This is a genomic window from Ewingella allii (assembly GCF_044430645.1).
Classification (GTDB): Bacteria; Pseudomonadota; Gammaproteobacteria; order Enterobacterales; family Enterobacteriaceae; genus Ewingella; species Ewingella allii.
The window spans coordinates 288,357-346,027 of the sequence record NZ_JAWUDN010000004.1 but is presented as its reverse complement, the minus strand read 5'-3'; the positions used below and the strand labels follow the sequence as shown (position 1 = coordinate 346,027).

Sequence of the window (57,671 nt, the reverse complement as noted above, 5' to 3'; positions counted from 1 at the left end):
GCTGGCGCACCAGATTGTCGGTCTGGGCTTTATCACTATCGCTGGTGCCTTTGCCCAACACCCAAATGTCGTCGGCATACAGCGCGGCGGTTACGCTGTCGATCTGCTTGTCGAAACTGTTCCAATAGCCTTCCGGCGTATATAAACCGGAGATCCCTTCACTCAGCGGCTTGCCGCTTTTACGGGTAAAAACCAGTTCACTCTGCGGCCCTCCCAGCGCCGCCAGAGAAACCGGTTTCAGGCTGTCATCATGTTCCAGCAGGCGTTTGAGGCGACCATAAACCCGGTCGGACAGCGGCATGCGGGCGATCAGCGCCTGCTCGCGGGCAATCAGCGCATCATCTTTGGCATAAGGCGACGACTGAATCTGCGTTTCCAGCAGTTGAGACAGGTGCCACTCCAGCTGGCGCAGCTGCTCGCGGGTGACATTCTGCGGCAGAGTGCGTTGCAGGTTGAGCATCACCCACGCGTGGATAAACTTGCCGTCATAGTGTTTTGGCTGATACAGCATCTGATAGGCTTTCAGTGCTTCATAGCTGAAGTCGGCATCGCTGCCGTCATCACTGCGCAGCCAGCCGGTGATTTGCTGCGCTACCTGTGGCAACAGCAACTGCTTCAAGGCTTTCTGATACAGCGCGTTGGTGGCATCACTGACTTCACCGCCGCGATACAGCCCCATGCGCCGAGTGAGTGGCGGATGGTTGATATCAAACTGCTGGCTTTCCGGCAGATGCAGCAGGCCGTTGAGGTAAGGCAGCAACGCAAACAAGTCGCTAAGGTTACCGGCCTGAAGTGCCTGCCCCTGCTGATTAACCGCCGGGACCTTGGCGGAGACTTCCTGCAAGTAGTCGCGGTTATGACTGTAACTGATAAACCAGAGGATGGCGGCAACCACCAGCGCCAGACTCAGCAGCAGGTAACCTGACCACAGCACCGCGCGGTTGCGCAGCTCCCACCAGCGATTGCTCCCGGCCAGACCCGACTCAGGGAACACCACGTTTTCCAACACATCTCGCAGGAAGAAGCTCTGGCCTTTCACCGGCGGCACCGCCCCGCCCTGCTGATGCTGTGGCCCTGTGCCCCACTCGGTGGCTTTTGTACTGCCGTCGTGGCTTGGCAGATTCAGCGCGCGATTAAGCTCGCCCATCACTTTGTCAAACGGCTGGCCTTCCTGCGTGCCGCTGGCGAAGTACACGCCGCGCGCAGACAGAGAGGTTTCGAAGCCAGAATGGGCAAAAATCTGCGTCAGGTAGTCACTCAATAGAGGTCGCAGCGCCGAGAACTCCTGCGGGAACAGGTAGCTTTCGGCACGCGCCTTGCCATCGCGCTCCATCAGCATGACATCGGCTAAACCGGCATCCAGACGCTGTTGCAGCAGGCTGTATTCATGTTCAAAGGCGGTTTGCACATCGAAGTTGCCGCTTTTCAGCTTGGCCCACGGGAAGGTGAAGCCCCAAACCTGATCGCGCTTGGCTTTATCAAAACCGTCAAAGTAGGCGGTAAAGCCTTTGAGCAAGTCGGTTTTAGTAACCAGCACATAGACCGGGAAACGAATGCCCAACTGCTCGTGCAGCTCCAACAAACGCTGGCGCAGCGCGCTGGCTTGCTGGCGGCGCTGCTCGGCGCTTAGCGTCAGCAGGTCCGACACGCTGATAGTGATGATTGCGCCGTTAACCGGCTGGCGGGCGCGGTATTTTTTCAGCAGCGCGACGAACTTGCCCCACTCGCTGGCGTCCTGCTCGCGCTGGCTCTCCTGCATGGTGTAACGCCCGGCGGTATCAAGCAGCACCGCCTCGTTGGTAAACCACCAGTCACAGTTACGCGTGCCGCCAATGCCGCGCAGCGCGGTTTTACCGAAGCGGTCGGCCAGCGGGAAATGCAGCCCGGAGTTAACCAGCGCCGTAGTTTTCCCCGCGCCGGGCGCGCCAATAATCACATACCAAGGCAACTGGTAGAGGTACTGACGGCTGAAGCGGCGCATCCAGAAAGGCTTTTTACGCCCTGATGTGCCGCTGAAATGGGCCTTCTTGAGCAGTTGTGATGCTTCGCTAAAACGCTGGGCCAGCACCTGCTCTTCATCATTGAGCAGCGGCGCGCCGGTTTCGGCGGCTTCCTGCTTGCCGAGGCTGCTCACCAGTTGGCGATTGACCCAAGCATTGTGCAGACGGGGGATAACCTGCCCGAAGCCCCAAACCAGATACAGCAGACCAATACTGATCTGCCGATTAACCTCAGGTTCTAACGGGCTGGAGCCATTAATCGCCAATAGCGGCCCAATCACCCAGATGATAAATGACAGCGCAGTGATGCCAAGGAAGCCCCATAGCAACCGGCTAGAGAGTATGGAAAAAAGCGTATTCAGCATCCTTAATTTCCTTGGGGCAGACCGTTGAGCTGTGCCTGAGTATTCGCAGGCGCAACGAGCAGAGTGATTTCAACCCGGCGGTTGCGGGCGCGGTTTTCAGCCGTATTGTTTGGGGCGATAGCATTGGAATCGCCCCGCCCTTCGGCCTTAACACGGTCTGGCTGGCGCAGATGCTTTTGCAGCAATTTCTGCACCGATTCTGCTCGCTCAAGTGACAGTTCATAGTTGGAAGCAAAGCGCGCGCTTCGGATTGGCAGATTATCGGAGTAGCCCGCCACCAATATTTTGCCGCTGACGCCGTCCATTGCTTTGGCGATACGCTGGATAACCGGCTGGTAGTTGCCGCGCACCGTGGTGGACGCGGATGGGAACAGGCCGTCGCCTTTCAGCGTCACCACGCTTTGGTCTGCTTCGTCGCGAACCGATACCAGTCCCTGCTCAATTTCAGGACGCAGGAAGCTTTTTAAATCAAGAATGGCAGCCGGTCGCGGCGCAGGGTTCTGGATAGAGACTTCCGGCAGCGAGCTTTGGTAGATAGAAGCCAGCACCGGCGTGGTGGCCGTGCCGAGTCGCCAGTTCAGGCCGATATAGAACAAGCAGGCCAGAAAGCCCACCACCGCGGTCCACGCCCACAGCGGGATCGCCGGACGCCACAGCTTCTTCTGTGTCGGCTGGTCGTAAGGATGCGGAGAAAGCGGCAGTGCGTAGGCCCCGCGCACCGAATGAATCATCTGTAACAGGCGCTGGCGAATAGTCTCCAGCTGCGAGCGGCCGTTATCCAGCACGCGGTAGCGCCCTTCAAAGCCGAGCATCAGGCAGAAATAGATCAGCTCAAGCAAAAACAGGTGGTCGCGCGGCTTTTGCGACAGCTTCGCCAACAGTTGGAAAAACTTCTCGCCGCCCCAGGTTTCATTGTGGAAAGTCACCAGCAGGCCGCTGCTCGGCCAGACGCTGTTGCCGCCCCACGGGGTCAGCGCGGCGGCTTCATCCAGCGCAGTACACAGACAGTAGCGCGCGCCAACAATGGTCTCGTAAGATAAGCCGGCGTTCTGGCTGCGGACTTCAAAGCGTTGAATTTCTTCGATTAAGCGCTGACGCAGCCCCGCGGGGTCTGCATGGCTGACCGAATGACGAATTTGGGGAATGGCATTGAGCAAAGGGTTGGCCGCAGCGACCAGCGCATTATCGCGCCACGCCTCCGTCATGCCTGCTTCTCTGCCGCCAGAGTGTAATTCCTGCATATTTTTTACTCACCAGTTCAGTCAGGCAGAGACGTCGCGGACGGCCCAGAACGCCATGTCCAGACCGGGAAATTCACCTGCAAGGTGCAGAGCAAAAGCGCCAGATTTATTCATTTCCTTCCACAGCTCACCGCCTTTTTCCAGCTGGAAGTAGCTGTAGCCCGCATGCCAAGGGATCTGCGGCGGCGCGGATGGCATGGCGCGCAGCACTATGCCCGGCAGTTGAAGCTGAACCAAATCGCGGATTTTGGTCACCGGCGCGACTTTCATCTGCGCCGGGAAGTGGGTGTTGAGCATCTCGCTTGGCACATTGGCTTTTACCGCCAGCACGAAACCGAATTCGCGGATCATATTGGCGTCCGGCACGGTCGCCACATTCAGCCCGTGGGAGCGCTCGATCAGCGGCAGCTGAATAGCATTCTCTTCCATGACAATGGACAGCCGCTGACGCAGCATCAGCGTCAGCTCGTTAAAGCTTCGCGCCAGATCATCATGGCGATAAACCGGCAGCCCGCTCCCCTCGCAGGCGCGCTGCGGAGTGTAAGTGCTCAGTTCGGTCGCCAGCGCCAGCCACTGGCTGAACAGCTGTTCGGGATGCAGTTGCGGCAGGCTGTGTAGATGATTGACCACGCCGATATGCTGGTTGATCAGCGCCAACAGCATGAAGTCGACCATGTCAGAGTTGTTAAAACGCCCCGGCTGCTGGAGTCGCTGGCCAATTTGCTGGCTGCGCTGTTCCAGTAATCCTTTAATATCGTTGATAAAACTAAAGATCAGCGGATTCTCGATAGCGTTCAACATCGGCGGGATATAGCCGTTATCAAGGCGCAACTGGCTGTCGTTGCGCTTCTCCACCACCAGCGCCACGCCGATGGCGGTCCACTCCGCTGTCAAATCGCTTTCCAGCATCAGCCGCAGGCGCAGCTGGCTGAACTGCATCACCGCCGGGCCAATCGACATTTCATTGCAATCGTCGGCTTCTGCCTCAAAGCTGATATGGCGGGCGAGAGAATCGGCGGCTTCGCTGAAGATCACCTCTTCGCGGCCATCTCGGCGCGCGGGCAGTGCCAGCACCACCTTCTGCCCGGTCTGATTGTCGCCAATCGCCAATGGCGGCGGGGCCTGACGGCTGTTGCTAAAGGCAAAGGGAGTGCCATCCGGCAAAATGCCGCTGGCGCTGGTCAGGGCAACATTGCCGTGTCGCAGCATCGCTTCGTCGAATTGAAGATCGAAGAAGCCCCACATGTAAGGACGCTGCGCGGTGCCCCACTCGCGTACCTGACTCAACAGGTAGCTTTCAGATTGCTGGAAATGGTGGGGACGCAGGAACATGCCTTCGGTCCACACCACTTTTGCTGCTTTAGTCATAATCGCTTCCGTTTCAGGGCGTTAGTGGTTGTCTTTAACCATCCGAATTCCGCTGACATCCACAATAATCTCGGCGTTCAGCTCATCAGAAGACCATTGCCACACTTTCCAGGCACTGCTCTCAGAGGGGTCAGGCAAGGGCAGCGAGATGCGCCACTTCTTGCCATCCAGCGACTGGTACTCCGCCATGATGCCGATGTAACGGGCGTCAGCCGTGCTCTGTCCTGAAATCTTTTTACTCAACTGGCCTGACATCAGGAAGAACTGCTCGGTGTTAAGCAAGTTGCCACCCAGCACCGCCTGAGGATTGTTTTGCAGAGAGTAGAAATCCGCTGACATAAAATCCGCATCCGATTTCAACAACATCACACGCACCTTAAGTGGCGCAGAGTCATTGACCTGCGGATGAGCCTGAAACTGCAATCCGTAGCGAGAAGGAACGCTGTGTGAAGAGGAGAAACAGCCTGTCAGCAACATCGTCACTGACAGGAACAGCGCCCAGAGAGCCGGACGCCGAAAAAAACGTAAAGTTATCATAGGGTACCCGCCTACGCGGTTTAGTTGATAATCCAAGTACCGCTGCTGCTGTTACGGCAAGCCTGACCATCGCCATTCACCGAAACACAGGTTTTCTTCGCTGGTGCGGCACGACGCACGCGGCGCGCATCCGCCTTCAGAGTTTGCTCATACAACTCGCTTTTAACGCCAGCGCGCAGTGGCACATAACCCAACATCTGCTCCTGTCCGGTTTCCGCCACGGCTAACCAGTTGTTCTCAACCGCACCCAGCACGGTGAAGGTCTGGCCGTTCACCAGTTGGCGCACCAACTTGCCGCCGAAGTCAGGGGTGGTCATCACCGACGCGTTATACAGCGCACGATACTCAGCATTCACCGGGGTGAAAGTGGTCGGCGGCGTAACCGCGTGACGGTAGGTCAAGGTGACGCCATCAACCGTGCTGGAAACCACGGTGTCATCAGTGACAGGTGGCGGTGGCGGCGCTTTACAGCCAGAAACCAATGCAACTAAAAGCAGAGAAAGCGCGATTTGAATTTTCACCATAAGCCTCATGATTTGGCAGTTAATTGAAAAATAAAGATTTCTTGAAGTACAAACTGAATCCCGTTGCCATCAGGCACGGCGATTGCGCCCAAGCTTTACATCAGGCCAGACAGAGAGCGGGCCTAAATAAAACTCAGGGAAAATGAAAACCAGACGTTGGGATTAATGCAGTAACAACCGACGGAGGGAGATGTAGCAAGGCTAGCGGAAATAAGATTGATGAAAAAATCCACTTTAAATTATCCAACATCATCTTAAAAGATTGGATAAAACGCTGCTGTCCCTACGTCATTTAGGGGGAAAGTTAACCACTTTCACATCACAGAACTCATTCGCGTGGTCCGAGCATTTTTTGACCACGTCAGCTGACAATTAACGGATTGAATCAAGTGGAAACCTGACCAATTAATGTCAGTTTTCGCGATTTCGTTACAAGGCATTTCAAAGTGCTAGCGATCGGGAACGCTACCGCCCTTAGGAAGCAGACTAATCCTAATCTGGAGATAAGTAACTATTGTTACTATTCAGTGCTGCTGATCATTTTACTAAACCTTTACATATTTACAACGGGGGTAACAGCACGGAACATCAATTAAGAGAAGCGATTACATTTATAGACTGTTTTTATTAGATTTTTTTTTGAATATTCTATCAGGTTGATTTAGATCGTTTTTTAATATCTCTAAATGGAATATAGAAATTCTTTTTTGGCATAAAAAGTGTAGTTAAGCCAAATAGTACTAACGAGAATGGAGATTAAAACGGAAAGGATTAGGATAAAACTCACAAGTTATGGTTAAGTAAAAATGATAATCATATTAAATTTTAGGGAATTAAATGCGCTAGCCCCAGCGTAAACTGAACTGTTTTCTCCCCATTTCTGCTACTAAAATTCATAACAAACATCCAACAAAATAGCCTTTACGCTGTGATTACCCCGCCTAAACTTCTAATGTCTACTTTTTAACGTTGAGCCTGTTGCCAGACGGCCCTCTGTCTCGAGCGCAAACATCATTTAACCCAAGTTGTTGCAGGGATTTTCTTTCTTACTTTGCGGCCCCTCTCGAACTTTTACCTGTGACAGCAGATTGCTCGCTGGGCTAGTATAGCGGGGTGAAAATCCACGGGTCTTTGAGTGACAAGTGATGATTCTCTTAGCCACATCGTGATGACGAATGACAACAATAAAAATCACAATCAACTTTAAATTCAATGGATTAATAAGACCAAGTCTATGACTGATAATGCAAGCCTAGATTCCCACACTCCCATGATGCAGCAGTACCTGCGCCTCAAGGCTGAAAACCCAGAGATTTTGATGTTTTATCGTATGGGGGACTTCTACGAACTGTTTTATGACGATGCGCGACGCGCATCGCAACTGCTGGATATCTCCCTCACTAAGCGCGGCGCGTCGGCGGGCGAGCCAATCCCGATGGCGGGCGTGCCTTACCATGCCGTGGAAGGCTATTTAGCCAAGCTGGTGCAACTGGGCGAATCCGTGGCGATTTGTGAACAAATCGGCGATCCCGCACTGAGCAAAGGGCCGGTTGAGCGCAAAGTCGTGCGCATTGTGACGCCCGGCACGGTCAGTGATGAAGCACTGCTCAACGAGCGCCACGACAACCTGCTGGCGGCTATCTGGCAGGATGGTCGCGGCTTTGGTTATGCCACGCTCGACATCAGCTCAGGCCGCTTCCGCGTGGCTCAGCCAGAAGATTTGGAAACCATGGCGGCGGAGATCCAGCGCACCAATCCTGCCGAGCTGCTCTACCCTGAAAGTTTCGAGTCTATGTCGCTTATCTCGTCGCGCCGCGGCCTGCGCCGCCGCCCGATGTGGGAGTTCGAACTGGAAACCGCCAAGCAGCAGCTTAACTTGCAGTTTGGTACTCGCGACCTAAGTGGCTTTGGGGTGGAACAAGCCCCGCAGGCGCTGCGCGCGGCGGGCTGCCTGCTGCAATATGTTAAAGATACCCAGCGCACCGCCCTGCCGCATATTCGCGGCGTGACCATGGAGCGTTTGCAGGACGGCATCATTATGGACGCCGCCACTCGCCGGAATCTGGAACTGACGCAAAACCTGTCCGGGGGAGTCGAAAACACGCTGGCGGCGATTCTGGATCAGGCGGTGACGCCAATGGGCAGCCGCATGCTCAAACGCTGGATCCACATGCCAACGCGCGACGCCAAGGTATTGCGCAATCGCCAGCTGGCCCTCGGTTCTTTACAGGATCTCACTCCCGATTTGCAGCCGGTGCTGCGTCAGGTGGGGGATTTAGAGAGAATCCTGGCCCGTCTGGCTCTGCGCAGCGCTCGCCCGCGCGATCTGGCCCGTATGCGCCACGCCTTGCAGCAGCTGCCGGAGATCCGCGCCCTGCTCCAGCCTTTAGAAACGGCGCATATCCAGACACTGGTCAAAAACTGCGGCGAATTCAATGAACTGGTTGAATTGCTCGAGCGCGCCATTATTGAGGCGCCACCCGTGCTGGTGCGTGACGGCGGTGTGATTGCGCCGGGCTATAACGCCGAGCTGGATGAATGGCGCGCGCTGGCCGATGGCGCGACGGATTATCTCGACCAGCTTGAGATCCGCGAGCGCGAGAAGCTTGGCTTAGATACGCTAAAGGTTGGCTTTAACGGCGTGCATGGCTACTTCATTCAGGTCAGCCGTGGCCAAAGCCACTTAGTGCCGATCCACTATGTGCGCCGCCAGACGTTGAAAAACGCCGAGCGCTATATCATCCCTGAGCTGAAAGAGTATGAAGATAAGGTTCTGACGTCTAAGGGCAAGGCACTGTCGCTGGAAAAAGCCCTGTATGAAGAGCTGTTCGATCTGCTGATGCCGCACCTTGACGCCCTGCAGCAAAGCGCGGCTGCCTTGGCAGAGCTGGACGTGTTGAGCAATCTGGCAGAGCGCGCTTACACCCTGAACTACACCTGCCCGACGCTGAGTGAAAAACCGGGGATTAATATTACCGGCGGGCGTCACCCGGTGGTGGAACAGGTGCTGAGCGAGCCGTTTATCTCCAACCCGCTGGCGATGTCGCCGCAGCGCCGCATGCTGATCATCACCGGCCCGAACATGGGCGGTAAAAGTACTTACATGCGTCAGGCGGCGCTGATCGTGCTGATGGCGCATATTGGCTGCTACGTGCCGGCGGATCAGGCAGTGATTGGCCCAGTGGATCGGATCTTCACCCGCGTTGGCGCGGCGGACGATCTGGCTTCTGGACGCTCCACCTTTATGGTCGAAATGACCGAAACGGCGAATATCCTGCACAACGCCACTGAAAACAGTCTGGTGCTGATGGATGAAATTGGTCGCGGCACCTCGACCTATGACGGCCTCTCTCTGGCCTGGGCCTGCGCGGAGAATCTCGCCAGCCGCATCAAAGCCATGACGCTGTTCGCCACCCACTATTTTGAACTGACCACGCTGCCGGAGAAGATGGAAGGCACGGTGAATATCCATCTGGATGCCATCGAGCACGGCGACACCATTGCCTTTATGCACAGCGTGCAGGAAGGCGCGGCCAGCAAGAGTTATGGTCTGGCGGTTGCCGCGCTGGCAGGTGTGCCAAGAGATGTGATTAAACGCGCGCGCCAGAAGCTGAAAGAGCTGGAAACGCTGTCCAACAGCGCCGCCGCCAGCAAGGTGGATGGCCCGCAGTTGGCGCTGTTGACTGAAGAAGTGTCGCCAGCCGTAGAGGCTCTGGAGGCGCTGGATGCCGACTCACTCTCACCGCGCCAGGCGCTGGAGTGGATCTACCGTCTGAAGGATATGGTGTAGCTTTCTCAAAGCCATAAAAGTTAAATAGAAAAAGGCGAGGTATTTTCATACCTCGCCTTTTTATTGGTAACGCTGTGCTAATCAAATAGTCAGTCAGCTTGTCGCGTTGCTAAGCGATAAAATTATTCGCGAAATAGAGCTTCGATACTCAGCCCTTGTGCCTGCAAAATCTCGCGCAGGCGGCGCAACCCTTCAACCTGAATCTGACGAACTCGTTCACGCGTCAGGCCTATCTCACGGCCCACATCTTCCAGCGTCGCTGCTTCATAACCTAACAGGCCAAAGCGGCGGGCCAGAACTTCACGTTGTTTTGCATTCAACTCGAATAACCACTTAACGATACTCTGTTTCATATCGTCGTCTTGCGTGGTGTCTTCAGGACCGTTTTCTTTTTCGTCGGCCAGAATATCTAACAGCGCTTTTTCAGAGTCACCACCCAACGGGGTATCCACTGAAGTAATACGCTCATTCAGGCGCAACATACGGCTGACGTCATGAACAGGTTTGTCGAGTTGCTCAGCAATCTCTTCAGCACTTGGCTCATGGTCAAGTTTATGTGCAAGTTCACGTGCAGTACGCAGGTAAACGTTCAGTTCTTTAACGATATGGATTGGCAAACGAATGGTACGGGTTTGATTCATAATCGCCCGTTCAATTGTCTGTCGAATCCACCATGTAGCGTAAGTTGAAAAACGGAAACCGCGCTCTGGGTCAAACTTTTCAACTGCGCGGATCAGACCTAAGTTACCTTCTTCGATCAAATCCAACAGTGCCAGTCCGCGATTACTGTAGCGGCGGGCTATTTTAACCACCAAACGCAAGTTACTTTCAATCATACGGCGACGGGATGGAACATCCCCTCGCAGCGCACGCCGTGCAAAATAAACCTCTTCTTCTGCGGTAAGCAGAGGAGAGTAACCGATCTCACCAAGGTACAGTTGAGTTGCGTCCAGCACTCGTTGGCTTACAGCCTGCGATAACAACTCTTCTTCAGCATCCGCATCAATAGTGTCGTTATCGGCAGTCTCTTCGACATTGGCTTTCTCGTCAAAGGCTTCAGCGCTGTTCTCATCGAAATCTACATCATCATGTAACTCGTTAACTTTCAGCGTATTCTGACTCATAAGCTGCTCCTACCCGTGGTCCCGAGGGCAGAATCAAGACTCTGCCCGATTTATCGCTGCGGAAGATAACGCAGCGGGTTTACGGATTTCCCCTTGTAACGAATTTCAAAATGTAATCTTACTGAACTGGTTCCGGTGCTACCCATGGTTGCTATTTTCTGACCCGCCTGCACTTCTTGTTGTTCCCGGACCAGCATTGAATCGTTATGTGCATAGGCGGAGAGGTAATCATCATTGTGTTTAATGATGATCAGATTACCGTAACCGCGAAGAGCATTACCTGCATAAACGACGCGCCCTGAGGCGGTGGCTAAGACAGGTTGTCCACGCGAACCAGCGATATCGATCCCCTTATTTCCCCCTTCGGAAGCTGAGAAATTATCGATAATTTTCCCGTCTGTCGGCCACTTCCAAGAGGAAACTGGACCGCCATTATTGGTGGTACTAGTGACAGGAGTACTGGCTACGGCAACAGGTGCTGTGGTGGTAACTACACCTGATGAAGGCAACATTTTACCTACATTCTGTTTACCCGGAGATTCAGAATACGTGGTAGTTGGTTGAGATGCAACCACCGTACCTTGCATCATCCCGGCGCTTGGTGCTGTTGGAACGCCACCTTTAGTCGCATCCGTAGTGGCTAACATGCCGCCGGTGCTGGCGTTAGAGGAGACATTATTAATCTGAATAGTTTGACCGACTTCTAAACCATAAGGCGCGGGGATATTGTTACGTGCTGCAAGGTCTCGGAAGTCATTGCCGGTGATCCAGGCGATATAGAAAAGCGTATCCCCACGCTTAACTTGATAAGTACTTCCGCTATAACTGCCTTTAGGAATGGTGTTGTAACTGCGGTTATAAACGATGTGACCCTGCTGATTTGTCGCTGCAATATTAGGCGCGCTGGCGACATTTACCGGGGCTGAATTCGGAGTATTCTGACCTCCTCCACCGCCGTTTACACTGCTAATAGGGGCTGACGTCGATGCATTATTGCTACATCCCACCATCCAGGCGCTAATAAACGTACACACCGCAATGCGGCTTAAGGTTTTAATTGGGCTTCCCGTGCTCATATTTCCCCCGTTACGGCAATCTCAGAATCTATCATTCCACTCGCAACCCCGCATTTGGCGGGCTTTGTGCCAATTAGCACGTTGCTAGCAGAGAACACATCCGGGCGGATAAGAAGCCAGCCAGATGGCGACAGTAAAAAACTGTAGTGGATGCTATCAACATCACAAGTACAGCACCATATTACAGTTGTATTTAAATTTTAAGGGCTTAGTCCTGAAACTCACCGCCAGAAGCAGCGTTTAGGCTAACTCACCTTTGACTAAAGGTACAAAACGGACCGATTCGATGGTCTCAACCACAAAGTCGTTACCGCGACGCGTGATGCGTTGCAGCACCTGATTTTGTTCGCCAACGGGAAGGATCATCACGCCGCCCTCATCCAATTGCTGGAGTAAGTCCTGAGGAATTTCCAGAGGGGCGGCGGTCACGATAATGGCGTCAAATGGCCCACGAGAAGGCCAGCCTTCCCAGCCATCACCGTGGCGGGTCGACACATTATGCAGATCCAGCTGTTTGAGGCGACGCTTGGCCTGCCATTGCAGACCTTTGATCCGTTCGACGGAAAACACGTGCTCAACCAGATGCGCCAAAATAGCCGTTTGATAACCCGACCCGGTGCCGATTTCCAGCACGCGCGAGGTCGGCGTGAGGCGCAGCAGCTCTGTCATGCGCGCCACGGTATAGGGCTGAGAAATCGTCTGACCCGAGCCAATTGGCAAGGCGGTATTTTCATAAGCCTTGTGCTGAAAAGCTTCATCGACAAAACGTTCCCGCGGCACTTTTTCAATGGCGTGCAGCAGATTTTCATCATGAATCCCCTGCTGGCGAAGCTGCTCGAGCAGGTTGTACATCGGTTTATTCACCATGCCTGTTGACCCCGACTTTGGCTATCCATCCGCTCACCACATCCTGTGCAGCGTAGGCGGTTAAATCGACCTGAAGAGGCGTGACAGAGACATAACCCTGTGCGACGGCCGCGAAATCGGTGTCCGGCGCGATATCAAACTTATCACCCGGTGGCCCAATCCAATACATATCCTGACCGCGCGGATCCTGCTGGCAAAACACCTGCTCAGCCGGGTGACGACTCCCGCAGCGAGTAACACGGATACCCTTAATCTCCGCCAGAGGCAGATCAGGAACATTGATATTAAGAATTTTGCCGGTGCGCAATGGCTCAGTGGCCAACGCGCGCAGGATGCGACAGGTTATCGCGGCGGCAGTGTCATAATGCCTGTGACCATCCAGCGAGACGGCCAGCGCTGGGAAGCCCAGGTGGCGCCCCTCCATTGCGGCGGCGACCGTGCCGGAATAGATCACATCGTCGCCGAGATTTGGTCCGGCATTAATGCCTGAAACTACAATATCGGGACGCGGGCGCATCAGTGAGTTAACGCCCAAGTAAACACAGTCGGTAGGCGTACCCTGAATCACCGCCGTGTCGCCGTTTGGGTATGACTGAATACGCAGCGGGCCGTCCAGCGTTAGCGCGTTGGACGCACCACTGCGATTGCGATCGGGGGCAACCAGCGTAACGTCGGCGAACTGGCGTAAAGCCGCGGCCAACGTCTGGATACCCGGCGCTAAAACGCCGTCGTCATTACTCAGTAATATCCGCATCAATATTTTCCTGACGCATCAGTTCTCGCACCACGCTGGTCGCAAAACTGCCAGCAGGGAGCCAGAATTTCAGCTCAAGTGTGACATCGTCCCAACGCTTCCAGCTGATATCTAAAGGCTGGAGCATCACTGCACGGCGAGCCGGTTCAACGCGTTCGCGCTTAATTAATGATAATAACGTGGCGCACTCCGCCAGACAGCCCTGCTCAAACGCCTCAGCGGCGTCGGTGGTGCCTAGCGGGCCATCACCCGGCAATGGGGCGGTTATCAGCAATTCATTACTATTAACACGTGGCTGGAGCGTGTCAAATTCATCTTCTTTGGCCACAAACCAGCTGCCGCGCCCGCTCAACTGCAAGGCGTCACCCAGCATCACCTGACGCTGAGTATTATCGGCTAAACGCTGGCTGGCGATGAGGTTGAACATCGCGCTGCGGCTGGCGGAAAGGTAAAAACTACGCTTAGGGCGCTCTTTGACGCGAATCTCATTATTCGCCCAGCGCGCGGCCTGAATCAGGTTATTGCCACCACGGCCAAAACGCTGTTCGCCAAAATAGTTCGGCACGCCCTGCTCTGCTACCTGCTGCAAGCGCGCTTCGACATCGGCGATATCACTCAGCTGGCGCAGCACCAAAGTAAAAGCATTGCCTTTCAAAGTACCGATACGCATTTTCTTGCGATGACGGGCGGCGCGGATCACCTCGCAGCCTTCAAGCGCGAATTGGCTTAAATCAGGGTCTTCTTTGCCGGGAAGGTGGACGCAAAACCACTGTTCGGTTACCGCGTGGCGGTCTTTCAAACCCGCGTAGCTGACGGAACGCGGGTGAATGCCCGCAAATCGCGCCAGCTGTTCGGCCACAAACTGAGTGTTGCAGCCGTTCTTGCGGATACGCACCAGCAGATGCTCACCCTCGCCGTCAGGCTCAAAGCCGAGATCTTCCTCAACAATGAAATCTTCCGGGTTGGCTTTCAGCTTGCCAGTCGAAACAGGTTCACCATTGAGCCAGGTCAGGCGGGACATATCCATCGGGTTATTTTCCAAAACTCAGTCCTTGATCAGCAGGACAACGGCTTCGCAGGCGATACCTTCACCACGGCCAGTGAAACCTAATTGTTCGGTTGTGGTGGCTTTTACGTTCACCTCATCCATATGACACTCTAAGTCTTCGGCTAAAAACACGCGCATCTGCGGGATGTGCGGCGCCATTTTAGGTGCCTGAGCGATAATAGTGATATCCAGATTGCCCAGGGAGTAACCCTTCGCGCGCACGCGGCGATAAGCTTCACGCAGCAGTTCGCGGCTGTCCGCGCCTTTGTAGGCAGGGTCAGTGTCTGGGAACAACTTGCCGATGTCTCCCATGGCCGCCGCTCCCAGAATGGCATCAGTGGCTGCATGCAGCGCGACGTCGCCGTCTGAGTGAGCCAGCAAACCTTGCGGATAAGGGATACGCACTCCGCCGATCACCAATGGGCCTTCGCCGCCGAATTTATGCACGTCAAAACCATGACCGATACGCATTATGCGTTCTCCTTTTGATACAACTGGGTTAAATAGAATTCTGCCAAGGCCAAATCTTCCGGCCGTGTGACTTTAATATTGTCTGAGCGCCCGGCAATCAGCATAGGATGAAACCCACAATATTCCATTGCAGACGCTTCATCTGTGATGGTTGCCCCTTCATTTAATGCTCGGCGCAAACAGGTTTTTAGTAATTCGAGCGGGAAAAATTGCGGCGTCAGCGCGTGCCACAGATCTTCGCGATCCACAGTATGGGCAATGGCGCTCACGCCAGGCTCTCCGCGTTTCATGGTATCTCGCACCGGCGCGGCCAGAATACCGCCCACGCGGCTGGTGGCCGAAATCGCCAATAAGCGATTAAGGTCGTCGATGTGCAGACAAGGGCGCGCGGCGTCGTGCACCAGCACCCAGCCGTGAGAGCCAGCGGCTTCCAGCCCGGCCATGACCGAGTCGGCTCGCTGAGCGCCACCTATAACGCACTGGATGCGAGCATCTTGCGCAATAGGCAAATGTTGGAATTGGGTATCATGCGGGCTAAGGGAAACCACCACTTTAGTGACTTGCGGGCTGCGTAGTAACGCGTTGATTGAGTGTTCAATCAACGTTTTGCCGCCAATAGAAAGGTACTGCTTTGGACACTCTGTCTGCATACGGCTGCCGATACCGGCAGCGGGCAGGACAGCAATAATCTCTGGAGAGGAAACTGCGATGTCGCTCATAGCTATTGTTTTAGGTTGTTTTGCGAAGCATTGTTTTGAGAAGAACTCATACCTGCATTTCGTTTGGATTGGTCAGGCACCAGACGATAGAAAGTCTCACCGGGCTTAATCATGCCCAGTTCATTACGTGCGCGTTCTTCGATAGCTTCCTGACCACCGGTCAAGTCATCGATTTCTGCAAAGAGTTGATCATTCCGTGACTTGAGTTTGCCGTTGTTGGCCTGCTGTACCTGAACGTCATCATTCACACGAACATAATCGTGAATACCATTCTTACCCAGCCACAGCGAATACTGTAACCAGCCAAGCAAAACCAATAACAGCAGCGTTAATTTGCCCATCCCCGCCCCCTAAAAAAGCCGAACAATCATCCCACAACTTTCATTCCGACTCCACACTGAGAGGGAAAATGCAGGTGAGATTCAGACTTAAGCAGGTAATTATGGGTGAGAATGACACAATGACTTACATAGAGATAAGAAATTGACGATAAAACACCCAGAACCTCTGCCAACGTAAAACCACGGTGAGCGCGTGAATCTGGTGAACACGTGAAGATTTTCAGTGAGTGAGAAAACAGGGGAAGTTACCAGCCGGAGAGGAATGAAAAGATAGTCCAAAACATACCAATGACCACCACGCCCGTCGCCGCCAGCGTGCGCCACCAGTTACCGCCAAACAGCATGCTAAATGCAATGCCAATCAACACGGAAATAGGCACTAAAGCGAGGAAAAACGGCCAGGTGTAGAGAAAGAAAAACAGCGTGTTAGAGCCGTACATCACAAAGGGAATGGCAAAGGCTAGCCAGTAGAAGATAAAACCTGCCGTACCGCCAAACATAGAATACGAGGGAGCTTCAGCATCCACAGCCCGATCGTCGGACGTGGCGCTGCTGCCCTCGTCTCGGATCCGACTCACTATTCGGTGAAGTAATGCCTGCATAAAGTGATCCCTGTAGTTCAGTGTAAACCGGCGCGCTGTTTAACCAGCGGCCGGAAACCTTCAGGGTTTGATAATAGCGTGGCGGCGCAGTACATCTAATAATTGCGGGACTAAATGTGTTACCAATTGTTCGCCATCGAGGTGTACATCTGGAGCTTCTGGCGCTTGGTAAACAGAGTCAATGCCGGTGAAGTTTTTCAGCTCGCCAGCGCGGGCTTTCTTGTACAAACCTTTGGGATCTCGCGCCTCGCAAATGGCCAGCGGGGTATCGACAAAGATCTCAATAAACTGATCTTTATCCAGCAATTCCCGCACCATATCTCGCTCGGCACGGTGCGGAGAGATAAACGCAGTAAGCACCACCAGCCCGGCATCAACCATCAGCTTGGCGACTTCACCGACGCGGCGGATGTTTTCCCGCCGATCGTCATCAGAAAAGCCCAAATCGCGACACAGGCTGTGGCGCACGTTGTCGCCATCAAGCAGGTAGGTGCTGACACCAAGTGCGTGTAGTGCCTGCTCAAGGGCGCCAGCGACCGTGGATTTGCCCGAGCCTGACAACCCGGTGAACCACAGCACCACACCTTTGTGACCGTGCTTCTGCTCTCGGTCCGCACGCGTTACCGCGTGCGGGTGCCAGACGACGTTTTCATCTTTCAAATTTGCGTCGGGTAACGCCATATTATTTCCCACCCAGCAGGTCGCGAGCACCCCAGTGTGGGAAGTGGCGGCGAACCAGACTGTTTAACTCCAGCTCGAAGGCGCTGTAGGAATCTTGTTCCTGATAAACGCTTTCTACGGCTTCGCGAACCAGCCCTGCTCCGACGGTGACGTTAGTCAGGCGATCGATAAAGATCATCCCGCCGGTCACCGCGTTGTGTTGGTAGTTATCCAGAACCAGTGGCTCATCGAAGGTAAGCTCAACCAGGCCGATGCCATTCAGCGGAAGGCTCTCAACAATACGCTGGGTCAGCGAGTTAATTTCAACCTGATACTCAATGTTTTCAACACGAGCGCGGGCCTTTTTGCCGCCGATTTTGATGTCGTAGCTCTGCCCGACGCTGAGCGGCTGCTCGGCCATCCAGACAATATCCACTTTAGCGTTCTGCACCGCTTTCACGGTTTCATCCGCGTCAACCAGCAGGTCACCACGGCTGATATCGCGCTCGTCGACCAGCACCAGCGTGATAGCTTCACCGGCCCAGGCTTCTTGTAAATCACCGTCGAAAGTCACAATGCGTGCCACCGTTGACTCAACGCCGGACGGCAACACTTTGACTTTCTGACCTACGCGCACTGAGCCTGAGGCCAGCGTGCCCGCGTAGCCACGAAAATCGAGGTTCGGGCGGTTAACATATTGCACTGGGAAACGCATCGGCTGCTGTTCGCGGATGTTAATGATGTTCACGGTTTCCAGCACGTCGAGCAGGGTTGGGCCGGTATACCAACTCATTTTCTCACTCGGCGTGGCAACGTTGTCGCCTTCCAGCGCCGACAGCGGCACGAATTTGATATCCAAATCGGTTGGCAGCTGCTGGGCGAAGTCCAAATAGTTGGCTTTGAACTCTTCGAAAACGCTTTCGCTGTAATCCACCAGATCCATCTTATTGACGGCAACCACCAAGTGGCGGATCCCCAGCAGAGTGGCGATAAAGCTGTGGCGGCGAGTTTGATCCAGCACGCCTTTGCGGGCGTCGATCAGCAAAATCGCCAAATCACAGGTGGATGCACCGGTTGCCATGTTGCGGGTGTACTGCTCATGCCCCGGCGTGTCAGCAATGATGAATTTGCGTTTTTCGGTGGAGAAGTAGCGATACGCCACGTCGATGGTGATCCCCTGCTCGCGCTCGGCTTGCAGACCATCCACCAGCAGCGCCAGATCGAGTTTCTCACCTTGAGTGCCGTGACGCTTGCTGTCGTTATGCAGCGACGAAAGCTGATCTTCATAGATCTGGCGAGTGTCATGCAGCAGGCGACCAATCAGGGTACTTTTGCCATCATCCACGCTGCCGCAGGTCAGAAAACGCAGCAGACTTTTGTGTTGCTGGGCGTGCAGGTAGGCCTCTACGCCACCCTGTTCTTCAATTTGTTGTGCAATTGCATTGTTCATTTTGGTCGCTCCTCAGAAATAGCCCTGACGTTTTTTCAGTTCCATCGAACCCGCCTGATCGCGGTCAATTGCCCGCCCCTGACGCTCACTGGTGGTTGACACCAGCATCTCTTCGATGATTTCCGGCAGAGTCTGAGCTTCTGACTCTACGGCGCCCGTTAGCGGCCAGCACCCGAGAGTACGGAAGCGCACCATTTTCTGCTCAATCACTTCGCCCGGTTGCAGGTCGATGCGATCGTCATCCACCATCAGCAGCATGCCATCGCGTTCGAGAACCGGACGCGGCGCTGCGAGATACAGTGGAACAATTTCGATATTTTCCAAGAAGATATACTGCCAGATATCTAGCTCAGTCCAGTTGGAGAGCGGGAACACGCGGATGCTTTCGCCTTTGTTGATCTGGCCATTGTAGTTGTGCCATAGCTCCGGGCGCTGGTTTTTAGGATCCCAACGATGGAAACGGTCGCGGAACGAGTAGATACGCTCTTTGGCACGCGACTTCTCTTCATCACGACGCGCGCCGCCAAAGGCAGCGTCAAAACCGTATTTATTCAGCGCTTGTTTCAAGCCTTCGGTTTTCATGATGTCAGTATGTTTGGCACTGCCGTGGACGAAGGGGTTGATGCCCATCGCGACGCCTTCCGGGTTCTTATGCACCAGCAGCTCGAAACCATAGTTTTTCGCCGTGCGGTCGCGGAAATCGTACATTTCGCGGAACTTCCAGCCGGTATCCACGTGCAGTAGCGGGAAAGGCAGCGTCCCCGGGAAGAAGGCCTTGCGCGCCAGATGCAGCATCACCGAGGAGTCTTTACCGATGGAGTACATCATCACCGGGTTAGCAAATTCAGCCGCCACTTCACGGATGATATGGATACTCTCCGCCTCCAGTTGACGCAAATGTGTGAGTCGTTTTTCGTCCATAACAGATCCTTAAGCCAAATTCACGACCGACGGGCGAACTGCGTCGTCAGTCTGTGGTTGATGCCCAAACCAGGCGAGCTTATCGTGAAGTGCGACCACTTCGCCGATAACCAGTAATGCGGGTGATGGTGCCTGTTGAGCCAAGAGTTCTAAGTTGTCGAGCGTGCCGGTCAGCACCTGCTGATCGACCCGCGTACCACGGCCAATGACAGCCACCGGCGTACTCGCCGCGCGGCCATAAGCAATCAGCTGCTGGCTGATTTCAGCCGCCTTCACCGTGCCCATATAAATGGCCAGTGTCTGGTTGCCCTTCGCCAGCGTTTCCCACTGCATGCCATTCCCATCGGGACGAGAGTGGCCGGTAATAAACATCACGCTCTGCGCGTAGTCGCGGTGGGTGAGAGGGATCCCCGCGTAGGCCGTCGCGCCCGCGGCTGCCGTCACGCCCGGCACCACTTGGAAAGGGATGCCTGCTGCCGCCACGGCCTGTAACTCTTCTCCGCCGCGACCAAAAATAAACGGGTCGCCGCCTTTAAGGCGCACCACTTTTTTGCCCTGCTGCGCCAGTTCGACCAGCATGCGGTTTGTCTCTTCCTGCGCCACCGAGTGGCTGCCAGCGCGCTTGCCGACGCAAATACGGTCGGCGTCTCGGCGCACCAAATCTAAAATCTCGTCACTGACCAAATGGTCATACAACACCACGTCTGCCTGCTGCATCACCTGCAAGCCGCGTAATGTCAGTAATCCTGCATCACCCGGCCCCGCGCCGACCAGCGTCACTTCACCGTTTCTCGCGATGGATTCCGGATTATCTAACTGTTGTTGCAACACTTGCTCAGCTTCTGGAATCTGTCCCGCAGTCACCAGCGAGGCAAAGCGACCATCAAAGGTCTGCTCCCAAAAGCGACGGCGTGCCCTCATTGAGGTGAAGCGCAGCTTCACGCGGTCGCGGAAACTGCCAGCGATCTCGGCCATTTTGCCCAGACTGGTTGGTAACAAGGTCTCGAGCTTTTCCCGCAGCATGCGCGCCAGCACCGGGGCCGTGCCGCTGGATGAAATTGCCACCACAATCGGCGAACGGTCGACGATGGAAGGGAAGATAAAGGAGCACTTCGGCTGGTCATCGACCACGTTGGCCAGCAGCTGGCGGCGATTCGCCTGCTCAAACACTTCAGCATTCAGCTCGGCGTCGTCAGTGGCGGCAATCACCAGAAACACGTCATCCAACTGCTTTGGCTCAAATTGCTTCGCCAGCCAGCTGACTTGCGACTGCTGGAGACGATGCTCAAGTTCTGAGGAGAGTGACAGCGCGACAATGCGGACAGCAGCGCCAGCACGCAGCAGAAGGTCTATTTTGCGTGCTGCGATTTCGCCGCCGCCGACGACCAATACAGGACGTTGTCTGAGGTCGGCAAATATTGGTAGATAGTCCACAACGGCCTTTTTGATAGCGAAGAGTAATAACAAGACTATACGTGGTGGCAATTATTGAATTGAAATGACGAAATGGAATGAATAGTTACCAAATGGAATATAGATTCGCCAACCTCACTTTCCAGACGCAGAAAGATGCAACAAAAAGAGCCATTTGGGATAAGGGGAAATTGTCTAATTGCCGTCACAATCGCATACTATTGCGCAATAATGACCGCATAACGCGGCCTGCCCGATTGAAAGCTTTCCGGTCTTTGACCCACGAATAAGGATTTTTTGTCCATGCTATCCCTTTCTCGCATGAAACTGGCGCTACTGGCCTTTGGCCTGGGCTGTGCCGGTTTTACGCACGCGGCCGTGCAGCAGGTTGCCGCGCCCGCCCTCGGTAAAATTGCTGCCGAACAAACTCGCCATATCGCCACCTATTTTCCGGGCCGCATGGCCGGTAGTCCGGCGGAGTTAATCGCCGCAGATTATCTGCAACAGTATTTTGCCAAACTCGGCTATCAGAGTGATCTTCGCGGCTTTGATACGCGTTATCTCTACACCAGCCGGGATGGCAAGCAGAGCTGGCATGATGTGCATTCGACCTCCGTAATCGCCGCCCGCGCCGGTATCGTGCCTCAGCAGATTGTCGTGATGGCGCATTTTGATACTTATTTGCCACAAAGCGACGCCGACTCCGACCATAATTTGGGCGGTCTTACCCTGCAGGGGGTTGATGATAATGCGTCAGGCGTCGGTGTGATGCTGGAGCTGGCCGAACGACTCAGTAAGGAGCCAACCCACTACAGCTTGCGCTTCGTGGCGCTTAGTGCCGAAGAGACGGACGCACAGGGTGCCGCAGACTATGTGCAGCGCATGTCGCCGGAGGAGAAGTTAAACACCCTGCTGGTGGTCAATCTCGATTCGCTGATTGTTGGCGATAAGCTCTACTTCAAGAGTGGCAAAAATACCTCTCAGGCCGTGACTAAGCTGACACGCGACCGCGCCGTGGCGCTGGCGCGTCACGCAGGTATCGCCGCCGAAGCATACAGTGGAAAGGATTGCTGTAATGGCATGCAGGCGCTGGACGACGCGCATATTCCATTATTAATGGTGACGGCCACGGATTATGCGTTGGGCAAGAAAGACGGCCAGCAGCAGCGGGCAATCAGCGCGCATTTCCCGCAGGGCACGTCGCGACATCAGGGCCAGTTGGATAACTTACAGTATCTCGACCGCGTCCTGCCAGACCGGATAGACAAACGCTCGAAAGATAGCGTGAGAATTTTACTGCCGCTGCTGAAAGAGCTGGCAAAACCGGCTGATGATTTATAAGACGGTGACGCAATCCCTTAAATAATTCGAGTCAGAGGAAGGCGGCAAGCAAACGCATCCCCGGGAGCATAGATTACTATGTGACCGGGGTAAGTGCGCGTAGCTAACGCACCTCTGGCTCGAAGTATGACAGGGATTTATTCGTGTAAGCCGCACTCGCGTTTCAACCCAAAAAAACGGGTTTCCTCTTCGCTCATGCCCTCTTCCCACTTCTTGGTGGTATGAGTATCGCCAACCGACAGGTAGCCCTGATCCCACAGCGGGTGATAGCTGAGGCCGTGCTCTTTGAGGTACTGGAACACTTGGCGGTTGTCCCAATCAATAATTGGCAGGATCTTGAACACGCCGCGCTGCACGGCTAACACCGGCAGATTCGCACGGCTGCCGGACTGCTCGCGGCGCAGGCCGGCAAACCAGGTTTGCGCGCCCAATGTCGCCAGAGCGCGGTTCATCGGCTCCACTTTATTGATGTTGTTGTAACGCTCAATGCCTTCGACGCCCTGCTCCCAAAGCTTGCCATAGCGCGCTTCTTGCCACGCCGGGCTTTCTGCTGCGCGGAAAACCTGTAAGTTCAGCTTCAACTGTTCGGTCAGTTGATCGATGAACTGGTAAGTCTCGGGGAACAGGTAGCCGGTGTCAGTGAGGATCACCGGGATATCCGCCTGCTGGCGAGTCACCAGATGCAAACAGACCGCAGCCTGAATGCCAAAACTTGAGGAGAGCGCGAATTCGCCCGGCAAATTCTCTAGTGCCCAGATGACACGATCCTGTGCCGACAGTTTTTCAAGCTGGGCATTGGTTTCCGCCAATGCCAGGGCCTGACCTGATTTCGGCATTTCATTCAGTTCAGCAAGAGTGAGCAAACTCATAAACTCTCCATTCTTCACGTTGCAGCGGCGTTAGTCGTAGAAGTCGCGGGCCGGATCCAGAACGGGGCGAATAATCCCAGCGCGGATCACGTAATCACCAAAGCCTTCATCGTTTTCACGCTCTTTCGCCCAGCGGCCGACCAGCTCGTCGATAATCGCCAGAATGTCAGTATCAGAGATGTTCTCCCGATACATTCTTGGAATACGCGTCCCTTCACGGTTACCGCCAAGGTGCAGGTTGTAACGGTTCATGGCTTTACCCACCAAACCAATTTCAGCCAGCAGCGCGCGGCCACAGCCGTTAGGGCAACCCGTCACACGCAGAACAATGTGCTCTTTGCCCACCCCGTGCTGGTGCATGATGCCTTCCACTTTGGTGACAAACTCTGGCAAGAAGCGTTCTGCTTCAGCCATCGCCAGTGGACAGGTCGGATATGAGACGCAGGCCATGGAGTTTTTGCGCTGCTCGGTGACGCTGTCGTCGATCAGGCCATGGTTGCGGGCCAGTGTTTCGATCGCGTCTTTATCTTTTTCCGAGACACCGGCGACGATCAGGTTCTGGTTAGCAGTAAGCCTGAAATCCCCTTTGTGGATCTTAGCGATTTCTGCCAGACCGGTTTTTAGCGGCTTGCCCGGATAATCCAGAATACGGCCGTTTTCGATAAACAGCGTCAGGTGCCACTGCTTGTCGATCCCCTTCACCCAGCCAATGCGATCGCCGCGTCCGGTGAATTCATAAGGGCGAACCGCTTCGAATTCGATCCCTGCGCGCTTCGCCACTTCGTCGCGGAACACTTCCACGCCAACGCGCTCAAGGGTGTATTTGGTTTTGGCATTTTTACGGTTGGTGCGGTTGCCCCAGTCGCGCTGCGTGGTCACTACCGCTTCGGCCACGGCCAAGGTTTTATCCAGCGGAATAAAGCCCAGTTCGCTGGCGGTGCGGGCGTAAGTTGCCTTGTCGCCGTGGGCGATAGACAGGCCGCCGCCGACCAGCACGTTGAAGCCAACCAGCTTGCCGTTATCGGCGATCGCCACGAAGTTCAGATCATTGGCGTGAAGATCGACATCGTTTTGCGGCGGGATCACCACCGTAGTTTTGAATTTACGCGGCAGATAGGTTGGGCCGAGGATCGGCTCTTCATCCGTGGTTTCGACTTTCTCTTGATCCAACCACACCTCGGCGTAAGCGCGGGTGCGCGGCAGTAGGTGTTCGGAGATCTTCTTCGCCCACTGGTAGGCTTCCTGATGCAGCTCTGACTCCACCGGGTTCGAGGTGCACAGCACGTTGCGGTTAACGTCGTTGGCGGTCGCCAGCGCGTCCAGACCTAGCTTATTCAGCAGCTGGTGAACCGGCTTTACGTTAGGTTTGAGGATACCGTGGAACTGGAAGGTTTGACGGTTAGTAATACGAATACTGCCGTACAGCGTGCTCTCTTCAGCGAATTTATCAATACCCAACCACTGGTCTGGCGTCATCACGCCGCCCGGCAGGCGGCAGCGCAGCATCATCGCGTGGCGCGGCTCCAGCTTCTGCTCGGCGCGTTCGGCACGGATGTCGCGGTCATCCTGCTGGTACATGCCGTGGAAGCGGATCAACAGGAAGTTGTCGCCGTTGAAGCCGCCGGTCAGGCCATCTTGCAAATCTTCAGTAATGGTTCCGCGCAGGAAATTGCTTTCCTTTTTAAGACGTTCAGCATCAACCAGCGGCGCATCAACTATTAACGGGCCGGGACCGGGATTCTGTTCACTCCACAACTTATTGCTCATAATTTCTCACTTATTCGCTTATTACCCAAAATCATTCACATTGCAGGTAGGCGGCAACTGAATGAACCCCGATGAGCTGACACAAGTCAGTGATTCGGGTGAGTGAAGGAAGCCAACACCCCTGCAATTTGAAGGATGCAGGGTATTAGTAGACGTCGCGCTGATAACGGCGATCCAAACGCAATTCACTTAAAAATTCGTCGGCGGTTTCCAGATCCATCGACCCCTGCTGAGAGATAATTTCCAACAGCGCTTGCTCGACGTCTTTTGCCATACGGTTGGCATCGCCGCAAACATAGACGTGCGCGCCCTCTTGCAGCCAGCGCCAGACTTCGGCGGCGTTTTCGCGCAGCTTGTCTTGAACGTAGACCTTTTCAGCCTGATCGCGCGACCAAGCCAGAGAAATGTGGGTCAGTAAGCCGTCTTTGACGTAACGCTGCCATTCAACCTGATACAGGAAGTCCTCAGTGAAGTGCGGGTTGCCGAAGAACAGCCAGTTTTTACCACCGGCGCCGTCGTTTTCGCGCTGCTGCATAAAGGCGCGGAATGGCGCGATGCCGGTGCCCGGGCCAATCATAATCACTGGCGCATCCGGGTTAACTGGCAGGCGGAAATTGTCGTTATGCTCGATGAACACGCGAACTTCGCCATCTTCTTGCAGCCGGTCAGCCAGATAGCCCGATGCACCGCCGGTGCGGGCGCGGCCGTCGATTTCGTAGCGCACGGCGCCGACGGTGATATGCACTTCAGACTCATTCTCGGCCTGAGATGAGGCGATGGAGTAGAGGCGCGGCGTCAGCGGGCGCAGCAAATCAACCAACTGCTGGGCATCCAGCTCGGTCGGCGCCTGACGCACCATGTCGACGAACGGCGTGTTTTGCGCGAACTGCTGCAAGGCGTGCTTGTCGGCCAGTAGCGCGTTCAGCTGTTCATCGCGGCACGCTGCGGCGTATTTCTCAACGATTGGCGTGGTGTTTTGGGTCAGTTCGATGTGATGCTGTAACGCCTCGCTCAGCGCTAACGTTTTGCCATTCACCTCGACCGACTCATCGCCTTTCAGCCAGAGCAGTTCAACCACTTCTTTGACCAAGGCTGGATCGTTTTCGAACCAGATACCCAAGGCGTCGCCCGGCTGGTAGCGCAGGCCAGAATCACCCAGATCAATCTCGATATGGCGCACGTCTTTATCCGAATTACGCCCGGTGATTTTCTGGTTTACTGAGAGCAATGCGGTCAGCGGCTCTTCTTTAGTATAAGGGCTGCTGTCGACTTGGTTGACCGCGCCAGCTAGCGAGGCGGCAGGCTGGGCAGTGGCTTCAGCCGGAACGCGCTGTTTGAGCACTTCCACAATGCGCTTGCGCCACTCTTCGGCCTGAGCCTGATATTCAACGTCAGCGTCCACGCGATCCAGCAGGCGCTCTGCGCCCAGTTCGCCAAGACGGTTGTCGAAATCTTTCCCGGCCTGACAGAAGAATTCGTAAGAAGTGTCACCCAGTGCAAACACGGCAAACGCCGTATCTTTCATCTGTGGCGCTTTCTTCGATTGCAGGAATTTGTGCAAGGCGACGGCTTCTTCGGCCTGCTCACCTTCCCCCTGAGTGGAGGCAACAATTAGCAGCAATTTTTCCTGACCGATTTGTTTGAACTTGTAATCACCGGCGTTAACCAGATTGACGTTCAGTTTTGCGGCGATCAGGTCATCGCGCACCTGCTCGGCCAAACGACGGGCATTGCCGGTCTGGGAAGCGGAAATCAGGGTAATAGCGGCCGCGGCGGGCGCAGGTGCTGCTGCCGGAACAGCGCCCGGCTGTTGATTCACCATTCCCCAGAAATAGCCAGATAGCCATGCCAGCTGCGTTGGTGAGTATTCACCAATGGCAGACTGGAGCTTAGCCAGTTGCTCTGGAGAAAGAGGCAAGATAGAAGTTGGAGGAGCCTGAGTCGTCATCGCGGTACGAATTCCCTTATGCATAAGCCAGTCATCAATCCGGCCTTCGTGCACAAGAAAGACCGTAAATCACCCCACGTAGAAAAGCGACGGAGGCTGCAGTTTGTAAGGTTAACGAGGCTGATGATAACAATTAAAGAAGTGATGGAAATATTAAATAACCAAAATGACTAAGTGGTTTTAGAGATAGTCATAACCACTAAAAGTGGTAAGTAGTGATTTTTTATCTTACTGAAATAGCTATGAAAATCGGCAGACATTTATCCGACTAGGCAAAACAGTTTGTTATATAAAGAAAAACCCCGCCGGAGCGGGGTGAAAATACTTTATCAGCAGCAGATTTTATAGATGGAACTGGCCATGTTCTTCGAACCAGGCGAACTGCCCGGCGGCAAAGACCGACATCTTGCTGCTGCTGTGGCCGGTGTCCGGCAAATCGACAAAGTGCCAGTTAAACGGCGTGTTGTTCTGCTCGGCGCGCTGCTGTGAGGTGGTGAAATAGCTCTCGGCACGATCAAGGCGGTTGCTCCCCTGCGCCATCACCTGCTTGGACAAACGCTGCGCGCGCGTTTCAGGATTATCATCTTCACTGCCGACGGCAATCAGCATCGGCTTGGCAAAATAACTGGCGAGCTGCTGCTGGTTGACGCTCACCGGCGACTCGCGCAGGCCATAAGGCCAGCGCTGGTCGGTATCCGGCAAGGTCCACCAGGTCGGCGCGGCACAGACGGCGGCTTTCACTTGCGGCTGCGGCAATAGCGTCAGCATACGGTGAACAAACTGGCATCCGGCGCTGTTGCCGAAAAGGTAGAACTGCGACTGGCTGGTGACGCCCTGCTTCTGCAACTGGCTGAACAGCGAATCGACCAGCGTGAAAGTCCATTGCGACGCGGGCAGCTTGCGATGGGTTTTGGGATCAACCAGATTGCCAAGGTTATAACCCGCCGCGCCGGGGAAGTCCTGCTCGCTGAACTTCGGCACCACCACGCGCAAATGGTACTGGTTCGCCATGGTGATCCATTCATTGCGCGCATTGACGGCGTTACGATCGCCTTCGGTCATCACCATCACGATAGGCGTTGTGGCATCAGCACCCTCGGGTTGATAGGTGAAAACGTCCAGCGTCTTTTTCCCCTGCGCCACCAGAATATGTAAATTGCCCGCGCCCGTCGGGAAAGTCAGGGCAACAGGTTTAGCAGCAACGGCAGGCTTGGCGGTTTTCGGCTCAGTTTGAGCAGGTTTGATATCAGCAGGCTTGGGGCCAGCAGCCTTGGATTCCGCAGGCTTTGAGTCCGTAGACTTGGCATCGGTGGAAGCTGGCGCGGCTGGCTGGGGGAGCGTTTCCGCACCGACGCTCGCCGTGAATAGCACCGACAATATGGCCAAACGCAGCACAGTAATCATGCAAACACTCAATAGGTTAGTCTCACTGCTGCCACTTTAAGTCAGTAAATCAGGCTGAGTAAAGCAGTGGTTGGTAACGCCTTGTACAGCTATGTACCGTGGATTTCGTGGCGCGAACGCCGGATTTCCGTTACTATGCCGCGTTTTTTGAGCAACGAGACAGCACCATGACCACCACACTCTTTAAAGATTTTCAGTTCGAAGCCGCACACCATTTACCTCACGTTCCAGCAGGCCACAAATGCGGCCGCCTGCACGGGCACTCTTTCTCGGTGAGATTAGAAATCACCGGTGAAGTGGATCCGCATACGGGTTGGGTAATGGATTTTGCTGATCTTAAAGCGGCATTCGCCCCGACATTGGACCGTCTCGACCACTATAATCTCAACGATATTCCGGGCTTAGAGAACCCGACCAGTGAAGTGCTGGCCGAGTGGATCTGGAATGAGATGAAGCCTAAGCTGCCCCTGCTTTCCGCCGTACGCGTCAAAGAGACGTGCACCGCAGGCTGCGTCTATAAAGGCTAAGCGATATTTAGGTATTTGTGGGTCTGCATCGACAGCCGCCAATTTTTTGCAATGCAGGTCGCAATGCACAATTTGGTGGCTTCTTCTTTTTGACTGATGGGCTGCAAAGCGATGATGCGCGCTTTTTCGTCGGTCAATGTCGCCAGTAACGCTTCCAAGGCATCAATATCGCGCTGACGCGCCACCGGATGCTTCACTTCATCAGCCCGTTTCAAGGCCTGCGGCAGAATGTCATAGCCGCCGCGCATGTTCACCTTTGGCGACACCGTAACCCAAGTATTCACCGAGCAGCGCACCTCATGGGTTCCGCTGGTTTCTATCTGGCAGCTAAAACCATTTTTTTCCAGCAGCGTGGTGAGCGGCATTAAATCGTAAATGCACGGCTCTCCGCCGGTGATCACCACGTGACGCGCCGTATAGCCCTGCTGAAGAATAATCTCGTGCAGTTGCTCTGCGGTGGCGTTGCCCCAGGCGTCACTCTCTTCGGTCTTCACCAAAATGCGTTGTACGTCGACTTCCCGATCGGCGATTTTGTCCCAGGTATGTTTGGTATCGCACCAACTACAGCCCACCGGGCAGCCCTGCAGGCGAATAAAGATAGCCGGCACGCCGGTAAAATAACCTTCCCCTTGCAGGGTTTCGAACATTTCATTAATCGGGTACTGCATGGTTTTCTCAATCATCTCTAAAAAATCAGCGCGCATTATCACAGATAGTGCACGCTGTTCCAAACTTCGACCCAAGCAGATTTGTCAGTAAAGGTGATTGATGGCCTCGGTGAAGCGTTGAGTGATCTGTTGAGGCCGGGTGATGGCGCCCCCCACAACCACGGAATACGCCCCCAGTGTCAGGCAGCGCGCGGCCATTTCAGGCGTGTCCACATTGCCTTCAGCGATGACCGGAGCGCCGCACTGTGCGAGCACCTGGCGCAAAAAGGCGAAGTCATCTTGCCACAGCTTGCAGCCCGCGGTTTCCGGGGTATACCCGTGTAAAGTGGTGCCAATGCAGTCAAAGCCTAAGGCCTCAGCATTGACCGCCTCTTCGACGCTGGCAATGTCGGCCATCAGCAGCAAAGAGGGATATTTCTGCCGAATCTGCTGCACTAAGGCCGCCAACTGCAACTCCCCCGGACGTCGATGCAAGGTGGCATCAAGGGCGATCATTTGCGGACCTGCGGTCATCAGCTCGTCAACCTCTTGCATTGTTGCGGTGATATAGACTTCGCTGTCGGGATAATCGCGCTTGATAATGCCAATGACCGGCAGAGTCACGGTGGCGCGAATCGCCTGCACATCTACAACACTATTGGCGCGGATCCCCGCCGCCCCGCCCTGCATGGCGGCCAGCGCCATGCGGCTCATGATGAAATCGCTGTGTAAAGGTTCGTCATCCAGTGCCTGACATGACACCACCAGTTTACCTTTTATGGCCGCTAACATTGACTGATTCATACTCCCAACATCTCCTCAATTTCGTTTTTAATCACCGTGACATGTGGCCCATAAATGACCTGAATCCCATTCCCACGAATCAGTACCGCCCTCGCGCCACTCGACTTCAGCTGGCTTTCATTCACCATGTTGGCCTGATGCACGCTTATCCGCAGCCGTGTGGCGCAGCAGTCCAGCTCGGCAATATTGCTCGCACCGCCCAACGCTTCAATGATCACTCCGGCACGGTCGGTGGTGATGCTGGCTTGTTCTACTTCCGCGTCATCTCGACCTGGCGTTTTAAAGTTGAAACGGGTGATCAGATAGCGGAAAGAGAAGTAGTAGAGTGCAAACCAAGGCACTCCCACCAATGGTACGTACATCCAATTGGTTTTGCCTTCGCCCTGTAGAACCCCGAAAAGGAGGAAGTCGATGAAGCCACCGGAGAATGTCTGACCAATGGTGATATGCAGAATATGGGCAATCATGAAAGCCAGCCCGTCAAACACCGCGTGCAGCACGTACAGCATCGGCGCGACAAACAGGAAGGAGAATTCAATCGGCTCAGTGATACCGGTGAGGAAAGAAGTTAACGCCGCAGAAAGCAGCAGACCGGCCACTTTCTTTTTATTTTCAGGCCGCGCGGTGCGGTACATCGCCAGACAAGCCCCCACCAGACCAAACATCATAGTGATGAAACGCCCGGACATAAAACGCGACGTGCCGACGTAAAAATGCTGAGTTGAAGGGTCGGCCAACTGGGCAAAGAAGATACGCTGGGTTCCCTCCACCAGATGCCCGTTTACCACCTCACTGCCGCCCAGTGCTGTGGTCCAAAAAGGCAGATAAAATATATGATGCAGGCCGAAAGGCCCGAGCATGCGCAGGACAAAACCGTAGATAAAGGTGCCCAAATACCCCGTGGCATCCACCAGCCCGCCCATGCCAAAAATCACTTTTTGGAAATGAGGCCAGATGAAGAACATCAGCGCCCCGACAAAAATTGCCGCCACCGAAGTAATAATAGGCACAAAGCGCGAGCCTCCGAAAAATCCGAGGAATTGCGGCAGTTGAATTTTGTTATAGCGACTATGCAGCAGCCAGGTGACTAATCCAATCACCACGCCGCCAAAAACGCCTGTTTCCAGAGTCTGTATGCCCAACGCCATTCCCTGCCCCGACGCACTGAGATTGCTGGCCGCCAACTGCCCCTTGAGGATCAAAATGGCATTAATAGTAGCGTTCATGACCAAATAGCCGAGTAGCGCGGATAGCCCTGCGGTTCCCTTGTCACTTCGCGCCAGCCCAACCGCCACCCCGACGGCAAACAGCACCGCAAGGTTGGCAAAAACAATGGAGCCCGCGCTGGCCATCACGGTAAAGATGGCCTGTAGCGCCGGAATATTCAGAAACGGGTATGCCGTCAGGGTATTGGGGTTCGAGAGCGCCCCGCCAATCCCCAACAGCAAACCCGCCGCTGGCAAAATCGCGATAGGCAACATGAAAGACTTGCCAAATTTCTGCGCCCTTTCAAACCAAGTTCCACCGCCTGAACCATTGAAGATCGACATGAGATAACTCCGCGTTAGGTTGTTTTGGTAATTATTTTCACCACAATATATTTATATAAAAATAATTACCACCAAATAAGGCGAGTTATCCATATGGAATTCTTCTGGCGTTAACTGCGTCACATCAGCCAAACTAGAGAGGTCAATTAATCAGAGGAGAGCCGAGTGAGTCAGACCATGGAAACGGGCACGCTATTACTGCGATTGCGCCAAGGGTTGGAGAATTACAGCCCGACACTGCATAAGCTCGGCAACTTTGTGCTCGAGCAACCAGAAAGAGTGCTTTATCTGACCATTACCGAATTGGCGCGCGAGAGTGATACCAGCGAGGCCAGCGTCACCCGACTTTGCCGCCAGCTAGGTTGTAAAGGCTTTACAGAATTCAAGATGGGTCTTGCTCTGGAAACTCGCCAAAGCCAAGCTCGTCAGGACACTGACGGGGATGATGAAGTGCAGTTGGTCATTGACGACAGCATTACCGCGCTGCGAGATACGGGGAAATTACTCGATCGGCAAACTCTGGCTGATACCGCGTTAGACATTCATAACGCCCGATCCGTACAAATTTATGGCGTGGCTGCCAGCGCGATCGTGGCGGATTATTTGGGCTACAAGCTGCTGCGCTTAGGCAAAGCATCGCAGTGCTTCTCCGATATGCATCGCGCGGCAATGAATGCGGTAAGTTTGGACAAACAAGACATTGTGGTCGTGATTTCCAGCTCCGGCTCGACAAAGGACGTGCTCCATGCCGCTGAACTGGCTAAGCGTCAGGGCACCAAAGTGATTGGTATCAGCAACACGCTACGCAGCCCGCTCTCTTCTCTGGCTGATACTTTGCTGGTGGCCGCTAAACCTGAAGGGCCTTTGACGGCGGGTTTGCTGACCTCGAAAATCGGCGGAATGCTGCTGGTAGAACTGCTGATAAATCAGCTGCTAACCCTCTCTCCTGATTACCTTCAAGCCAGCCAACAAAGCGCCAGCGCGACGCTTTCTCTCTTGCTCTAGCATTCTGCATGGCGAGATTTCATTTGTTTTAGGCATAAAAAAACCCGCCGAAGCGGGTTTTTAGGAAAGTGTTCTAAAGCGCAGTAATTACTGGCCTTTAACTTCTTTCAGACCGTTGAACGGTGCTGCATCACCCAGCGCTTCTTCGATACGAATCAGCTGGTTGTATTTAGCAACACGGTCAGAACGGCTCATAGAGCCCGTTTTGATCTGGCCTGCAGCAGTACCAACAGCCAGGTCAGCGATGGTAGCGTCTTCAGTTTCGCCTGAACGGTGAGAGATAACTGCAGTATAGCCAGCATCTTTCGCCATTTTGATCGCTGCCAGAGTTTCGGTCAGAGAACCGATCTGGTTGAATTTGATCAAGATGGAGTTAGCGATACCTTTTTCGATACCTTCTTTCAGGATCTTGGTGTTAGTTACGAACAGATCGTCACCAACCAACTGGATTTTGTCGCCCAGAACTTTAGTCTGGTAAGCAAAGCCATCCCAATCAGACTCGTCCAAACCGTCTTCGATAGAAACGATTGGGTACTGTTTAGTCAGGTCTTCCAGGAAGTGAGTGAACTCTTCAGAAGTGAAAGCTTTGTTGCCTTCGCCAGCCAGAACGTATTTGCCGTCTTTGTAGAATTCAGACGCAGCACAGTCCATCGCCAGAGTGATGTCTTTGCCCAGCTCGTAGCCCGCTTGTTTAACAGCTTCAGCGATAACAGCCAGAGCTTCAGCGTTAGAACCCAGGTTTGGCGCGTAGCCACCTTCGTCACCAACAGCAGTACCCATACCTTTAGATTTCAAAACTTTAGCCAGAGTGTGGAAAACTTCAGAACCCATACGGATGGCTTCTTTAAGGGTTTTCGCGCCAACAGGCTGGATCATGAACTCTTGGATATCAACGTTGTTATCAGCGTGCTCGCCACCGTTGATGATGTTCATCATTGGCAGAGGCATAGAGTATTTGCCTGGGGTGCCGTTCAGTTCAGCGATGTGCGCGTACAGCGGCATGCCTTTAGAGGCAGCAGCAGCTTTAGCCGCAGCAAGGGAAACAGCCAGAATCGCGTTAGCACCGAACTTAGATTTGTTCTCAGTACCGTCGAGATCGATCATGATCTTGTCGATGTTAGCCTGGTCTTTCGCGTCTTTACCTTTAACAGCGTCAGCGATTGGGCCATTTACTGCAGCAACGGCTTTAGTAACGCCTTTGCCCAGGTAACGTGATTTATCACCGTCACGCAGTTCCAGCGCTTCGCGAGAACCAGTAGATGCGCCTGATGGAGCCGCTGCCAAACCTACGAAACCGCCTTCCAGATGAACTTCAGCTTCTACAGTAGGGTTACCACGGGAGTCGATGATTTCACGACCGATCACTTTAACGATTTTGGACATTAGGATTTCCTCAGTACAAGTTAACTAAAGCTTCAGACAAACAACGTGCCAATGGCACGTTGTTTCTCCTATATTTATTTTACCTGACGCTTCTGATACTCACCGGCAGCTTTAACAAAGCCTGCAAACAACGGATGACCATCACGCGGCGTTGACGTAAATTCCGGGTGGAACTGGCAAGCCACAAACCATGGGTGGTTTGGCAGCTCGATAATTTCCACCAGTTGCTTGTCGCCAGAGCGTCCTGCAACGCGTAAACCCGCGGCTTCGATCTGTTTGAGCAGCATGTTGTTTACTTCGTAACGGTGACGATGACGTTCAACAATCGTCGGCTCGCCGTACATCTCGCGAACCAGGCTACCGTCAGTCAGGTGGCATTGTTGCCCACCGACACGCATGGTGCCGCCTAAATCACTCTCTTCAGAACGGACTTCTACATTGCCGTTCTCATCACGCCATTCGGTAATCAATGCCACAACCGGGAACTTACAGTCTGGCACAAATTCGGTTGAGTTGGCGTTTTCCATGCCAACAACGTGGCGGGCAAACTCCATCAACGCGACCTGCATACCTAAACAAATACCCAGGTAAGGGATGTTGTTTTCGCGCGCATATTGGGCGGTCATCACTTTCCCTTCCACACCACGGTAACCGAAGCCACCAGGGATCAGGATAGCGTCCAACCCTTTCAGAATTTCTACACCACGCGTTTCGACATCTTGCGAGTCGATAAGTTTGATGTTGACGGTCAGACGATTTTTCAGCCCGCCGTGCTTAAGTGCTTCGATAACAGACTTATAAGCATCTGGCAGCTCAACGTATTTACCCACCATCCCGATGGTCACTTCGCCACCTGGGTTCGCTTCTTCGTACACTACCTGCTCCCATTCGGACAGGTTAGCTTCAGGCGGGGTCAAGCTGAATCGTTTACAAATATAGTCGTCCAGACCCTGGGATTTCAATAGGGCCGGGATTTTATAAATGGAATCAACGTCTTTAAGTGAAATAACCGCTTTTTCTGGCACGTTACAGAACAAGGCGATTTTCGCGCGTTCGTTGGCCGGTACGGCACGGTCTGAACGGCAGATCAGCACGTCTGGCTGAATACCAATCGACAGCAGTTCTTTAACAGAGTGCTGGGTTGGTTTGGTTTTCACTTCGCCGGCGGCTGCCATGTACGGAACCAGAGTCAGGTGCATGTACAGCGTGTGCTCACGGCCGACTTCTACCGCCATTTGGCGAATAGCTTCCAGGAATGGCAGAGATTCGATATCGCCAACGGTACCGCCAATTTCAACCAGAACCACATCATGGCCTTCGCCGCCTTCGATGATACGTTCTTTAATGTTGTTGGTGATGTGTGGGATAACTTGAATAGTCGCTCCCAGATAGTCGCCACGGCGTTCTTTGCGCAGTACGTCAGAGTAGATGCGGCCCGTAGTGAAGTTGTTGCGACGAGTCATTTTGGTGCGGATGAAGCGCTCGTAGTGACCTAAATCGAGATCCGTTTCAGCACCGTCTTCGGTGACGAACACTTCGCCGTGCTGAGTTGGGCTCATGGTGCCCGGATCCACGTTGATATACGGGTCCAGTTTCATGATGGTCACGTTGAGGCCACGGGCTTCGAGAATAGCCGCCAGAGAGGCTGCGGCAATGCCTTTACCCAGAGAGGATACGACCCCGCCGGTCACAAAAATATAATTAGTTGTCATGCTGAACCTGAGAGGTTAGGTTTAAAGACGATGGAATAACCAAGACGGGAAAACAGTATACCGGAACCTTGTGCGCGCCACAAATAAAGGTTTTGCTGTTTATCATCGTTTTCTTCGCCTCAGTTCAGAAGAGTTAACTCTTCAAGCCCCTACCTCTGATTCTTTTAAAAACAACAAGTTAACCATTGTGATTCGCTAACTTGCTGCCGTAGCCCAATAAAATCTCTTAGATTTCAATTTGTTGGACTTTGCTCTCTCAGGCCAAACAATACTTGGCTGACTAAGTTTGAGCTTAACCGTTTCAGCACTGACAGATATTGTCGCCGATCAAAGTCCGAGCGGACGTCAGTGCGCCTCGCCCTGCTTCACTTGCTGCCACGCCTCTTCCATTTGATCCAAGGTTGCGCCCTCCATGGTTAAGCCTTGCTCACGAATAATCTGCTCGACATGACGGAAGCGGCGTTCAAACTTACGGTTGGCGGCCTGTAGTGCATCTTCCGCTTTATGTCCCAGATGGCGCGACAGATTGACGGTCGCAAACAGCAGGTCGCCAATCTCTTCGCCCAGCTTCTCTTCGTCGATAACCGCCTGTTGCGCCTCGTGCATCACTTCGTCGATCTCTTCATAGACTTTATCCAGCACCGGGCCGAGGGTGGTCCAGTCGAAGCCGACGTTAGCGCAGCGCTTTTGGATTTTATGCGCGCGCATTAGGGCTGGCAAAGCCTGTGGAATATCATCCAGCGCGGAATGCAGCGACTTCTCTGCCCTTTCCAGCGACTTGCGCGCTTCCCATTTCGCTAACACATCCTGACTGCTCTTCTCCTTTTGCGGGCTGCCGGCATTAGCGAAAACGTGAGGATGACGGCGCTCGAGCTTGTCGGAGATGGCATTGCAGATATCGTCGAAGGCAAACAGCCCCTGCTCGCTGCCCATCTGAGCATAAAACACCACCTGAAAGAGTAAGTCACCCAGCTCGTCGCGCACGTCGTCGTAGTCCTTGCGAGCGATAGCGTCGAGCACTTCGTAAGCCTCTTCTAGAGTGTAAGGCGCGATAGTTTCAAAGGTCTGCTCCTTGTCCCAAGGGCATCCGGCAATAGGGTCGCGCAGGGTTTTCATGATGGTGAGCAAACGTTGCAGGGCTGATTCTGTCATGGCGGACTATCCGTTTCTTATTGGGCGACGGGCGTCTGAGCGCCAGCCGTAAAAATAAAGGCCCGACAAGCGGGCCTGTAAAATCACAATGCTTAGTTGCCGTGAAGGCGTTTGGCGTCAATCACATCCGGCAGTTGGTTGAGCTTGGCAATCACGCGCCCCAGCACCTGCGGGTTGTAGATTTCGATGTCCATATCGATAGTCGCCAGCTGCTGCTTGGTGTCGCTACGGCTGGCAACGCCGAGCACGTTAACCTTCTCGTTGGCAAGAATGGTGGTGATGTCGCGCAGCAGGCCGCTGCGGTCATTGGCGACCACGCGGACCACCAGCGAGTAACCACTGGAATAACTTTCGCCCCACACGGCGTCAACCACGCGCTCAGGCGCATTCTGGCGCAGGTCTTCCAACTGGTCACAGTCGGCGCGGTGAATCGAAATCCCACGACCCTGAGTGATATAACCCACAATCTCATCGCCCGGAATCGGCTGGCAGCAGCGCGCGATGTGGTGCATCAGATTACCCACGCCTTCCACCACTACGCGACCATTGTCCTTGCCAGTGCTACGCGGCGGCGGCGCAGAGGTTTTCTGCGTCAACTGGCGCAGCGCCTCTTTGTCTAACTCTTCCGCACTCGGCTTTTTCAACTGAGATTGCAGGAAGTTAACCATCTGGTTCAGGCGAATATCACCGTTACCGATGGCCGCCAGCACTTCATCCAGCGAGTTGACGTTGTAGCGCGGCAGCAGCAGTTTCTCGGCATCTTTGATGCTGATATCCAGCCTGTCCAGCTCGTCATCAAGGATCTGTTTGCCGGCAATAATATTTTTGTCGCGATCCTGCTTGCGGAACCAGTTGTGGATCTTCGACCGCCCACGGCTGGTGGTGACATAGCCGAGGTTCGGGTTCAGCCAGTCGCGGCTTGGATTCGGGTGCTTCTGGGTGATGATCTCAATCTGATCGCCCATTTGCAGCTGATAAGTGAATGGTACGATGCGCCCGCCAATCTTAGCCCCGATACAGCGGTGACCGACATCGCTGTGGATGTGGTAGGCGAAGTCGAGCGGCGTGGAGCCCATCGGCAAGTCAATGACATCGCCTTTTGGGGTGAACACGTAGACGCGATCGTCGAACACCTGACTGCGCACTTCATCAAGCATTTCGCCCGAATCGGCCATCTCTTCCTGCCACGCAATCAGTTTACGCAGCCATGCAATGCGGCCTTCGTAGCCACCGCTGCGGCCACCGGCCACGGCAGTACCCTCTTTGTATTTCCAGTGCGCGGCCACGCCCAGTTCGGCATCTTCATGCATCTGGCGGGTACGGATTTGCACTTCAAGGGTTTTGCCTCGCGGCCCGAGAACCACGGTATGAATGGACTGATAGCCGTTAGGTTTCGGGTTGGCGACGTAGTCATCAAACTCGTCAGGCAGATGGCGGAAATGGGTGTGAACGATACCCAACGCCGCATAGCAATCTTGCAGGCGCTCGACCACGATACGCACCGCGCGAACGTCAAATAGCTCGTCAAATGACAGCGCTTTTTTCTGCATCTTACGCCAGATGCTGTAGATGTGTTTCGGACGACCATAGACATCAACTTTGATGCCCTCTTCGGCCATCGCACCGCGCACGGTGGAGACAAAATCGTCAATATACTGCTCACGGTCGATGCGACGCTCGTGCAGCAGTTTGGCGATTCTTTTGTATTCGTCAGGATGCAGGTAACGGAAGCAGAAATCCTCCAGCTCCCATTTTAACTGGCCGATGCCCAGACGGTTAGCCAGCGGCGCATAGATGTTGGTACACTCTTTCGCCGCCAACACGCGCTCTTCTTCCGGCGCGTCTTTCACTTCGCGCAGGTGAGCGATACGTTCGGCAAGCTTGAGCACCACGCAGCGGAAATCTTCCACCATCGCCAGCAGCATGCGGCGAACGTTATCCACCTGCTCGGAGGCCATGGAGTCGTTTTGCGTGGCTTTTAGCTGGCGGATGGCGTCCATATCGCGCACGCCATGCACCAGATCGGTGATGCTTTTGCCAAACTGCTGGGTCAGCGTGTCTTCATTGATAATGCCAACATCAACCAGGGGGAACAGCAGCGCGGCGCGCATACTGTCGTTGTCCATGCTCAGGGTAGAGAGGATCTCGACCATCTCCAGCCCGCGCCATAAAAGCAGCGAGGCGTCCGGATGGCCTTGTGTCTGTTGTTCGCAGTAGCGCCAGGTTTCGGCTAAACGCTCACATGACTGCTGGCTAGAAAGGCCTAAACTGGTTATCCAGTCGTCGAGCGCAAACTCGCCTGCCGTGTTCAAATGTGCACTTCTTACCGCAACCATACCCTCTCCCTACATTTCTGCTGCCATTCAGGCGACAGACGGGTTGATAAACAGAGCCATCGACTCAAGATGCCCAGTGTGCGGGAACATATCCAGCATGCGAACCTGAGCTAAGCGATAACCCGCCTCCAACAAAATTTTGCTGTCCCGCGCCAAAGTCGTGGGGTTGCATGAGACATACACCACGCGCTGCGGATTCAGCTTAATAATATGTGTCATAACGCCAGCAGCACCGGCCCTTGCAGGGTCCAGCAGCACTTTATTAAAGCCCTGTGCCGCCCAAGGTTGCTGGCTGACATCCTCTTCCAGATTTTCATGGAAGAATTCAGCATTGTTCAAATTATTTCGAATGGCATTATCTTGCCCATTCGCCACCAACGTGGCAACACCTTCTACGCCAGTGACGTGCTTTACACGCTTGGCTAAAGGCAGGGTGAAATTACCCACGCCGCAGAATAAATCCAATAGGCGATCGTCGGAATTGAGATCTAGCCATTCAATCGCCTGTGCCACCATTTGCTGGTTGACGTCATCATTCACCTGAATGAAATCACGCGGGCTGAATTTCAGCGTCAGGCCATCAATTTCATAGAACGGCGGCTCACCGCACAGCAGCGCTAAACTGTCGCTTTCTGCCGCCAGCCATACCGCCACGCCGTGTTCAGCGCCAAAGGCCAACAGGCTGGCGCGGTCTTGCTCTTTCAGCGGATCGAGATGGCGCAACACGATTAATGGACCATTTTCGGCCAGCACCAGTTCAACATGCCCCAAACGTTGGGCCGCTGAGAGGTGAGAAAGACAGTGTTGTAAAGGCACCAACAGACGTTCCAGCTCAGGGCGCAGCACCGAACAGCGATTTATCCCCACCAGATCATTCGAGCCTTCCTGACGAAAACCCATCACCAGCGTAGAAGAAGATGAGGAAGACGCCATTTTATTTTTGCCTTTCCCGCCGCCTTTCCCACTTCCGGCAATCTGTAAACCCAGTCGCGCGCGACGACGATAGCCATATTGCGGGCCAGCGATCACCGGCTGGGGTTGCGCTTCTACCCCCGTTTCGCGTGAAATAAGGCGTAATAAGGCCGCAGATTTGCTCTGTTGCTGTAATACTTCACTAGCATGTTGCTGCTGACAGCCGCCGCAGGTAGTGAAATGTGGGCAGGCCGGTTTCACGCGCTGTTCGCTGGTGGTCAGCAGGCGTTTTACACGCCCTTTGGCATACTGGCGTTTATCCTCGGTGAGCGTCACCTCGGCCTGTTCGCCGGGCAGCAACCCGCTGATAAATATCGCCTTACCATTGTGGCGCGCCACACCCTGACCAAATGCATCAAGGTCGGTGGCAGTCACAGTTATTGTTTGCCGGGTCGTCACGCGACGATTCGGAGAGTAGAATTGGGCCATTATTGTTGATTGCACGCTGAGTCAATTAAGGTCTTTCAGCTGCTGATTCTCCCACATTGGAACCTCATGACCAAATATAGCCTTCGCGCACGGATGATGATTTTAATTCTGGCACCGACTTTGATGATTGGTTTGCTGCTCAGCACCTTCTTTGTGGTGCATCGTTATAACGAGTTGCAGAAGCAATTAACGGACTCCGGTTCCAGCATTATTGAGCCCTTGGCCGTCGCCAGCGAATATGGCATGACCTTCCGTGAGCGAGAGCCGGTAACGCGTTTAATCAGCCGACTGCATCGCAACCATTCAGAGATTGTTCGCGCCATCAGCGTGTTCGACGGGCAGAACAAACTCTTTGCGACCTCAAACTCGTTGCGCGAAGGCAACAAGTTGCAGGTGGCTTCAGTTAGCGATATTCCGCGCGAACTCACCCAAAAACGCATGGGAGACTCACTGATTTTGCGCACGCCGATTTTGGCGGAAAACCACACGGCGGCGGATGACGACGCCTTCCACACCTCGCCTGCGCGCACTCTCGGCTACATCGCCATTGATCTGGATCTCAGCTCTGTTCGCCTACAGCAGTATCAGGAGGCCTTTGTCTCCACCATGTTGCTGCTGCTCTGTCTGGGTATCGCCACGCTGTTCGCTTACCGCCTGATGCGCGACGTGACTGGCCCAATTCGCAACATGGTCAATACCGTTGACCGTATTCGTCGCGGCCAGCTCGATAGCCGGGTCGAAGGCAACATGCTGGGTGAGCTGAGCATGCTGAAAAACGGCATTAACTCGATGGCCATGTCGCTGACTGCCTACCATGAAGAGGTGCAACAGAACATCGATCAGGCCACCTCGGATCTGCGAGAGACGCTGGAGCAGATGGAGATCCAAAACGTGGAACTGGATCTGGCGAAAAAGCGTGCGCAGGAAGCTGCCCGTATTAAGTCCGAGTTCCTTGCCAATATGTCCCACGAGCTGCGTACCCCGCTCAACGGGGTGATTGGCTTCACTCGCCAGACCCTGAAAACGCCGCTGTCGCCTACGCAGGCCGATTACCTGCAAACCATTGAACGTTCTGCCAATAACCTGCTGACAATTATTAACGACGTGCTCGACTTCTCGAAACTGGAAGCCGGCAAACTGGTGTTGGAGCATATCCCGTTCTCCCTGCGTGAAATGCTGGATGAAGTGGTGGTATTGCTGGCACACACCGCCCATGAAAAAGGGCTAGAGCTGACGCTCAATGTGCACAATAACGTGCCGGAAAGTGTCCTTGGCGACCCAATGCGCTTGCAGCAAGTTGTCACTAATTTACTCGGTAATGCCATCAAGTTCACCGAAAATGGCAACATTGATATCAATGTGGAAGTTCGCTCGCAGAACAATCTGCAAGTGGAACTGGAAGTACAAATCCATGACACAGGGATCGGAATATCTGAGCGCCAGCAGTCGCAGCTCTTCCAGGCATTCCGTCAGGCCGATGCCAGTATTTCCCGTCGCCACGGCGGCACCGGGCTGGGGCTGGTTATCACTCAGCGGCTGGTCAAGGAGATGGGCGGCGACATCAGCTTCTACAGCCAAATTAATCGCGGATCGACCTTCTGGTTCCACATCACCCTTGAGTTGAATGACAACCGACACATCACGCCGCTTTCCATGTCCTGTCTGGAAGGTAAGCGCCTGGCCTATGTGGAAGCCAACCCAGCGGCGGCGAAAGCCACGCTGGAAATCTTGCAATCTACGCCGCTCGACGTGGTGCATCGCACGACCATTCAAGCACTGCCGGACCCTTATTACGACCTGATGCTGTGCAGCATTCCGGTGAAACTCGACCACCAACTTTCTGACTACGACGAGCGCCTGCAGAAAGTGTTAAAGATGACTGACAGGCTGATGTTGGCACTGCCGAGCGAATTCCAGGTGGATGCTGAGTCCCTTAAAAATCGTGGGGTACGAGCCTGTTTAATCAAGCCTATCTCCAGTATTCGCCTGCTGCCGCTGCTGCTTGCGACGCCTTATTCCCCGCCACTCCTGAACGTGGACGGCGCGCGTTCTGACCGCCTGCCGCTGACGGCCATGGCGGTGGACGACAACCCGGCGAACCTTAAGCTGATTGGGACTCTGCTGGAAGAATTGGTGGAAACCACCCTGCTCTGCCATAGCGGCGAAGAGGCCATCGACATGGCGCGCAATAACGATTTGGATATCATCCTGATGGATATTCAGATGCCAAACATCGATGGTATTCGCGCCAGTGAAATCATTCACCAGATGCCGCACCACGCAAAAACGCCTATTGTCGCCGTCACCGCCCACTCGCTGAGTGGCGAGCGTGAACAGCTGCTCAAGGTGGGCATGGACGATTATCTGGCGAAACCTATTGATGAGAGCATGCTAAAACGCGTGCTGGCGCGCCATTACTCCCACCAGACGCCGCAGGAATCCCCGCTGAATCAGCAGAGCGGCAGCATGCCGATGAGCACGCTGGATTGGCAACTGGCCCTGCGCCAGTCTGCTAACAAAGAGGATTTGGCGCGCGATCTGCTGCAAATGCTGGTCGATTTTCTCCCGCAGGTCACTGAGCGGGTGAACGCCGTAGCGCAGGGCCAACCGGACGAAGACATCCTGTCGCTGATCCATAAGCTGCACGGCAGCTGTAGTTACAGCGGCGTGCCGCGTTTGAAACAGCTCTGTTTTTACCTTGAACAGCAACTGCGTAAAAACATCCCGGCGAGCGACCTGGAGCCGGAATGGTTCGAGCTGCTGGACGAAATTGAAAATGTGACCCGCGAAGCGCAGCTGCACCTGAAACGGTAAATTATGCGGCACCAACATTTGCTTGAGATCTCACTTACGGAAAATAGTTTCTGTTCGCGACCACACTAACTCACTGAAATTAAGCGTTATTTATTCCTCATGTAAAAATCCTATGGTCGGGAGGTATTTACAACTCCCGATCACTTTGGTTTAACTCTACTCATCAGTTGCGCAGTTTTCCGTCACTCTATTTCTGGGCTGAAGTCGGTATTTTTGCGCGAGCTGATTTTTTTTGATTCAAAAATGAGAGCGCTCTCTTTTTATTTATGAGGCGCAAATCGTAGTCTGTCTTCCTGACGACGAGACCTGAAACCAGACAATCCCACCGATGACTGTCTCTGATTTAAGTAGAGGAAAAACGCATGGATCTGGAAAACACAATCATGGAGTTGTTGGTTCACGCAGGAAGCGCCCGTAGCCATGCCATGATGGCGTTACAACACGCCCGCCGTGGTGATTTCCCTGCCGCAGAGCAGGCAATGGACGAGTCGCGTCAGGCCGTGTCTCATGCCCACGGCATGCAAACTGAGCTTATTGGTTTGGATGAAGGCTGCGGCAAAATCCCGGTTAATCTGATCACTGTCCATGCGCAGGACCACTTGATGAATGCGATGGTCATTCAGGATTTAGCCGTTGATATGATTGAGCTTTACCGTCGTTTACCGCCAGCACCTGCAACCGCGGTAGGCACATTACAGGCCAGCCATTGCTAGCCTGACCTCACGCAATACATCGTTTTAACTAGCCAAGCACTGACAAAAATAGCCATTAACAAATAATAATGCGGAAATAATCCGCTCGGGGGTGTGTAGTGTCTAAACCGAATGTCCTGCTCGAACGTTATGTTTTGCCTTTTGCTTTGAAGATAGCCTCGCAAAAGCACGTCCTGTCGGTGCGCGACGGCATCATTTTGAACATGCCATTTATGCTGATTGGCTCGTTCTTCCTGATTTTTGCTTACCTGCCTATTCCGAGTTACGCCAACATGATGGGCGAGGTGTTCGGCGCGGCTTGGCGAGAAAAGCTGCTCTACCCGGTGAAAGCGACCTACGACATCATGGCGATTATCTCCAGCTTCGGCATCGCCTACCGTCTGGCGGAGAAGTATAAAACGTTGGACCCGCTGACTACCGGCGCCGTGTCGCTGGTGGCATTCATTCTGACTATTCCGCAAAACACCCTGTTCCAGCCACTCAATGGCGCGACCGAGCAAATCATCAAAGGCGTGCTGCCAATGAATTTCATCGGCAGTCAGGGGCTGTTTGTGGCGATTGTCATTGCCATACTTTCGACTGAAATTTATCGCTTCGTCCACGACCGCAATCTGGTGATCAACATGCCTGCGGGTGTGCCACCGGCGGTGGCGAAATCCTTTTTGGCGCTGATCCCGGGCTTTGCCGTTATGGCGGTAGTGCTGGCCCTGCGTTTAGGGGTTGAAGCCACGCCGTTCGGCAACATCAACAATATGATTGCCACCCTTATCGGCATCCCGATGCACCATATTGGCGGTACGCTGCCGGGGATGATTTTCTCGGTGATACTGATTGGTTTGCTGTGGATGGTGGGGCTGCACGGTGATGCCATCGTGCTGGTCTTCATCCAGCCGGTGTGGCTGTCGAACATGTCCGAAAACCTGACGGCCTTCCAGAACGGCCAGCCTATTCCACACATTATTACTCAGCAGTTTTACGACTTATGGATAGCGCCAGGCGGCACCGGAGCCTTGCTGGGGCTGGTTATCTTCATGCTGCTGCGCGCCCGCAGCGCGCAGATGAAACAACTGGGGAAAATTGCCGCGCCGGGCTGCCTGTTTAATATTAGCGAGCCAATGGTGTTTGGTATTCCGCTGGTGATGAACCCGTACTTCGCCATTCCGTTTATTCTGACTCCTGTGATTCTGGTGATTGTCACCTATACCGCAATGGCTACCGGGCTGGTGACACCGCCGGTAGGGATTGCGCTACCGTTCACGACGCCAATCTTCATCAGTGGCTATCTGGCCACCGGCGGGCATATTTCTGGCACAGTGATTCAGGTGGTGAATTTGGCGATTTCGCTGGTGATTTACTATCCGTTCTTCCGCGCCTGGGACAAGTTGAAGTATAAAGAAGAGCATCAGGCCGCGCAGTTAGAAGCGGAGAAAGCGCAAACCGCCGCAGGGCAATTAACCGCCCGCTGATTTGAGCACTGCTGTAGCAAATTGAAAAAACAAAAAAAGCTCGGCGTCTGTCCTTCAGCGCCGGGCTTTTGCTTTTAAAAGTGGCTTAGAACCAAGTGGTTACTGCGCCAGTGACATCCCACTGCTCATTCACTCGCAGCAGCTGACGCCATCTGTCGAAGGTCAGGCATGGGTGGGAAATGTCAAAAATCAGCATGTCGCCGACCTGAATATCGGCTCCCGCTGGCACTGACATAAAGGCGTGTTGGTCCATCATCTTGATGATTTCCCATGACTTATCTACCGGCACTACTGTGGTGTAACCTGCCGAATGGCTGCTCTGTGGGCGGAAATGCCCGGCGGCGACAGGGAAACCGGCATCCGGCCCGGCGTCGCGACGGCCCAGGCCGATGATCGCCCTGCCCGGCTCAGGCAGTGACTGTACGTAAGCCCACACCTGTAGCGCAGGTTGCAGGCTGCTGTTCATCTGGCGCGCCACGGGGTTTTGGGCCTGAATTCGCTGATTAGCCTGCTGATAAATACCGGCGTCATGGGTCAGGTAGCAGCCTGAACGCAGGATAATGTCAAGCGTGAAACGCTGCTGGCTGTCCAGATACTGGCTATCACGCCTAAACTCTTCGGCCACCACGTCAAACCATGCAGAACCCGCGCCGGTGAGAATCACCGTCGGCTCGGCAAAGGCACCGTTCTGCGCCAGAGCCTCGGTGCGTTGCATCACGTGTTGCAGGAAAGCGCGAATGGGCGCTTCTTCATTAATCACCCCTTCGTAAATTTCTACCCCCACCAGCGAGATAGCCCGCGGCCAGCGCTGGATAGCCTCTAACACCTCCAGCTCCTGCTCGGCGTTGCGCACGCCGGTGCGCCCGCCGGCCAGACCATATTCCAACAGCACCCGCAGCGTCTGCTGGCGAGAAGTAAAATACTCGCCGAGGGCGTCGACGTTAGCCGCCGAATCCACAATACAGGTGAAATCGAACTCGCTATCCTGCGCCAACAGCCCGGCGATCATGGCCATGTTGGCTTTGCCGACCAGCTGATTAGCCATGATCACTCGGCGCACGCCATGCTGAAAGGCCGCGTTGACCTGCGGAGCCGTCGCCAAAGTAATGCCCCACGCGCCGTGATCCAGCTGTAACTGGAAAAGCTCGGGGCTCATGGTGGTTTTGCCATGCGGCGCCAGCTTGAGGTGGTAGCGGCTAATGAACTCGCTCATCCACGCCAAATTATGCTCTATGCGCTCATCCAACAGCACCGCCACCGGCAGGCTGACCTCCTCTCGCAGAATATTCCAACCCTGCTGGCCGATGTCCGCCATCTGCGGTTCATCCGGCAAGGTGCCTAAGCCTTTGGTTTGGGTATTCACCGGCTGGGAGGAGAAGTCATAAAGCGAAGATAAATCATAGAGTTCTGAAAAATCATACGGCTGGGAGAAGTCAGGCTCGGACATGATGGCTCTCGTTTGGCGTTATCTGCGAATCAATAGTGCAAACCTAGCGCACGCGCAGGTCTGGGGTAAAGCCCAAAAATCAGCACGCCGAGTTATCAGGTGCCAATTCATGGGCTGGCTGGCGGGCACTCATTCAGGCAGCGTCTGCGCCAGCTTGATGGTGGCGGCGATATTGCGCGCCGTGTTGTGTAGGTTTTCGGCGGCATTCGCCAGCGCGTCTTCCAAGGTACAGATAGAAGAAAGCACGCTAAACACCGCATCCAAGCCATGGTCGAAAACCACATCTACATCTTTGGTCAGGCTGCCGCCGATACCAATGACCGGCTTGTTATAGCGTTTCGCCACCCGCGCGACGCCGATTGGCACCTTGCCATTGATACTTTGGCTATCAATGCGCCCTTCGCCGGTGATCACCAGCGTGGCGTCTTTCACTAACGCCTCTAGCCCCAGCGCTTCGGTAACAATCTCAATCCCCTGACGTAACTGCGCCCCGCAAAAGGCGTGCAGCCCGGCCCCCATACCTCCGGCGGCACCCGCCCCCGGCAGGCTGTCCACATCAATATTAAGGCTGCCCTTAATCAGCTTGGCGAAGTGAGCAAGATAGCCATCAAGCTGCTTGACCATTTCTGGCGTCGCCCCTTTTTGCGGGCCGAAAATCGCCGATGCGCCATTTTTTCCCGTCAGCGGATTGGTCACGTCACAGGCCACTTCGAATCGGCAATCTTTGATTCTGAGGTCCAGTTCGCTGATATCAATACTGCTGAGCTGCTTCAGCGCGCCGCCGCCCTGACCAATCTGCTGGCCTTGCGTATCCAACAGCTTCGCCCCCAGTGCCTGCACCATGCCCGCGCCGCCGTCGTTGGTGGCACTGCCGCCAATGCCGATGATGCAATGTTTGACGCCGTGGTCCAGAGCATGGCGAATCAGCTCGCCGGTGCCGAAAGAGGTGGTTTTCAGCGGGTTGCGTTTCGCCTGCGGCACGCTTTCTAAGCCACTGGCCGCCGCCATTTCGATAAAGGCGACGTTACTATCGCCAGACAGGCCAAAGAATGCCTCAATCGGCTCTCCCAGTGGGCCGGTCACTTTGACTTTCACCACTTTGCCATGAGTCGCGGCCACCATGGCTTCCACCGTGCCTTCGCCGCCGTCGGCGACCGGCAATTTGACGTAGTGGGCGTCGGGGAAAATTTCCCGAAAACCGCTTTCAATGGCTTTCGCTACCTCTAGCGCCGATAAGCTTTCTTTAAATGAATCAGGTGCGATAACTATTTTCATGCACGACACGCGCCGCTCGAGAAAAGCGTCCTGTTGATGAATGTATCTAGTCACACAAGAAAACGGCGCCAGTTTAGCGCCGCTTTCTCGGTTAACTACCGGGTCACTTCTACCTTCGCTAAGCTTTCATAATAGCGTGCAATTGCGCTGTGGTCAGACTGCCCCAACCCATCGGCTTTCAAAGCTTGCAGCATTTCCATTACCTGAGCTGTGAGTGGCAACTGCGCACCAATGCTGTGTGAGGTGTCCAGCGCGTTAGCCAAGTCTTTGATATGCAAATCAATACGAAACCCCGGTTTGAAGTTTCTGTCCATCACCATTGGCGCTTTAGCTTCTAACACCGTACTTCCCGCCAACCCGCCGCGAATGGCCTGAAAAACGAGCTCCGGCTCCACGCCCGCCTTGGTGGCTAACACCAGCGCTTCGGACATGGCGGCGATATTCAGCGCCACGATCACCTGATTCGCCAGCTTAGTGACGTTGCCTGCGCCTATGTCACCGGTATGCACCACCGAGGCAGCCATGGCTTTCATCAGCTCATAGCATTTTTCGAACACGGCTTTATCGCCGCCAACCATCACCGACAGCGTGCCGTCTACGGCCTTTGGCTCACCGCCGGACACTGGCGCATCAAGCATCGCGACCTGCTTTTCCGCCAGCGCCTGGCTGATTTCCCGACTGGCGAGCGGCGCGATAGAGCTCATATCGATAACCACCAGCCCGGCACGCGCCCCTTCGATGATGCCATTCTCACCCAGCACCACCTCTTTTACCTGTGGAGAGTTCGGCAGCATAGTGATAACAATGTCGCTCTGCTCGGCCACGGCTTTTGGCGTCGCGGCGCTGGTGGCTCCGGCTTTCACCAGCTGCTGCGTCGTCTCATGATTGTGGTCCAACACCACCAGTTGATAACCCGCCTTGAGCAGATTTCTACTCATGGGCTTGCCCATTACCCCTAAACCAATAAATCCAATTTTCATGCTGCGAGCCTCGTTGAGTATCAAGAAGATAGCCATTATAAAAAACGGCCTTCCCGCCGGCAGTGGGCAGAAGCTCAAAGCCGACGGCGAAGTTCGCCTCTTTCGTCTGGCATTTGCACAATGCTCTGTGAGGCCTATCCCGTTATGCTGGTTTAGGCCGTGTTATCGAGTTGCAGGGCGATATACAGCAGCAGGCGGTCATCAAAATTCGACAAGTTCAGCCCGGTCAGGCCAGAGATGCGGTTTAGACGATTTTCGAGAGTATTGCGATGAATAAACAGAGCTTTAGCCGTTGCGACGGGCTGAACGTTATGAGCAAACCAGAGGTTTAACGTGCGGCGCAGCAGGCCACTGCTATCTTCGGCATTCAGGCGGGCCATCGGCAGAGCCAGTTCGTCAGCCTGCCAGCCGTCGCGCAAACCGTCTAGCAGCACTGGCAGCATCAGGTCCTGATAGCAGTAGCTGCGCTGCTCCGGCGCGCGCCGTTTCCCCACCGCCAGGGTGGTTTTGGCCGTGAGGTAGGACCGCGCGATACTGCCCAGCCCGGTGAAATAGTTGCCGAGCGCCACGCGAACTCGCAGGTCGCTGTTTTGCTGCATGTGTAACAGCAGGGCGTCTATCCGCTGGCGCTGAGCCTGTGGGTCCCAGCGTTTGGCCGCACCGAGTGCGGGTTTGAGTACCACAATTTCGGTTAGAGAAACTCTGGCAATTAGATTGTCCTGCTCCGGGGTTGAGAGCAAAACCTGTAACTGTTGCAGCTCTGCCATAGCGTGCTCGACGCCAAGCTGCCCGCCGTCTATCGCCACCACCACGGCAACGCGAGGCTGGTGCAAGTCGATGCCCAGCCGCTGCGCCCACTCCGCTAACGCCTCAGGGAGCTGCTCGGCACGAATCAAATTCAGCACCAGCTCTTCGCGAATGCGGCTGTCGTGCGCCAGCATATTGAGCAAGCGCGCCTGCTCGAGCATCATTTCCGCCGTCATACAGACCAGCTCGCCATATTGCCGCAGCCGCGTCGGGTCACCACTCAGCCCAATGGCGCCGACAATCTGCCCGTCAACCCGCAGCGGCAGGTTAACGCCGGGGCGGACGCCGTGCAGATGGCGCGTCACTTCGTTATCAATGTCCACTATGCGTTGCTGGGAAATCGCTAGCAGCGCGCCTTCATGCAGTTCGCCAAGGCGCTCGGCGTCGCCGCTGCCGATAATCCTTCCCCGGCTGTCCATCACGTTGACGTTGCTATCAATGATTTTCATTGTGCGATCAACGATTTGCTGCGCCAAAGGTTGATCGAATAAATATGCCGCCATGTCCCTGCGCTCTCCTGCGTGTTTTCCCTTGGCTGCCAGCATACTCATTCGTGGGGCGATGGGCAGGTTCATATCAGCGAAATGCGAGACGTCGCGCAGAACTCCGCCAACTTTCATCGTTGCACCGCCGCCAATAAAAAAGGCACGCCGAAGCGTGCCTTTATAGACTGATTTATCAGCGCGTGATTATTGCGCTAACAGGTAGATTGAAGTGTCACCGCGTTGAATATCCAGCGCCAGCACAGAAGGTTTGCTGTCGAGGATTTTACGCAGCTCGCCCAAATTGCCGACTTTCTGCTGGTTAACGCCCAGAATCACGTCATCCTTTTTCAGGCCGATGCGTGCTGCTTTACTGCCCGGCTTCACGGCATCGACTTTCACGCCTTTCTGATTGCCAACCTGACCATTGCTCAGCTCAGCCCCTTCAATACCGGTGAAGATATTGCCGGAGTCAACTTTGGCCGTTTGCGTGCTCTGTTCAATAGTCACTTCAACATTGACCGGCTTGCCGTCGCGCAGCAGGCCCAGCGTCACTTTGGTGCCGATTGGCAGGGTGCCAATATCAGCGCGGAAGGAGGCGAAGCTGCTGATTGGTTTGCCGTTCATGCTTAGGATCACGTCACCCGCCTTGATACCGGCTTTTTCAGCAGCGGACTTCGGCATCACCTGGCTGATGAAAGCGCCGCGCTGGGCGTCGACCTTCATGGCTTTCGCCAGTTCAGAGTTCAGCTCGGTACCCATGATGCCCAACTCGCCACGCTTCACTTGACCGAATTCGATCATCTGCTTGGTCAGGTTTTTCACCATGTTACTTGGGATAGCAAAACCGATACCGATGTTGCCGCCGTCTGGCGCAAGGATCGCGGTGTTCAGACCAATCAGTTCACCGTTAAGGTTCACCAGAGCGCCGCCTGAGTTACCACGGTTAATGGCAGCGTCGGTCTGGATAAAGTTTTCGTAGTTTTCGATGTTCAAACCGCTACGGCCAAGTGCGGAAACGATGCCCGAAGTCGCGGTTTCGCCCAGACCATATGGGTTACCGATGGCGACGGTGTAGTCACCCACGCGCAGCTGCTCGGAGTCAGCAATTTTAATCGCGGTCAGGTTTTTGGCATCAATCAGCTGAATCACTGCGATATCTGAGCGCGGATCTTTACCGATCACTTTCGCCTCAAATTTACGGCCATCGTTGAGCTGAACGCTGATTTTGGTGGCGTTATCCACCACGTGGTTGTTGGTGACCACATAGCCTTTATCGGCGTCGATGATCACACCTGAACCCAGTGCGCGGAACTCTTGTTTCTGCGCTTCAGGCGCGGGCTGGGAGTCGTCATCCCCTTGGCCGCCCTGACAGACCGGAGAGCCTTGGAACGGCGAGCCGTCCTGACACAGCGGCGAGTTTTGACCAAAGAATTGCTGGAATTGCTGGCCCATGCGTGGCGTTTTAGTTGGTGCGCTACCCTCAACGTTTACGCTAACAACGGAAGGCATCACCTTTTCCAGCATAGGTGCCAGACTTGGAACTTGAGTGGTACTGGAAGACGCCGTTTCTGCGGCAAATGCCGATGAAACAGGGGCCACAGCCAGTCCAACACTTAACGCCAAAGCGCTCAGGAATAGAGTAGTTTTTTTCATCAGTCGAATTCTCTTTAAATATGCTTTTAAAATTATTTATGGTGACACGAAAGCATCACCTTGCTCGGTAGTCGTGATACTGAGATTTAATTAAAAGCGGGAAGTTCATTAAGGTCGAAATGACAATGGTAAAAAAATATTGTGGTTATTTACAAAAGCCTATTTTTTAACCAGCTCATTATAAAAATAGAGATTTCTTTACCTTAATCACCCCAAAAATACGGCTAAATATATTATTCAGCGGCCATCAACCGTCGATATTCATCGTAAGCGTAAAGATCTGTCATTCCGCTGATATAGTCCTGAATCATGCGAGCACGATAATAAAATTCGCTAATAATTTTCTGACTTTCAGAGTGCGACTCCAGCTTGGTAATCGCCTCATTATAGGCCAGACGGTGCTTGGCGGACAATTTGTGGAACAGTCGGGTTTCAATGGGGTACTTGCGATGGGTGTCATCGCGAACCAACTGGCGGAATTCATCCAAAGGCATATCCAGAATCGGGCTGTAAATATCCAGCAATCCACTTATTACCCGATAGCCCTGTAATTCCAACTCTTCGACTTCGTGATGATTAAACACCTGTTTAAATGCCACACTTTTATATGTTTTTAACAATCTATTAGCTTGGCTTACATCTTCTAATAATGCCTGATTAAAATTGCCGGCAAATATGGCAGGAAGATTATCAATGAAACGAATGGCGGCGTGAGGAACCAACTGCTTCACGGTCTGGACACGCAGTTCCATAAAGAAATAATCTACCGGGTTACGAAAAGTCTTGGCCCGATCCATTTTCTGATAGGCGGTGCGCACCACTTTCTCAAACCAATCATTCTCTTCGCACTCGCCCCACTCGCGCTCCAGATGCTCAAACAGCTGCTCGACGGTGAAAATGTTCTTCTCGACGGCATCTTCTAAGTCGGCGATGCAGTAAGAGATATCGTCGGCGGCCTCCATGATATAGGTCAACGGGAATCGGCTGAATTCGCCCATGTTTAATTCACCGCGCAGCCGCTGAATGAAAGGCTCTTCGGCCAAATAGAAGCCCGGCTTTTTCATCAGATAAGCCTGCCCTTCTGGGATCGGCGCGGCCCAGTAGGCGGGACGGGTGTACTTCAAAATGCAGGCAGTTTGGGAAAACGTCAGGTTGAGCTTGAGCAGGGTAAACACCAGCCGAATGGCCTGCGCGTTGCCGTCGAAGTTACACAGATCGTGGCGAATATTGCTGCGCAGCAGGTTCTCCTGCTCCTCGCCTTCCTGCAACCGTAAGAAGTCGAAAGTACAGTTGTCGCTGCTCTGCGGCACAGAGCCGCAACTGGCAGTATCCATACGTTTGGCGAACCAGTTATTAATGGCGGATTCGCCAAAATGGCCAAATGGCGGGTTGCCGATGTCGTGCATCAGGCAGGACATCTCGACCACGCTTTCGAAGGGATCGGTGAATTCCGTGAGACCAAGCTTGTCGAGTTTGCCCTGACGGCGTAGACGGTGCAGGATCTCTTTGGCAATGTGCCGCCCCACTTGCTGCACTTCCAGCGAGTGAGTCAAACGGCTGCGCACCGCGGCGTTTTTCTCCAGCGGGAAAACCTGCGTTTTTTGCTGCAATCGGCGGATGGCGGCCGAGTTAATGATTCTGCCGCGATCGCTTTCAAAGTGGCGAACTACGTCATATTCATCACGCGCCTCAGCAACCGGCGGACTGAAAGGACGCTGGAAATTGAATTTGCTCTTAAAATCTATCCCGGACATATTTGCTACCCTTTTCAGCCACTCACGTGTCAACCTGACATCCTACCAGCTTCCCAAACGCATTATCTTGCCACTAGCCATGATAGACTATCGCTTAATGTGCTTGTTATAAAAGCTTCAATTCCGCACATATGTACCCAAAATCATTCAAGTTGCAGGGTATAGCGGCCCCCTTCCACCTCATCTGCGAGTATTACTATGAAAGTTGGCATCATTGGCGCAATGGAACAAGAAGTCACCCTGCTGCGCGACAAAATCACTAATCGTAAAACCATCGAGCGCGCGGGTTGTGAAATCTACACTGGCCAGCTAAATGGCGTCGAAGTGGCATTGTTGAAATCAGGAATTGGTAAAGTTGCCGCCGCCATGGGCACCACGCTGCTGCTGGAACACTGCAAGCCGGACGTGGTGATCAACACCGGTTCTGCGGGCGGGTTGGCGAAAACGCTGAAAGTGGGCGATATCGTGGTTTCCGAAGAAGTGCGTTATCACGATGCTGACGTGACGGCTTTTGGCTATGAGCCAGGCCAGATGGCGGGCTGCCCGGCGGCTTTCGTCGCGGACCCAGAGCTGATTGAACTGGCTGAAACCTGCATTCGCCAGTTAGACCTCAACGCAGTGCGCGGCTTAGTGTGCAGCGGCGACGCCTTTATTAACGGTGCAGCGCCACTGGCTCGTATTCGTGAAACCTTCCCGTCCGTTGCCGCGGTCGAAATGGAAGCCGCCGCTATCGGCCACGTCTGCCATATGTTCGGTACGCCGTTCGTGGTGGTTCGCGCGATCTCCGACGTGGCGGATGCTGAATCACACCTAAGCTTCGAAGAGTTCTTAGTTGTTGCGGCTGAGCAATCAAGTCTGATGATCGACGCGATGCTGACCTCTCTGGCCAACAGCGACCGCGCGTGATCCCAAGGTTTCTGTGCATAATCTTGTGCTTATGGCTGCCGACGGCGGCCATTGCACAGCCTGCCCAGCGCGTCATCAGCCTGGCACCTAACCTGAGTGAACTGGCTTACGCCGCAGGTCTGGGTAACAAGCTGGTCGGCGTGAGTGCTTACTCCGACTTCCCGCCGCAGGCCAAAAGCATTGAGCAGGTCGCCAGCTGGCAAGGTGTCAATGTCGAACGAATTTTAGCCCTCAAGCCGGACTTGGTTTTAGCCTGGCGAGGCGGCAATCCGCAGCGCCCTCTCGATCAGCTCTCCTCATTGGGGATTCGCGTACTGTATCTCGACCCAGAAAGCATCGAACAGATAGCGCAAACTCTCGAACAGTTATCCGCTTACAGCGAAAATCCCACTCTGGCGCAGAACGCCGCGACTCAGCTTCGCCAACAGCGCGATCGGTTAAAGCAGCAATATGCGCGAACCAAGCCCCTGCCGGTATTTATTCAGTTTGGCACCCAGCCGCTGTTTAGCGTTTCAAAAGCTACGCTGCAAAGTGAAGTGGTTTCGCTATGTGGTGGGAAAAATATTTTTGAAGATAGCCGTGCGCCTTGGCCGCAAGTGAGCAGAGAGCAGGTTTTAGCGCGTCAGCCTCACGCAATCGTGATAACCGGCGATAAACAGCAAAAACAAACTATTAGCGAATTTTGGCAGCCCGCGCTGAATGTCCCGGTGGTAAACCTCAATGCCGACTGGTTTAGCCGCGCAGCCCCGCGCATCATCCTGGCAGCGCAACAACTTTGTAGCACGCTACAGCCCATCGATTCAGAGTGAGTGTCCGCTCACTCACTTGTAGTCCCCTTCCTCGCCTTCTGTAGTCCCTTTCTGAATTGATTATTTGTTGCACAAAATCAATATTATCATTCGCTATATTTGGTATGATGTCGCCCTGAAATTAATTGCCAGAAATAGCAATAAATGTTTTTCAAATATTCATAAATTTCAAAAGTATAACTTTAAAAACACCTAATTATACGCATCACAAGAACTCATTATAACTTGATGCCAAAACCTTGTATTTCTTTAATAAATTTAAAGATGACGGGGTAAGTGGCCGATAACTGTTTTCAGCGTTTGGATGTTTTTTTTAGATTTTGATGACGACACACACCTGGAATGAACCATGATAAAAAAAATATTGCTGAGTACGCTGATTATACTGAGCCCTATCGCGGCGATGGCGGGCATGACCAGTGGAGAGATTCAAGTCAGTTTAACCATCCTGCCAACCTGTGAAGTCAGCGTGGCAAATGCACAACCTTCGGTAAGCTGCGCGCAGCAGAGTTTTGGTCAGCCGCGCATCAGTGAGAGTCAATTAGAGGCTATTCCGGGGATTTCGGTAGGCACGAAGTTAGTGACCATAGAATGGTAAAGCCAAAAAAAGCCCGTTTGACCTATAAGGCAAACGGGCTTTTTAAACTTTTAATTCTTCTTAATGCTTCTCAATTCTTTCCGAATCACATTCAGAAATGAGCAAATCATTAGATACTGAATGATGAACCACAACCACAGGTGGTTTTGGCGTTCGGGTTAGTCACGATAAAACGTGAACCTTCCAAACCTTCGGTGTAATCAACCGAGCCACCCACCAGATATTGCAGGCTCATCGGGTCAACCACCAGCGCCACGCCAGATTTTTCAATCGTCATGTCGCCATCGTTGATTTTGTCATCGAAAGTGAAACCGTATTGGAAGCCGCTACAGCCGCCGCCAGTGATATAAACACGCAGTTTCAGATCCGGATTCTCTTCATCAGAGATCAGGTTTTTAACCTTGTGGGCAGCCGCTTCGGTGAATTGCAGAGGCAAGGCACTGGTTTCCACTTCGGTTGGATCACTCATTGTTGCTTCACTCATCTTTTTTACTCCCAATCCGTATTCTGTTCAGGCCGCCGGATTGACTGTCTGAATAATGACCTAATTATCTAATAGGTAGCGTTATGGTTCAAGTATGAGCGGTTTTCGCGCCGTCGTCCTGTCTATTTATGCTCTGGTCAGCTTCTTTACTCTCCGCCTTGGCAGCATTTTCCCGCTCCTGCCGCTGTAAAGTGCGGGTAAGAATGGCGGAATACAAGGGCTTACCGCCAAGGAACTGTGCCAGAAGGGTGGCACCCAGACAGGTAATAATCATCGGTAAAATCAACTGATAATTATCCGTCATTTCTAACACCAAGACTATCCCGGTCAGCGGCGCTCTGACGCTGGCGGCAAAAAGCGCGC

48 protein-coding genes (2 of these 48 cut by a window edge) are annotated in these 57,671 nt (G+C 54.0%); 10 read left to right on the top strand and 38 right to left on the bottom strand.

What is annotated here, in order from left to right:
* The 5 genes in view from tssM to SBO83_RS12215 are tightly spaced (at most 21 nt apart) and all read right to left on the bottom strand, a layout consistent with a single transcriptional unit that may run on beyond the window.
* Positions 1-2,365, bottom strand: the 5' portion of a protein-coding gene (gene tssM, locus SBO83_RS12235; protein WP_396131684.1) for a type VI secretion system membrane subunit TssM. Its footprint begins 1,259 nt before the window's first position; the window shows 2,365 of its 3,624 coding nt (coding positions 1-2,365); it begins with the start codon at positions 2,363-2,365; its stop codon lies beyond the left edge, outside the window.
* A gap of 2 nt (positions 2,366-2,367) precedes the next feature.
* Positions 2,368-3,606 (bottom strand): DotU family type VI secretion system protein, encoded by a 1,239-nt coding sequence (locus tag SBO83_RS12230; protein WP_034787474.1) that lies wholly within the window; start codon positions 3,604-3,606, stop codon positions 2,368-2,370.
* Between the two features lie 21 nt (positions 3,607-3,627).
* Positions 3,628-4,974 carry a type VI secretion system baseplate subunit TssK gene (gene tssK, locus SBO83_RS12225; RefSeq protein WP_396131683.1) on the bottom strand — a complete coding sequence of 449 codons (1,347 nt, stop codon included), beginning with the start codon at positions 4,972-4,974 and terminating at the stop codon, positions 3,628-3,630.
* Between the two features lie 21 nt (positions 4,975-4,995).
* Positions 4,996-5,511 carry a type VI secretion system lipoprotein TssJ gene (gene tssJ / locus SBO83_RS12220; protein ID WP_396131682.1) on the bottom strand — a complete coding sequence of 172 codons (516 nt, stop codon included), beginning with the start codon at positions 5,509-5,511 and terminating at the stop codon, positions 4,996-4,998.
* Between the two features lie 20 nt (positions 5,512-5,531).
* The gene (locus tag SBO83_RS12215; protein ID WP_084674017.1) at positions 5,532-6,035 is read right to left on the bottom strand and encodes a hypothetical protein; all 504 of its coding nucleotides are present in this window, start codon (positions 6,033-6,035) and stop codon (positions 5,532-5,534) included.
* Positions 6,036-7,269: 1,234 nt separating this feature from the next.
* On the opposite strand from SBO83_RS12215, the gene mutS reads away from it, so the two are divergent.
* Complete coding sequence (gene mutS, locus SBO83_RS12210; RefSeq protein ID WP_396131681.1) at positions 7,270-9,825, top strand: DNA mismatch repair protein MutS; 2,556 nt, start codon at positions 7,270-7,272, stop codon at positions 9,823-9,825.
* A gap of 122 nt (positions 9,826-9,947) precedes the next feature.
* On the opposite strand, the gene rpoS is transcribed toward mutS, so the two are convergent.
* From rpoS to cysG, 13 genes are all read right to left on the bottom strand, one after another.
* Positions 9,948-10,949: an RNA polymerase sigma factor RpoS gene (rpoS, locus tag SBO83_RS12205; protein WP_100938021.1), complete on the bottom strand. Its 1,002-nt coding sequence runs from the start codon at positions 10,947-10,949 to the stop codon at positions 9,948-9,950.
* 50 nt (positions 10,950-10,999) lie between these two features.
* Complete coding sequence (gene nlpD / locus SBO83_RS12200; protein WP_396131680.1) at positions 11,000-12,025, bottom strand: murein hydrolase activator NlpD; 1,026 nt, start codon at positions 12,023-12,025, stop codon at positions 11,000-11,002.
* 240 nt (positions 12,026-12,265) lie between these two features.
* Complete coding sequence (locus tag SBO83_RS12195; protein ID WP_396131679.1) at positions 12,266-12,892, bottom strand: protein-L-isoaspartate(D-aspartate) O-methyltransferase; 627 nt, start codon at positions 12,890-12,892, stop codon at positions 12,266-12,268.
* Positions 12,882-13,646: a 5'/3'-nucleotidase SurE gene (gene surE, locus SBO83_RS12190; RefSeq protein WP_396131678.1), complete on the bottom strand. Its 765-nt coding sequence runs from the start codon at positions 13,644-13,646 to the stop codon at positions 12,882-12,884. Before surE ends, SBO83_RS12195 begins: the two co-directional genes overlap by 11 nt.
* Positions 13,627-14,673, bottom strand: coding sequence for a tRNA pseudouridine(13) synthase TruD (gene truD / locus SBO83_RS12185; protein ID WP_396131719.1), 1,047 nt, complete (start codon positions 14,671-14,673; stop codon positions 13,627-13,629). The genes surE and truD overlap by 20 nt, the downstream gene beginning before the upstream one ends.
* An 18-nt stretch (positions 14,674-14,691) precedes the next feature.
* Positions 14,692-15,165 (bottom strand): 2-C-methyl-D-erythritol 2,4-cyclodiphosphate synthase, encoded by a 474-nt coding sequence (gene ispF / locus SBO83_RS12180; RefSeq protein ID WP_353501065.1) that lies wholly within the window; start codon positions 15,163-15,165, stop codon positions 14,692-14,694.
* Positions 15,165-15,884, bottom strand: a complete 720-nt coding sequence (ispD, locus tag SBO83_RS12175; RefSeq protein ID WP_353501064.1) for a 2-C-methyl-D-erythritol 4-phosphate cytidylyltransferase — start codon at positions 15,882-15,884, stop codon at positions 15,165-15,167. The genes ispF and ispD overlap by 1 nt, the downstream gene beginning before the upstream one ends.
* A 2-nt stretch (positions 15,885-15,886) precedes the next feature.
* Entirely contained in the window at positions 15,887-16,225 is a 339-nt protein-coding gene (gene ftsB, locus SBO83_RS12170) for a cell division protein FtsB (protein ID WP_034787453.1), read from the bottom strand.
* Between the two features lie 245 nt (positions 16,226-16,470).
* Positions 16,471-16,827, bottom strand: coding sequence for a DUF3561 family protein (locus tag SBO83_RS12165; RefSeq protein WP_396131677.1), 357 nt, complete (start codon positions 16,825-16,827; stop codon positions 16,471-16,473).
* 60 nt (positions 16,828-16,887) lie between these two features.
* The gene (cysC, locus tag SBO83_RS12160) at positions 16,888-17,508 is read right to left on the bottom strand and encodes an adenylyl-sulfate kinase (protein WP_396131676.1); all 621 of its coding nucleotides are present in this window, start codon (positions 17,506-17,508) and stop codon (positions 16,888-16,890) included.
* 1 nt (position 17,509) lies between these two features.
* A complete protein-coding gene (cysN, locus tag SBO83_RS12155; protein ID WP_396131675.1) occupies positions 17,510-18,937 on the bottom strand; it encodes a sulfate adenylyltransferase subunit CysN in 1,428 nt (475 codons plus the stop codon).
* 12 nt (positions 18,938-18,949) lie between these two features.
* Positions 18,950-19,858, bottom strand: a complete 909-nt coding sequence (gene cysD, locus SBO83_RS12150) for a sulfate adenylyltransferase subunit CysD (RefSeq protein ID WP_034787444.1) — start codon at positions 19,856-19,858, stop codon at positions 18,950-18,952.
* Between the two features lie 9 nt (positions 19,859-19,867).
* Positions 19,868-21,292: a siroheme synthase CysG gene (gene cysG, locus SBO83_RS12145; protein ID WP_396131674.1), complete on the bottom strand. Its 1,425-nt coding sequence runs from the start codon at positions 21,290-21,292 to the stop codon at positions 19,868-19,870.
* Positions 21,293-21,574: 282 nt separating this feature from the next.
* Here cysG and SBO83_RS12140 point away from each other — a divergent pair, with 282 nt between their 5' ends.
* Positions 21,575-22,612, top strand: coding sequence for an aminopeptidase (locus SBO83_RS12140; RefSeq protein WP_396131673.1), 1,038 nt, complete (start codon positions 21,575-21,577; stop codon positions 22,610-22,612).
* 137 nt (positions 22,613-22,749) lie between these two features.
* Here the strand turns inward: SBO83_RS12140 and SBO83_RS12135 are convergent, their stop codons facing one another.
* The 4 genes from SBO83_RS12135 to SBO83_RS12120 form a co-directional block, all read right to left on the bottom strand.
* Positions 22,750-23,481 (bottom strand): phosphoadenylyl-sulfate reductase, encoded by a 732-nt coding sequence (locus tag SBO83_RS12135; RefSeq protein ID WP_034787438.1) that lies wholly within the window; start codon positions 23,479-23,481, stop codon positions 22,750-22,752.
* A gap of 30 nt (positions 23,482-23,511) precedes the next feature.
* Complete coding sequence (cysI, locus tag SBO83_RS12130; protein WP_353501058.1) at positions 23,512-25,248, bottom strand: assimilatory sulfite reductase (NADPH) hemoprotein subunit; 1,737 nt, start codon at positions 25,246-25,248, stop codon at positions 23,512-23,514.
* A gap of 145 nt (positions 25,249-25,393) precedes the next feature.
* The gene (cysJ, locus tag SBO83_RS12125; RefSeq protein ID WP_396131718.1) at positions 25,394-27,196 is read right to left on the bottom strand and encodes an NADPH-dependent assimilatory sulfite reductase flavoprotein subunit; all 1,803 of its coding nucleotides are present in this window, start codon (positions 27,194-27,196) and stop codon (positions 25,394-25,396) included.
* Between the two features lie 342 nt (positions 27,197-27,538).
* Positions 27,539-28,600 carry a hypothetical protein gene (locus tag SBO83_RS12120; protein WP_396131672.1) on the bottom strand — a complete coding sequence of 354 codons (1,062 nt, stop codon included), beginning with the start codon at positions 28,598-28,600 and terminating at the stop codon, positions 27,539-27,541.
* A 167-nt stretch (positions 28,601-28,767) separates the two neighbouring features.
* Between SBO83_RS12120 and queD the strand changes: the two genes are divergently transcribed.
* Positions 28,768-29,127, top strand: a complete 360-nt coding sequence (gene queD / locus SBO83_RS12115; protein ID WP_353501056.1) for a 6-carboxytetrahydropterin synthase QueD — start codon at positions 28,768-28,770, stop codon at positions 29,125-29,127.
* Here the strand turns inward: queD and queE are convergent.
* The 3 genes from queE to SBO83_RS12100 all read right to left on the bottom strand — a co-directional run bounded on the left by queE (position 29,124) and on the right by SBO83_RS12100 (position 32,128).
* On the bottom strand, positions 29,124-29,795 hold the full coding sequence (gene queE / locus SBO83_RS12110) for a 7-carboxy-7-deazaguanine synthase QueE (protein WP_353503903.1): 672 nt from the start codon (positions 29,793-29,795) through the stop codon (positions 29,124-29,126). The two genes, queD and queE, sit on opposite strands and share 4 nt — an antisense overlap.
* 84 nt (positions 29,796-29,879) lie before the next feature.
* Positions 29,880-30,578 carry a putative N-acetylmannosamine-6-phosphate 2-epimerase gene (locus tag SBO83_RS12105; RefSeq protein WP_396131671.1) on the bottom strand — a complete coding sequence of 233 codons (699 nt, stop codon included), beginning with the start codon at positions 30,576-30,578 and terminating at the stop codon, positions 29,880-29,882.
* Positions 30,575-32,128 carry a PTS transporter subunit EIIC gene (locus SBO83_RS12100; RefSeq protein WP_396131670.1) on the bottom strand — a complete coding sequence of 518 codons (1,554 nt, stop codon included), beginning with the start codon at positions 32,126-32,128 and terminating at the stop codon, positions 30,575-30,577. Before SBO83_RS12100 ends, SBO83_RS12105 begins: the two co-directional genes overlap by 4 nt.
* Before the next feature lie 177 nt (positions 32,129-32,305).
* Here SBO83_RS12100 and SBO83_RS12095 point away from each other — a divergent pair, with 177 nt between their 5' ends.
* Positions 32,306-33,133, top strand: coding sequence for an SIS domain-containing protein (locus SBO83_RS12095; protein ID WP_396131717.1), 828 nt, complete (start codon positions 32,306-32,308; stop codon positions 33,131-33,133).
* 87 nt (positions 33,134-33,220) lie between these two features.
* Here the strand turns inward: SBO83_RS12095 and eno are convergent, their stop codons facing one another.
* The 5 genes from eno to rlmD form a co-directional block, all read right to left on the bottom strand.
* Positions 33,221-34,516, bottom strand: coding sequence for a phosphopyruvate hydratase (gene eno / locus SBO83_RS12090; protein WP_353501053.1), 1,296 nt, complete (start codon positions 34,514-34,516; stop codon positions 33,221-33,223).
* 74 nt (positions 34,517-34,590) lie between these two features.
* A complete protein-coding gene (gene pyrG, locus SBO83_RS12085; RefSeq protein WP_034787426.1) occupies positions 34,591-36,228 on the bottom strand; it encodes a glutamine hydrolyzing CTP synthase in 1,638 nt (545 codons plus the stop codon).
* 345 nt (positions 36,229-36,573) lie between these two features.
* Positions 36,574-37,380 carry a nucleoside triphosphate pyrophosphohydrolase gene (mazG, locus tag SBO83_RS12080; RefSeq protein ID WP_396131669.1) on the bottom strand — a complete coding sequence of 269 codons (807 nt, stop codon included), beginning with the start codon at positions 37,378-37,380 and terminating at the stop codon, positions 36,574-36,576.
* Between the two features lie 92 nt (positions 37,381-37,472).
* On the bottom strand, positions 37,473-39,716 hold the full coding sequence (gene relA / locus SBO83_RS12075) for a GTP diphosphokinase (RefSeq protein ID WP_396131668.1): 2,244 nt from the start codon (positions 39,714-39,716) through the stop codon (positions 37,473-37,475).
* A gap of 27 nt (positions 39,717-39,743) precedes the next feature.
* Positions 39,744-41,117 carry a 23S rRNA (uracil(1939)-C(5))-methyltransferase RlmD gene (rlmD, locus tag SBO83_RS12070; protein WP_396131667.1) on the bottom strand — a complete coding sequence of 458 codons (1,374 nt, stop codon included), beginning with the start codon at positions 41,115-41,117 and terminating at the stop codon, positions 39,744-39,746.
* Between the two features lie 66 nt (positions 41,118-41,183).
* Here rlmD and barA point away from each other — a divergent pair, with 66 nt between their 5' ends.
* The 3 genes from barA (at position 41,184) to celB (ending at position 46,110) form a co-directional block, all read left to right on the top strand.
* Positions 41,184-43,931 carry a two-component sensor histidine kinase BarA gene (gene barA / locus SBO83_RS12065; RefSeq protein WP_396131666.1) on the top strand — a complete coding sequence of 916 codons (2,748 nt, stop codon included), beginning with the start codon at positions 41,184-41,186 and terminating at the stop codon, positions 43,929-43,931.
* Between the two features lie 362 nt (positions 43,932-44,293).
* Positions 44,294-44,644 (top strand): PTS lactose/cellobiose transporter subunit IIA, encoded by a 351-nt coding sequence (locus SBO83_RS12060; RefSeq protein WP_185688539.1) that lies wholly within the window; start codon positions 44,294-44,296, stop codon positions 44,642-44,644.
* A 116-nt stretch (positions 44,645-44,760) separates the two neighbouring features.
* The gene (celB, locus tag SBO83_RS12055; RefSeq protein WP_396131716.1) at positions 44,761-46,110 is read left to right on the top strand and encodes a PTS cellobiose transporter subunit IIC; all 1,350 of its coding nucleotides are present in this window, start codon (positions 44,761-44,763) and stop codon (positions 46,108-46,110) included.
* 85 nt (positions 46,111-46,195) lie between these two features.
* Here celB and SBO83_RS12050 read toward each other — a convergent pair whose 3' ends face one another.
* The 6 genes from SBO83_RS12050 to dgt form a co-directional block, all read right to left on the bottom strand.
* Entirely contained in the window at positions 46,196-47,557 is a 1,362-nt protein-coding gene (locus tag SBO83_RS12050; protein ID WP_396131665.1) for an amino acid deaminase, read from the bottom strand.
* A 129-nt stretch (positions 47,558-47,686) separates the two neighbouring features.
* A complete protein-coding gene (locus SBO83_RS12045) occupies positions 47,687-48,832 on the bottom strand; it encodes a glycerate kinase (protein WP_396131664.1) in 1,146 nt (381 codons plus the stop codon).
* Positions 48,833-48,927: 95 nt separating this feature from the next.
* The gene (gene garR / locus SBO83_RS12040; RefSeq protein ID WP_396131663.1) at positions 48,928-49,848 is read right to left on the bottom strand and encodes a 2-hydroxy-3-oxopropionate reductase; all 921 of its coding nucleotides are present in this window, start codon (positions 49,846-49,848) and stop codon (positions 48,928-48,930) included.
* Positions 49,849-49,964: 116 nt separating this feature from the next.
* Positions 49,965-51,122 carry a CdaR family transcriptional regulator gene (locus SBO83_RS12035; RefSeq protein ID WP_396131662.1) on the bottom strand — a complete coding sequence of 386 codons (1,158 nt, stop codon included), beginning with the start codon at positions 51,120-51,122 and terminating at the stop codon, positions 49,965-49,967.
* A gap of 186 nt (positions 51,123-51,308) precedes the next feature.
* Positions 51,309-52,757, bottom strand: coding sequence for a serine endoprotease DegP (gene degP / locus SBO83_RS12030; protein WP_396131661.1), 1,449 nt, complete (start codon positions 52,755-52,757; stop codon positions 51,309-51,311).
* Positions 52,758-52,990: 233 nt separating this feature from the next.
* Positions 52,991-54,511, bottom strand: a complete 1,521-nt coding sequence (gene dgt / locus SBO83_RS12025) for a dGTPase (RefSeq protein ID WP_396131660.1) — start codon at positions 54,509-54,511, stop codon at positions 52,991-52,993.
* A gap of 198 nt (positions 54,512-54,709) precedes the next feature.
* Here dgt and mtnN point away from each other — a divergent pair, with 198 nt between their 5' ends.
* From mtnN to SBO83_RS12010, 3 genes are all read left to right on the top strand, one after another.
* Positions 54,710-55,417, top strand: coding sequence for a 5'-methylthioadenosine/S-adenosylhomocysteine nucleosidase (mtnN, locus tag SBO83_RS12020; RefSeq protein ID WP_396131659.1), 708 nt, complete (start codon positions 54,710-54,712; stop codon positions 55,415-55,417).
* A gap of 23 nt (positions 55,418-55,440) precedes the next feature.
* The gene (gene btuF / locus SBO83_RS12015; RefSeq protein WP_396131658.1) at positions 55,441-56,226 is read left to right on the top strand and encodes a vitamin B12 ABC transporter substrate-binding protein BtuF; all 786 of its coding nucleotides are present in this window, start codon (positions 55,441-55,443) and stop codon (positions 56,224-56,226) included.
* A 349-nt stretch (positions 56,227-56,575) separates the two neighbouring features.
* Positions 56,576-56,824, top strand: a complete 249-nt coding sequence (locus SBO83_RS12010; RefSeq protein WP_396131657.1) for a hypothetical protein — start codon at positions 56,576-56,578, stop codon at positions 56,822-56,824.
* Positions 56,825-56,933: 109 nt separating this feature from the next.
* On the opposite strand, the gene erpA is transcribed toward SBO83_RS12010, so the two are convergent.
* Positions 56,934-57,308 (bottom strand): iron-sulfur cluster insertion protein ErpA, encoded by a 375-nt coding sequence (erpA, locus tag SBO83_RS12005; protein WP_072009848.1) that lies wholly within the window; start codon positions 57,306-57,308, stop codon positions 56,934-56,936.
* Between the two features lie 88 nt (positions 57,309-57,396).
* Positions 57,397-57,671, bottom strand: partial view of a H(+)/Cl(-) exchange transporter ClcA gene (gene clcA / locus SBO83_RS12000; protein ID WP_396131715.1) — the final stretch only. Its footprint extends 1,192 nt past the window's final position; only the last 275 of its 1,467 coding nucleotides appear in the window; its start codon lies beyond the right edge, outside the window; its stop codon occupies positions 57,397-57,399.

Excerpts from the sequence above, each read along its gene's own strand:
- SBO83_RS12230 (WP_034787474.1), bottom strand. The coding sequence starts at position 3,606 with ATGCAGGAATTACACTCTGGCGGCAGAGAAGCAGGCATGACGGAGGCG.
- tssK (WP_396131683.1), bottom strand. The coding sequence starts at position 4,974 with ATGACTAAAGCAGCAAAAGTGGTGTGGACCGAAGGCATGTTCCTGCGT.
- tssJ (WP_396131682.1), bottom strand. The coding sequence starts at position 5,511 with ATGATAACTTTACGTTTTTTTCGGCGTCCGGCTCTCTGGGCGCTGTTC.
- SBO83_RS12215 (WP_084674017.1), bottom strand. The coding sequence starts at position 6,035 with ATGGTGAAAATTCAAATCGCGCTTTCTCTGCTTTTAGTTGCATTGGTT.
- mutS (WP_396131681.1), top strand. The coding sequence starts at position 7,270 with ATGACTGATAATGCAAGCCTAGATTCCCACACTCCCATGATGCAGCAG.
- rpoS (WP_100938021.1), bottom strand. The coding sequence starts at position 10,949 with ATGAGTCAGAATACGCTGAAAGTTAACGAGTTACATGATGATGTAGAT.
- nlpD (WP_396131680.1), bottom strand. The coding sequence starts at position 12,025 with ATGAGCACGGGAAGCCCAATTAAAACCTTAAGCCGCATTGCGGTGTGT.
- SBO83_RS12195 (WP_396131679.1), bottom strand. The coding sequence starts at position 12,892 with ATGGTGAATAAACCGATGTACAACCTGCTCGAGCAGCTTCGCCAGCAG.
- surE (WP_396131678.1), bottom strand. The coding sequence starts at position 13,646 with ATGCGGATATTACTGAGTAATGACGACGGCGTTTTAGCGCCGGGTATC.
- truD (WP_396131719.1), bottom strand. The coding sequence starts at position 14,673 with ATGGATATGTCCCGCCTGACCTGGCTCAATGGTGAACCTGTTTCGACT.
- ispF (WP_353501065.1), bottom strand. The coding sequence starts at position 15,165 with ATGCGTATCGGTCATGGTTTTGACGTGCATAAATTCGGCGGCGAAGGC.
- ispD (WP_353501064.1), bottom strand. The coding sequence starts at position 15,884 with ATGAGCGACATCGCAGTTTCCTCTCCAGAGATTATTGCTGTCCTGCCC.
- ftsB (WP_034787453.1), bottom strand. The coding sequence starts at position 16,225 with ATGGGCAAATTAACGCTGCTGTTATTGGTTTTGCTTGGCTGGTTACAG.
- SBO83_RS12165 (WP_396131677.1), bottom strand. The coding sequence starts at position 16,827 with ATGCAGGCATTACTTCACCGAATAGTGAGTCGGATCCGAGACGAGGGC.
- cysC (WP_396131676.1), bottom strand. The coding sequence starts at position 17,508 with ATGGCGTTACCCGACGCAAATTTGAAAGATGAAAACGTCGTCTGGCAC.
- cysN (WP_396131675.1), bottom strand. The coding sequence starts at position 18,937 with ATGAACAATGCAATTGCACAACAAATTGAAGAACAGGGTGGCGTAGAG.
- cysD (WP_034787444.1), bottom strand. The coding sequence starts at position 19,858 with ATGGACGAAAAACGACTCACACATTTGCGTCAACTGGAGGCGGAGAGT.
- SBO83_RS12140 (WP_396131673.1), top strand. The coding sequence starts at position 21,575 with ATGCTATCCCTTTCTCGCATGAAACTGGCGCTACTGGCCTTTGGCCTG.
- SBO83_RS12135 (WP_034787438.1), bottom strand. The coding sequence starts at position 23,481 with ATGAGTTTGCTCACTCTTGCTGAACTGAATGAAATGCCGAAATCAGGT.
- cysI (WP_353501058.1), bottom strand. The coding sequence starts at position 25,248 with ATGAGCAATAAGTTGTGGAGTGAACAGAATCCCGGTCCCGGCCCGTTA.
- cysJ (WP_396131718.1), bottom strand. The coding sequence starts at position 27,196 with ATGACGACTCAGGCTCCTCCAACTTCTATCTTGCCTCTTTCTCCAGAG.
- SBO83_RS12120 (WP_396131672.1), bottom strand. The coding sequence starts at position 28,600 with ATGATTACTGTGCTGCGTTTGGCCATATTGTCGGTGCTATTCACGGCG.
- queD (WP_353501056.1), top strand. The coding sequence starts at position 28,768 with ATGACCACCACACTCTTTAAAGATTTTCAGTTCGAAGCCGCACACCAT.
- queE (WP_353503903.1), bottom strand. The coding sequence starts at position 29,795 with ATGCAGTACCCGATTAATGAAATGTTCGAAACCCTGCAAGGGGAAGGT.
- SBO83_RS12105 (WP_396131671.1), bottom strand. The coding sequence starts at position 30,578 with ATGAATCAGTCAATGTTAGCGGCCATAAAAGGTAAACTGGTGGTGTCA.
- SBO83_RS12100 (WP_396131670.1), bottom strand. The coding sequence starts at position 32,128 with ATGTCGATCTTCAATGGTTCAGGCGGTGGAACTTGGTTTGAAAGGGCG.
- SBO83_RS12095 (WP_396131717.1), top strand. The coding sequence starts at position 32,306 with ATGGAAACGGGCACGCTATTACTGCGATTGCGCCAAGGGTTGGAGAAT.
- eno (WP_353501053.1), bottom strand. The coding sequence starts at position 34,516 with ATGTCCAAAATCGTTAAAGTGATCGGTCGTGAAATCATCGACTCCCGT.
- pyrG (WP_034787426.1), bottom strand. The coding sequence starts at position 36,228 with ATGACAACTAATTATATTTTTGTGACCGGCGGGGTCGTATCCTCTCTG.
- mazG (WP_396131669.1), bottom strand. The coding sequence starts at position 37,380 with ATGACAGAATCAGCCCTGCAACGTTTGCTCACCATCATGAAAACCCTG.
- relA (WP_396131668.1), bottom strand. The coding sequence starts at position 39,716 with ATGGTTGCGGTAAGAAGTGCACATTTGAACACGGCAGGCGAGTTTGCG.
- rlmD (WP_396131667.1), bottom strand. The coding sequence starts at position 41,117 with ATGGCCCAATTCTACTCTCCGAATCGTCGCGTGACGACCCGGCAAACA.
- barA (WP_396131666.1), top strand. The coding sequence starts at position 41,184 with ATGACCAAATATAGCCTTCGCGCACGGATGATGATTTTAATTCTGGCA.
- SBO83_RS12060 (WP_185688539.1), top strand. The coding sequence starts at position 44,294 with ATGGATCTGGAAAACACAATCATGGAGTTGTTGGTTCACGCAGGAAGC.
- SBO83_RS12050 (WP_396131665.1), bottom strand. The coding sequence starts at position 47,557 with ATGTCCGAGCCTGACTTCTCCCAGCCGTATGATTTTTCAGAACTCTAT.
- SBO83_RS12045 (WP_396131664.1), bottom strand. The coding sequence starts at position 48,832 with ATGAAAATAGTTATCGCACCTGATTCATTTAAAGAAAGCTTATCGGCG.
- garR (WP_396131663.1), bottom strand. The coding sequence starts at position 49,848 with ATGGCTATCTTCTTGATACTCAACGAGGCTCGCAGCATGAAAATTGGA.
- SBO83_RS12035 (WP_396131662.1), bottom strand. The coding sequence starts at position 51,122 with ATGGCGGCATATTTATTCGATCAACCTTTGGCGCAGCAAATCGTTGAT.
- degP (WP_396131661.1), bottom strand. The coding sequence starts at position 52,757 with ATGAAAAAAACTACTCTATTCCTGAGCGCTTTGGCGTTAAGTGTTGGA.
- dgt (WP_396131660.1), bottom strand. The coding sequence starts at position 54,511 with ATGTCCGGGATAGATTTTAAGAGCAAATTCAATTTCCAGCGTCCTTTC.
- mtnN (WP_396131659.1), top strand. The coding sequence starts at position 54,710 with ATGAAAGTTGGCATCATTGGCGCAATGGAACAAGAAGTCACCCTGCTG.
- SBO83_RS12010 (WP_396131657.1), top strand. The coding sequence starts at position 56,576 with ATGATAAAAAAAATATTGCTGAGTACGCTGATTATACTGAGCCCTATC.
- erpA (WP_072009848.1), bottom strand. The coding sequence starts at position 57,308 with ATGAGTGAAGCAACAATGAGTGATCCAACCGAAGTGGAAACCAGTGCC.